At 46.7% G+C, this 57,671-nt stretch carries 49 protein-coding genes and 3 tRNA genes (2 of these 52 cut by a window edge); 18 read left to right on the plus strand and 34 right to left on the minus strand.

What is annotated here, in order from left to right; genetic code table 11:
* A protein-coding gene (gene paeA / locus ACZ5XY_RS04375; RefSeq protein WP_464743239.1) for a polyamine export protein PaeA crosses the window boundary here: on the plus strand, window positions 1–413 show its final stretch. Its footprint begins 862 nt before the window's first position; 413 of the gene's 1,275 nt are visible here — the last part of the coding sequence; its start codon lies beyond the left edge, outside the window; it ends in the stop codon at window positions 411–413.
* Between the two features lie 26 nt (window positions 414–439).
* Here paeA and ACZ5XY_RS04380 read toward each other — a convergent pair whose 3' ends face one another.
* A complete protein-coding gene (locus ACZ5XY_RS04380) occupies window positions 440–1,177 on the minus strand; it encodes a YggS family pyridoxal phosphate-dependent enzyme (protein WP_464743241.1) in 738 nt (245 codons plus the stop codon).
* 227 nt (window positions 1,178–1,404) lie between these two features.
* Here ACZ5XY_RS04380 and ACZ5XY_RS04385 point away from each other — a divergent pair, with 227 nt between their 5' ends.
* Together ACZ5XY_RS04385 and ACZ5XY_RS04390 are read left to right on the plus strand one after the other, a co-directional pair.
* Entirely contained in the window at window positions 1,405–2,442 is a 1,038-nt protein-coding gene (locus tag ACZ5XY_RS04385; RefSeq protein ID WP_464743747.1) for a type IV pilus twitching motility protein PilT, read from the plus strand.
* Between the two features lie 67 nt (window positions 2,443–2,509).
* A complete protein-coding gene (locus ACZ5XY_RS04390) occupies window positions 2,510–3,634 on the plus strand; it encodes a PilT/PilU family type 4a pilus ATPase (RefSeq protein ID WP_464743243.1) in 1,125 nt (374 codons plus the stop codon).
* Window positions 3,635–3,714: 80 nt separating this feature from the next.
* Here the strand turns inward: ACZ5XY_RS04390 and fur are convergent, their stop codons facing one another.
* Window positions 3,715–4,146: a ferric iron uptake transcriptional regulator gene (fur, locus tag ACZ5XY_RS04395; RefSeq protein WP_464743245.1), complete on the minus strand. Its 432-nt coding sequence runs from the start codon at window positions 4,144–4,146 to the stop codon at window positions 3,715–3,717.
* Window positions 4,147–4,425: 279 nt separating this feature from the next.
* Here fur and ACZ5XY_RS04400 point away from each other — a divergent pair, with 279 nt between their 5' ends.
* Window positions 4,426–4,773, plus strand: a complete 348-nt coding sequence (locus tag ACZ5XY_RS04400) for an outer membrane protein assembly factor BamE (protein WP_464743748.1) — start codon at window positions 4,426–4,428, stop codon at window positions 4,771–4,773.
* 18 nt (window positions 4,774–4,791) lie between these two features.
* On the opposite strand, the gene ACZ5XY_RS04405 is transcribed toward ACZ5XY_RS04400, so the two are convergent.
* From ACZ5XY_RS04405 to ACZ5XY_RS04420, 4 genes are all read right to left on the minus strand, one after another.
* A complete protein-coding gene (locus tag ACZ5XY_RS04405) occupies window positions 4,792–5,133 on the minus strand; it encodes an RnfH family protein (RefSeq protein ID WP_464743247.1) in 342 nt (113 codons plus the stop codon).
* Entirely contained in the window at window positions 5,121–6,254 is a 1,134-nt protein-coding gene (locus ACZ5XY_RS04410; RefSeq protein WP_464743249.1) for a hypothetical protein, read from the minus strand. The genes ACZ5XY_RS04405 and ACZ5XY_RS04410 overlap by 13 nt, the downstream gene beginning before the upstream one ends.
* Before the next feature lie 114 nt (window positions 6,255–6,368).
* The gene (locus tag ACZ5XY_RS04415; RefSeq protein ID WP_464743251.1) at window positions 6,369–7,037 is read right to left on the minus strand and encodes a c-type cytochrome; all 669 of its coding nucleotides are present in this window, start codon (window positions 7,035–7,037) and stop codon (window positions 6,369–6,371) included.
* A gap of 400 nt (window positions 7,038–7,437) precedes the next feature.
* Window positions 7,438–7,692 (minus strand): c-type cytochrome, encoded by a 255-nt coding sequence (locus tag ACZ5XY_RS04420; protein ID WP_464743253.1) that lies wholly within the window; start codon window positions 7,690–7,692, stop codon window positions 7,438–7,440.
* A 471-nt stretch (window positions 7,693–8,163) separates the two neighbouring features.
* Between ACZ5XY_RS04420 and yihA the strand changes: the two genes are divergently transcribed.
* On the plus strand, window positions 8,164–8,772 hold the full coding sequence (gene yihA / locus ACZ5XY_RS04425) for a ribosome biogenesis GTP-binding protein YihA/YsxC (RefSeq protein WP_464743750.1): 609 nt from the start codon (window positions 8,164–8,166) through the stop codon (window positions 8,770–8,772).
* 4 nt (window positions 8,773–8,776) lie between these two features.
* On the opposite strand, the gene ACZ5XY_RS04430 is transcribed toward yihA, so the two are convergent.
* The 3 genes from ACZ5XY_RS04430 to ACZ5XY_RS04440 form a co-directional block, all read right to left on the minus strand.
* Window positions 8,777–9,439 carry an HAD family hydrolase gene (locus tag ACZ5XY_RS04430; RefSeq protein ID WP_464743255.1) on the minus strand — a complete coding sequence of 221 codons (663 nt, stop codon included), beginning with the start codon at window positions 9,437–9,439 and terminating at the stop codon, window positions 8,777–8,779.
* A 38-nt stretch (window positions 9,440–9,477) separates the two neighbouring features.
* Complete coding sequence (locus tag ACZ5XY_RS04435) at window positions 9,478–10,506, minus strand: RluA family pseudouridine synthase (RefSeq protein WP_464743257.1); 1,029 nt, start codon at window positions 10,504–10,506, stop codon at window positions 9,478–9,480.
* A gap of 179 nt (window positions 10,507–10,685) precedes the next feature.
* Window positions 10,686–10,970: a hypothetical protein gene (locus tag ACZ5XY_RS04440; protein ID WP_464743259.1), complete on the minus strand. Its 285-nt coding sequence runs from the start codon at window positions 10,968–10,970 to the stop codon at window positions 10,686–10,688.
* A gap of 319 nt (window positions 10,971–11,289) precedes the next feature.
* Here ACZ5XY_RS04440 and ACZ5XY_RS04445 point away from each other — a divergent pair, with 319 nt between their 5' ends.
* The gene (locus ACZ5XY_RS04445; RefSeq protein ID WP_464743261.1) at window positions 11,290–15,030 is read left to right on the plus strand and encodes an Rne/Rng family ribonuclease; all 3,741 of its coding nucleotides are present in this window, start codon (window positions 11,290–11,292) and stop codon (window positions 15,028–15,030) included.
* A gap of 92 nt (window positions 15,031–15,122) precedes the next feature.
* Here ACZ5XY_RS04445 and ACZ5XY_RS04450 read toward each other — a convergent pair whose 3' ends face one another.
* The gene (locus tag ACZ5XY_RS04450; RefSeq protein ID WP_464743263.1) at window positions 15,123–16,037 is read right to left on the minus strand and encodes a DUF808 domain-containing protein; all 915 of its coding nucleotides are present in this window, start codon (window positions 16,035–16,037) and stop codon (window positions 15,123–15,125) included.
* 372 nt (window positions 16,038–16,409) lie between these two features.
* Between ACZ5XY_RS04450 and ACZ5XY_RS04455 the strand changes: the two genes are divergently transcribed.
* From ACZ5XY_RS04455 to ACZ5XY_RS04475, 5 genes are all read left to right on the plus strand, one after another.
* Window positions 16,410–17,246 (plus strand): DsbC family protein, encoded by an 837-nt coding sequence (locus ACZ5XY_RS04455; RefSeq protein ID WP_464743265.1) that lies wholly within the window; start codon window positions 16,410–16,412, stop codon window positions 17,244–17,246.
* Between the two features lie 213 nt (window positions 17,247–17,459).
* Window positions 17,460–18,785 carry a homoserine dehydrogenase gene (locus tag ACZ5XY_RS04460; RefSeq protein WP_464743267.1) on the plus strand — a complete coding sequence of 442 codons (1,326 nt, stop codon included), beginning with the start codon at window positions 17,460–17,462 and terminating at the stop codon, window positions 18,783–18,785.
* 160 nt (window positions 18,786–18,945) lie between these two features.
* Window positions 18,946–20,136: a thiolase family protein gene (locus ACZ5XY_RS04465; protein WP_464743269.1), complete on the plus strand. Its 1,191-nt coding sequence runs from the start codon at window positions 18,946–18,948 to the stop codon at window positions 20,134–20,136.
* Window positions 20,137–20,640: 504 nt separating this feature from the next.
* Window positions 20,641–21,489, plus strand: a complete 849-nt coding sequence (locus tag ACZ5XY_RS04470; RefSeq protein ID WP_464743271.1) for a DUF2382 domain-containing protein — start codon at window positions 20,641–20,643, stop codon at window positions 21,487–21,489.
* Between the two features lie 141 nt (window positions 21,490–21,630).
* Window positions 21,631–22,395, plus strand: a complete 765-nt coding sequence (locus tag ACZ5XY_RS04475; protein WP_464743273.1) for a YsnF/AvaK domain-containing protein — start codon at window positions 21,631–21,633, stop codon at window positions 22,393–22,395.
* A 72-nt stretch (window positions 22,396–22,467) separates the two neighbouring features.
* On the opposite strand, the gene ACZ5XY_RS04480 is transcribed toward ACZ5XY_RS04475, so the two are convergent.
* A complete protein-coding gene (locus tag ACZ5XY_RS04480; protein WP_464743275.1) occupies window positions 22,468–23,010 on the minus strand; it encodes a hypothetical protein in 543 nt (180 codons plus the stop codon).
* 174 nt (window positions 23,011–23,184) lie between these two features.
* A complete protein-coding gene (gene secA, locus ACZ5XY_RS04485; protein ID WP_464743277.1) occupies window positions 23,185–25,995 on the minus strand; it encodes a preprotein translocase subunit SecA in 2,811 nt (936 codons plus the stop codon).
* A gap of 362 nt (window positions 25,996–26,357) precedes the next feature.
* On the opposite strand from secA, the gene mutS reads away from it, so the two are divergent.
* The 4 genes from mutS to ACZ5XY_RS04505 all read left to right on the plus strand — a co-directional run bounded on the left by mutS (window position 26,358) and on the right by ACZ5XY_RS04505 (window position 31,417).
* Window positions 26,358–29,294: a DNA mismatch repair protein MutS gene (mutS, locus tag ACZ5XY_RS04490; RefSeq protein WP_464743752.1), complete on the plus strand. Its 2,937-nt coding sequence runs from the start codon at window positions 26,358–26,360 to the stop codon at window positions 29,292–29,294.
* A 77-nt stretch (window positions 29,295–29,371) separates the two neighbouring features.
* A complete protein-coding gene (gene fdxA, locus ACZ5XY_RS04495; protein ID WP_169392236.1) occupies window positions 29,372–29,695 on the plus strand; it encodes a ferredoxin FdxA in 324 nt (107 codons plus the stop codon).
* A 76-nt stretch (window positions 29,696–29,771) separates the two neighbouring features.
* Entirely contained in the window at window positions 29,772–30,707 is a 936-nt protein-coding gene (locus tag ACZ5XY_RS04500; RefSeq protein ID WP_464743279.1) for a hypothetical protein, read from the plus strand.
* A gap of 14 nt (window positions 30,708–30,721) precedes the next feature.
* Window positions 30,722–31,417: a hypothetical protein gene (locus ACZ5XY_RS04505; RefSeq protein ID WP_464743281.1), complete on the plus strand. Its 696-nt coding sequence runs from the start codon at window positions 30,722–30,724 to the stop codon at window positions 31,415–31,417.
* Window positions 31,418–31,531: 114 nt separating this feature from the next.
* On the opposite strand, the gene ACZ5XY_RS04510 is transcribed toward ACZ5XY_RS04505, so the two are convergent.
* From ACZ5XY_RS04510 to ACZ5XY_RS04610, 21 genes are all read right to left on the minus strand, one after another.
* Entirely contained in the window at window positions 31,532–32,032 is a 501-nt protein-coding gene (locus ACZ5XY_RS04510; protein WP_464743283.1) for a pilin, read from the minus strand.
* Window positions 32,033–32,148: 116 nt separating this feature from the next.
* Complete coding sequence (locus tag ACZ5XY_RS04515) at window positions 32,149–32,592, minus strand: pilin (RefSeq protein WP_464743285.1); 444 nt, start codon at window positions 32,590–32,592, stop codon at window positions 32,149–32,151.
* 487 nt (window positions 32,593–33,079) lie between these two features.
* Entirely contained in the window at window positions 33,080–33,514 is a 435-nt protein-coding gene (locus tag ACZ5XY_RS04520) for a type IV pilin protein (protein WP_464743287.1), read from the minus strand.
* Window positions 33,514–34,059: a type IV pilin protein gene (locus ACZ5XY_RS04525; RefSeq protein WP_464743754.1), complete on the minus strand. Its 546-nt coding sequence runs from the start codon at window positions 34,057–34,059 to the stop codon at window positions 33,514–33,516. Before ACZ5XY_RS04525 ends, ACZ5XY_RS04520 begins: the two co-directional genes overlap by 1 nt.
* A gap of 12 nt (window positions 34,060–34,071) precedes the next feature.
* Window positions 34,072–37,998, minus strand: a complete 3,927-nt coding sequence (locus tag ACZ5XY_RS04530; RefSeq protein WP_464743289.1) for a pilus assembly protein — start codon at window positions 37,996–37,998, stop codon at window positions 34,072–34,074.
* A gap of 31 nt (window positions 37,999–38,029) precedes the next feature.
* A complete protein-coding gene (locus ACZ5XY_RS04535; RefSeq protein ID WP_464743291.1) occupies window positions 38,030–38,887 on the minus strand; it encodes a pilus assembly protein PilX in 858 nt (285 codons plus the stop codon).
* A 14-nt stretch (window positions 38,888–38,901) separates the two neighbouring features.
* Window positions 38,902–39,870, minus strand: coding sequence for a prepilin-type N-terminal cleavage/methylation domain-containing protein (locus tag ACZ5XY_RS04540; protein ID WP_464743293.1), 969 nt, complete (start codon window positions 39,868–39,870; stop codon window positions 38,902–38,904).
* Between the two features lies 1 nt (window position 39,871).
* Window positions 39,872–40,420: a type IV pilus modification protein PilV gene (gene pilV / locus ACZ5XY_RS04545; protein WP_464743295.1), complete on the minus strand. Its 549-nt coding sequence runs from the start codon at window positions 40,418–40,420 to the stop codon at window positions 39,872–39,874.
* A complete protein-coding gene (locus ACZ5XY_RS04550) occupies window positions 40,420–40,887 on the minus strand; it encodes a GspH/FimT family pseudopilin (RefSeq protein WP_464743297.1) in 468 nt (155 codons plus the stop codon). Before ACZ5XY_RS04550 ends, pilV begins: the two co-directional genes overlap by 1 nt.
* Before the next feature lie 327 nt (window positions 40,888–41,214).
* Window positions 41,215–41,991, minus strand: a complete 777-nt coding sequence (locus ACZ5XY_RS04555) for a ComF family protein (RefSeq protein WP_464743299.1) — start codon at window positions 41,989–41,991, stop codon at window positions 41,215–41,217.
* Window positions 41,976–43,367 (minus strand): phospholipase A, encoded by a 1,392-nt coding sequence (locus ACZ5XY_RS04560; RefSeq protein ID WP_464743301.1) that lies wholly within the window; start codon window positions 43,365–43,367, stop codon window positions 41,976–41,978. Before ACZ5XY_RS04560 ends, ACZ5XY_RS04555 begins: the two co-directional genes overlap by 16 nt.
* Window positions 43,368–43,640: 273 nt before the next feature.
* On the minus strand, window positions 43,641–45,890 hold the full coding sequence (locus ACZ5XY_RS04565; RefSeq protein ID WP_464743303.1) for a cytochrome c biogenesis protein CcdA: 2,250 nt from the start codon (window positions 45,888–45,890) through the stop codon (window positions 43,641–43,643).
* A 233-nt stretch (window positions 45,891–46,123) separates the two neighbouring features.
* The gene (gene gspG, locus ACZ5XY_RS04570) at window positions 46,124–46,504 is read right to left on the minus strand and encodes a type II secretion system major pseudopilin GspG (protein ID WP_464743756.1); all 381 of its coding nucleotides are present in this window, start codon (window positions 46,502–46,504) and stop codon (window positions 46,124–46,126) included.
* A gap of 306 nt (window positions 46,505–46,810) precedes the next feature.
* A complete protein-coding gene (gene gspF / locus ACZ5XY_RS04575; protein WP_464743305.1) occupies window positions 46,811–48,013 on the minus strand; it encodes a type II secretion system inner membrane protein GspF in 1,203 nt (400 codons plus the stop codon).
* Between the two features lie 72 nt (window positions 48,014–48,085).
* Window positions 48,086–49,048, minus strand: a complete 963-nt coding sequence (locus ACZ5XY_RS04580) for a hypothetical protein (protein ID WP_464743307.1) — start codon at window positions 49,046–49,048, stop codon at window positions 48,086–48,088.
* Window positions 49,049–49,208: 160 nt separating this feature from the next.
* Complete coding sequence (locus tag ACZ5XY_RS04585; protein WP_464743309.1) at window positions 49,209–50,144, minus strand: AraC family transcriptional regulator; 936 nt, start codon at window positions 50,142–50,144, stop codon at window positions 49,209–49,211.
* A 355-nt stretch (window positions 50,145–50,499) separates the two neighbouring features.
* Window positions 50,500–50,575: transfer RNA gene (locus ACZ5XY_RS04590), tRNA-His, on the minus strand.
* A gap of 35 nt (window positions 50,576–50,610) precedes the next feature.
* Window positions 50,611–50,687, minus strand: a tRNA-Arg gene (locus tag ACZ5XY_RS04595).
* Between the two features lie 65 nt (window positions 50,688–50,752).
* Window positions 50,753–50,829, minus strand: a tRNA-Pro gene (locus tag ACZ5XY_RS04600).
* A 209-nt stretch (window positions 50,830–51,038) separates the two neighbouring features.
* Window positions 51,039–52,352: a 5-methylcytosine restriction system specificity protein McrC gene (locus ACZ5XY_RS04605; protein WP_464743311.1), complete on the minus strand. Its 1,314-nt coding sequence runs from the start codon at window positions 52,350–52,352 to the stop codon at window positions 51,039–51,041.
* Between the two features lie 8 nt (window positions 52,353–52,360).
* Entirely contained in the window at window positions 52,361–53,749 is a 1,389-nt protein-coding gene (locus ACZ5XY_RS04610; RefSeq protein WP_464743313.1) for an McrB family protein, read from the minus strand.
* Window positions 53,750–53,966: 217 nt separating this feature from the next.
* Between ACZ5XY_RS04610 and ACZ5XY_RS04615 the strand changes: the two genes are divergently transcribed.
* Together ACZ5XY_RS04615 and ACZ5XY_RS04620 are read left to right on the plus strand one after the other, a co-directional pair.
* Window positions 53,967–54,665: a DUF4442 domain-containing protein gene (locus ACZ5XY_RS04615; protein ID WP_464743315.1), complete on the plus strand. Its 699-nt coding sequence runs from the start codon at window positions 53,967–53,969 to the stop codon at window positions 54,663–54,665.
* 43 nt (window positions 54,666–54,708) lie between these two features.
* Window positions 54,709–55,155, plus strand: a complete 447-nt coding sequence (locus ACZ5XY_RS04620) for a RidA family protein (RefSeq protein ID WP_464743317.1) — start codon at window positions 54,709–54,711, stop codon at window positions 55,153–55,155.
* Between the two features lie 30 nt (window positions 55,156–55,185).
* Here the strand turns inward: ACZ5XY_RS04620 and gspE are convergent, their stop codons facing one another.
* Complete coding sequence (gene gspE / locus ACZ5XY_RS04625; protein ID WP_464743319.1) at window positions 55,186–56,700, minus strand: type II secretion system ATPase GspE; 1,515 nt, start codon at window positions 56,698–56,700, stop codon at window positions 55,186–55,188.
* A gap of 218 nt (window positions 56,701–56,918) precedes the next feature.
* Here gspE and ACZ5XY_RS04630 point away from each other — a divergent pair, with 218 nt between their 5' ends.
* Window positions 56,919–57,671 carry the 5' portion of a thiazole synthase gene (locus tag ACZ5XY_RS04630; RefSeq protein ID WP_464743321.1) on the plus strand. 60 nt of this gene lie beyond the right edge of the window, so the window shows 753 of its 813 coding nt (coding positions 1–753); it begins with the start codon at window positions 56,919–56,921; its stop codon lies beyond the right edge, outside the window.

Below are 57,671 nucleotides of genomic sequence, written 5' to 3' on the forward strand. Positions count from 1 at the left end.
CCTTATCGCTGTTTGAGGTGCTTGAAACTTTTAAATCCACCGGCGCGGACTTTGCGGTCATTGTCAATGAATATGCACTGGTCGTTGGCGTGATTACTTTAAAGGACGTCATGAGCATCGTCATGGGTGAACTGGTCACTTTGGAGGAGCAGCCCATCGTTCAGCGCACCGAAAACTCGTGGCTCGTTGATGGGATGACGCCGATTGAGGACGTCATCCGCGCCCTTGACATCGTCAATTTGCCACACAGCGAAAACTACGAAACCATCAGCGGCTTTATGATGTTTATGCTCAGAAAAATCCCCAAAAAAACCGACAGCATCGAATACGCCGGCTACCGTTTTGAGATTTTGGCAACCAGTCATTTAAAAATCATTCAATTACTGGTTACCAAACTTGATGACGTGCTTTAGGATAAGTGTTTCTAAAAGCGCTTAACTTAACCGCGAGCACCAAAAATCGCTGTGCCAACCCGAACCATGGTTGAGCCGTGCGCAATTGCCTCCTCCATATCGCCGCTCATTCCCATGCTTAGCGTGTCCCAGTTTGTAAGCTCAGGATGCGCGGTTTTAATTTGGCTAAAGAGCTGCTGAGTTCGATCAAAGGCATCACTTCCGGCTTTATCAGGGATAATCATAAGCCCGCGAAGGTCAAGCTTGGGATACGCTTTGATGGTATTAACCAAAGCATCAACCTCGTCAGGATGACAGCCCGATTTGCTGTCCTCCCTATCGATATTGACTTGAATCAATACATTTAGCGGCGGCAAGCTATCGGGGCGCTGATCGTTTAAGCGCTTGGCAATAATGTCGCGCTCAAGCGTTTGCACCCAGTCAAAATGCTCGGCAATGTCGCGGGTTTTGTTACGCTGAATGCTGCCGATATAATGCCAAACGATGTCTTGGCAAGCAGCGTCATTTTTAAGCTCAGTAATTTTACCAATCGCTTCTTGAAGATAGTTTTCGCCAAAATCGCGCTGACCTTCTTGAGCCAACGCTGAAATCATCGCGGCAGGTTTGGTTTTTGAGACAGCAAGCAAAGTGACGTTTGCCGCGTCAACCTTGCGACCGCGATTTCCGGCGTTGCTGCAAGCGGTAGTAATTTGCTGACGAACGTGCTGCCAGTTAGCGATAAGATCATTTTTATGACTCTCTTGATTGTGAGTAGCTTGGCTCATCTTCTATAATCTCCTTATTGTCGTTGACTATTTTTACGAAAAACTTATCAGATAAATGGTGAAATGGACAAAGTATTGTTATGATATTGTTACAAGATTTGCTAAGCTGAAGAAATCGTTATTTTTGGGTAAAAGGTGCCCCGATTCTTGCATCTTTATTATAGCTTGCTTTGGCAGCAACTCCGCTTTTTTGCAAAGGATGTTTTATTATGGTCGAAAAAACCGCCATTAATATTGAAGACTTATTGCGCTTTACCGTCAAACATAACGCTTCGGATTTGCATATTTCTGCCGGAATGCCGGCAATGATTCGGGTTGATGGTGAAATGACGCGGATTAATATGCCGGCGATGAACCACCAAGCCGTTCATCAACTGCTTTACGACATCATGAATGACAAGCAGCGCGCGGACTTTGAGGAATTTTTTGAAACGGACTTTTCGTTTGAAATCTCAAACCTTGCCCGCTTTCGGGTTAACGCTTTTAACCAAAACCGCGGCGCAGGCGGCGTCTTTCGAACCATTCCCTCCAAAGTGCTCACTATGGAAGATTTAGGGTTGGGCGATGTTTTTAAGCGCATCTCCGACTTTAAGCGCGGCGTGGTGCTGGTCACCGGTCCTACAGGCTCTGGTAAATCGACCACGCTTGCTGCCATGATTGATTATATCAACGAGACGCGAAAAGAGCACATTTTAACCATTGAAGACCCGATTGAATTTGTTCACGAGTCTAAAAAAAGCCTCATTAACCAACGTGAAGTCCACCGCGATACCCTAGGATTTGAGCCGGCGCTTCGGTCGGCGCTTCGGGAAGACCCCGACGTCATTTTGGTTGGTGAGCTTCGGGACCTTGAGACCATTCGTCTGGCATTAACCGCCGCTGAAACGGGGCACTTGGTGTTTGGAACGCTGCACACCAGTTCGGCAGCAAAAACCATTGACCGCGTCATTGACGTATTTCCGGCGGCAGAAAAAGACATGATTCGCGCGATGTTGTCCGAATCCTTGCAAGCGGTCATCTCGCAAACCCTCTTGCGCCGGCAAACGGGGGGGCGTGTTGCTGCTCACGAGATTATGCTTGGCACACCGGCGATTCGCAACTTAATTCGCGAAAACAAAATCGCCCAAATGTACTCTGCCATTCAAACTGGCGCAGGCGATGGCATGATTACCCTTGACCAAACGCTCAAAAACTTGGTGGCAAAAGGCACGATTAGCAAAGACGTTGCCAGACCGTATGCCAAGCAGCCTGAAGCATTTATGTAGCGGCATATTAATCAGGAAAACGTTATGATAATTAGCACCATTTTTGACCATCATGCTTGGAGCTGCTATGGATTTTGACAAACTGCTGCAATTGATGATTAAAAAAAACGGCTCGGATTTATTTATCACCGCGGATGTGGCGCCTTCAATGAAGGTCAATGGTCAGATTTTGCCGGTGGGCAAAACGCCATTATCGGCAGACCAAACCATGGCATTGGTCAAAAGCATCATGACCAAGGCACAAATCAAAGAGTTTGAAGACACCAATGAGTGCCAGTTTGCCATCACCGATAACGCCCAAGAAGCGCGCTTTCGGGTCAGCGCCTTTATGCAGCGCGACATGGCAGGAATGGTCTTGCGGAAAATTGAAAATAAAATCCCAACCGTTGAAGAGCTGCGCTTGCCGCCATCGTTAAAAGAATTGGCAATGAAAAATCGCGGCATTATTTTATTGGTTGGCGCCACCGGAACGGGAAAATCAACCACCCTTGCGGCGATGATTGGCTACCGCAATCAGCACTCCCACGGTCATATCATCACCATTGAAGACCCGATTGAGTTTGTGCATAAGCATCGCGGCTGCATCATCACTCAGCGCGAGGTTGGCATTGACACCTTATCCTTTGAAGCGGGACTTAAAAACACCTTGCGCCAAGCGCCCGACGTGATTTTGATTGGCGAGATTCGCAACCGCGAGGTCATGAGCTACGCCATTCAGTACGCTGAAACGGGGCATTTGGTCTTTGCCACCTTGCACGCCAACAACGCCAACCAAGCCATTGACCGGATCATCCACTTTTTTGAAAGCGACCGTCACAATCAGCTGTTTATGGATTTGTCCTTAAACTTACAAGCGATCATTGCTCAGCAGTTGATCCCAACGCCCGATGGCAAAAGCCGCCGCGCCGCCATTGAGATTATGCTCAACTCGCAGCTGATCAGCGACTATATCCGCAAAGGCGAGATTCACGAGATTAAAGAAGTTATGACCCGATCACGCAACAGCGGCATGCAAACCTTTGATCAGGCGCTGTTTGACTTGTATGAAAACGGCGAAATCACCTATAAAGACGCCATCAACTACGCCGACTCGCCAAACGATGTTCGCCTTAAAATTAAGCTCAGCAGTAAAAACAATAACGTCAATCTTGATGAAGGCGCGAACAGCTTATCGCTGGATATCACCTCTTAATGACAGCTTAGTTTAAAATAAGAAGCCCTGAGCGGCAAAACGCCAATCAGGGCAACTCACCAATTGTCAACAACAGAGCTTTATTTTGCGCTATCTTGGCAATCTTCATCACTGCAAAGTCCATAAAGCACCAGTGAATGACCGGTTAATTTAAAACCGTGTTCTTTAGCCGCTTTTTCTTGTTCTTTTTCGATGATGTCGTTGTGAAATTCAACGATTTTGCCACAAGCATCGCAAACCAAGTGGTCATGGTGCTCGCCGGTGTTCAACTCAAACACCGAGAGGTTATTTTCAAAATTGTGCCGCTGAACGATACCGACTTGCTCGAACTGAGTTAACACCCGATAAACGGTAGCCAAACCCACGTCTTCACCTTGATCGATCAGCGTTTTATAAACCTCTTCGGCGCTCATGTGATGATTTTCAGCGCACTCCAGCAACTCTAAAATTTTGATTCGAGGTAGGGTGACCTTGAGCCCCGCTTTACGTAAATCTTGATTGGTAAATGACATAATTTTCCCTTTTATTATAAATGTTGATGAAATCGACAACTAACCCCGCTCAGCAACACGGTTTTAGTGATAAGCCTATGAATTAATAATATAAATCATACCGCAAATTGCTCACGCTTGGGTAAATAATCCATGAGGTGGTAGGCAACGCTTGGCAAATAACGTATCATTTAGCACATTAAAAGTAGCATCTTATCTTATTTCAAACCAATTATGAGTTATCTTATCATGATCAAACCGTTATTATTTCAATCTTCAAAGCTGAGTTTGCGCTCGGTTATGTTTGGCGCAGCTTTGACGGGCGTTATTGCGCTGTCTGGCTGCTCAGCGCTGAGCGTTTATAAAATTGATTTGCCGCAGGGAACGCCCATCACCCAACAGCAGGCGCAAAAACTAAAAGTCGGTATGAACCAAAACCAAGTGCTGTATATCCTCGGTAGCCCTGCCATCAAAGACACGCTTGCCCCAAACCGTTGGGATTATATTTACGATTATGAGGCGGGAACAGAGGGTCGCCGTCAAGGTAAACCAAATATTCACAATGCCAGTCAGCATTTAAAAGTCTATTTTGATACCAACGGCATTGTCACTCGCATTGAGGGCATTGAAACCTTACCGGCGAAGTAACGGCGCTTGCCGCGCTCGTTATTTTCCAAGCCACGCCTTTTTATATTGACTCTTATTTTTGCGCTTTTCCATCGGGTCGAGCGTTAAATTTCGGTAAATTTCAATGCGGTCGTTTGGCTTTAGCGGATAAGTTAGCGGCTGCTTTTGCGAAAATACCCCAACGCGCCACTGCTTTGCCGCTGGGGTGGTGATTTCCGCATTGGCTTGACACCAGTGCTTTAAGTCCGCAAATTGATCAAGCCAACCTGCTATTTCAAGCGCTTGCAAAATCGTGCTGCCAGTTTCAATTTGCAAGGTCAAATAATGCTGACGCTCGCAAGTTTCGGCAAACGCCAACTGAACGGTGATCAGCTCAGCCATTGTAGCCCCCAACCTACCAGCGCAAGTAAAAGCGCAATCGGCACAACAAGGCGAATGGCAACCCGCCAGAGGTTATAAAAGCCTTCATTGCTAAAGTTAAGGGCTTTGCGCAAGTGGCTCACTTTCATCTGCCAGCCGGCAAAGACCGCCAATATCAATACGGCAACAGAGCTAATAACGACCAGTATGGCTAAAAGCCAAGTTGTTGGGATAGCAATTACTAAAATTAGTGTGGCGACAAGGGTCATGACCATACTGAGCAAAAACCCAAACTGATGGGAAAGCTGCTGAGCGCCATAATGCAGCAAATAGCTGACCACAAACAGCACGCCGAGCCAATAAATCAGCTGAGCGCTCGGCGGCATGATCAGATGACTGGTCAGTAATGCCACAACCCCGATAGCAATTTGTAAGAGCCAAATCGGTAGTACCAGTTTTGAGGCGCTGACAGTTTGCGAGCGCGTTTCTGCCAATGCTTTTTTATTGTCAGCGCTGACCGCTGTGGGGTTTTGTTGAGAAACCAAATGCTGAGCAAACCAATAAATCCCCGTCCCTGCGCCCACGCTTACCAAAGCTAAAGCGACCGCGTGCGCCCATTCAACAAGGCTGATACTCGTTAAAGCAAAGCTTGGCGCACTCACGCCATTGATCAGCCCCAATGCTAAGCTAATCACCATCAGCCCAAAACCGATTGGCAAAGGCGCTGCCCCAAGCAAGCTCAATAAAACCGCAATGACGGTAAAGCCTGCGGCAATAGCAAAGCTTGGCACATCAGGCGTTATATGAAACCCTTCAAGCGCCACGATCACGCCCTCACTTGCCCCTGAAATAAGCAGCGCGGCAATGGTGACAGAAACGAGGGCGGCAAGCCAACCAAAGCTGCGCCAAATGGGACTGGCGTCCGCTTCTCGCGTCAGTTTTTGCATTCCGGCAAGCGGCGCTGACAGGCTTCGCGATGCCAAAGCAATCTCCGCATAAACCACAGGCAGCGATACCACAATCATCGCCAATAACCAAAGCAGCCAAAAATCGATCTCATTGATGGCGTTTGGAGCAAACCAACGAAACAACAATAAGGGCAATAAAGCTGCCATAAAATAAGAGGCGTAGCGAATCATCATAATTGTAATCCAAGCGTGTCATTCATCTTGATTGCCATAGTATACTACAGCGCAAAAGCTATAAAAAAACCCCGATATCGGGGTTTTAAAAACTATTCTACCGTCCTGTCTTAATTAGTGAACGGCACTTAAATAATCCGCTAAAATACGAATATCGCGGTCAGACAATTTTGAGGCAACCACTTGCATCATGCCTTTTTCACCTTCTTTTTCAGCATCGTTAACGCGTTTTTGGTCAGGGCTTGCAATATCATCATCTCGACCCGCCGCACGGAACAGCTTAAGTTGGGTTGCGATATATTCTGCATGCTGACCGCCAAGTCTTGGGAATGCTGCAAATTTATTGCCCGCCGCATCAGGACCATGACAGCCAGCGCAAGGGATAACGCCGCGCGATTTATCACCGCCTAAGAAAAGTTTGGTTGCCGCTGCGGTCGTTGCAGGATTGCCGTAGCCGACGCCCCAAGGCGCTTGCGAAGCATAATATCCGGCAACGTTTGCCAAATCTTGCTGAGACAAGTTCGCCACTTGCGACTGCATAATGCCATTTTTGCGATGACCGGCTTTAAAGTTGACCAACTGCTTATACAGATACTTAACGTTTTGACCACCAAGATTTGGCTGAGCCGGAACAATACTCACGCCATCGACCCCATGACATGCCGCACAGACGCTTTCTGCAATGGTTTTTCCGGCATTGATATCATATTTTGGCACAGTAATGGCAGCTTGAACGCTGAAACTTGCAACACATAAGCTGGCGGCAGCGATTAACTTTTTCATTGATACAGATCCTACTAACTTAAGCGTAAGCACGGCTAAGATTGATTGACATTTATCGCGATGACATGGCAATGACCCATAACCCAAATCATAGGCGAGCGTCTTATTAAAGTTGCCGCGATAGCCTCAAAAGTGAGTTATGACGAAAACTTAACGCGCACCCCAAACTACTTACTCATACTAGGGGTTAATTTTAATTATTATAGCAAGACTTTCTACAATTTGCCTACTTAATCGTAACCTTGACCGATTTTTCTAGGGTGAGGTTTGATTGGTTTTGTTGATTTCAGCGCAAAGGGTCAACACGATTTGCAACCCTCCTTTGGGCTAAAAAAACCATTTCCCAAAATATCTAAAAATCGAAGTAACTTTTTTGTAAATTTTTTTGCAACCTTTTCAGTTACTTACTCATAAACTCAATCAAATTTTGATAATCTTTATCACTGCATTTTTCGCAAAGTCCCCCTGCCGGCATTTGGGTCATCCCCCCTTTTACCGATTGAATTAGCGCGGGCATGCCTTTTTGTTGTTTGAGCTTTTGCCAAAGCGCTTTATCGCCTTTTTTTGGCGCATTGAGCGCTCCGCTATCATGGCAAGCGGCACAGGAGTTTTGATAAATCGTTGCCGTATCGGCAGCAAAGACTGGGGGCGTCATCAGTGGCGCGCTCAGTAACATAACTGCTGCGATCTTCAACACACTGAGCTGCAAATTTTGCAAATTGAATGGAACTGAACGCATCTGATACCTCCTTTGGCAGTTGGCGTTGGAAGCTTAGCATTAATATGGTGTTTGTTTAGCAAACCACAATATATTTAATAAAATAATGTAATTTACCTATTCTCTCCAGAGTCTTATTATTGTAACAAAATATGTCAACTTTAAATAGGTAAACTTAGTTGAGCTTTGGTAATCGTTCGTTAATTCAAAAGTCAATTAAAAATGAAAAATTAACCGGCTACAAATTAGGGAATTGGCATAAAAGTTCTTATAATGATGCCATTCTCATGTTATCGACCTGAAAATTTTTTAAGGCAAACCCCTATGACGACTTCCCCGCAGAACTTGGTAGCTCAGCATGCCGCCTTTAATACCAAAGCTCGGCAAAAAATCCAGCAAACTGAATTTATGTTATCCGCGCCCACCTTTAAACTTTGTCCTGCCGACAGCGGTCGCGAGATTGCTTTTGCAGGGCGCTCAAACGCGGGCAAATCCTCGGCGATTAACGCGCTGGCCAATCAGCGTCAGCTTGCCCGCTCCTCAAAAACGCCGGGGCGAACGCAGATGATTAACTTTTTTAGCGTGGGCGACCCGTCAGCGCGCTTGGTCGATTTGCCCGGTTATGGCTACGCGGCGGTTCCGCTTGAGATGAAAAAAGAATGGCAGGTGGAATTGGAAGAATATCTGGTATCGCGTGAAAGCTTAGCAGGGCTTGTATTGTTGACCGACATTCGCCATCCGCTGAAGTTTTTTGATGAGCAAATGCTGCACTGGGCAAAAGATGGCGAGCTTCCCGTTCATTTATTATTGACCAAATCGGACAAGCTTAAATACGGCGCGGCAAAAAACACCTTGCTGCAAACTCGGCAAGCGCTAAAAAAACTTAAGCTTAACTGCTCAATTCAGCTGTTTTCTGCGCTTAAAAAAGAAGGCATTGACGAGCTTGCCGGCGTGATGGGGCGCTGGTACGGTGAGGATTGGTTAACTGGCACATTAGATGATGAGCCGTTAAATTAAGCGTTTAACCGCATAACAATTTAGCAAGCTCATCAGGGGTGGCAACCTGATAGCTTGGGTTCTGGGCGGCAAGGTGCTCAGGTTTTGCCGCACCATAATCGACCGCAATGCTGGTCATCTCAAGCTGATTTGCCATTTGAATATCAAAAATGCTGTCGCCAATATAAACAGTATCTTCTATCGGCGTTTTGGTAAATTCTAAAATATCAATGAGCATTTGCGGGTGCGGTTTTGATTTGGCTTCATCAGTGCAGCGGGTGATGGCAAAGTAATCCGCGCTGTTGGATGCGCTTAAAATCCGGTCAAGACCGCGGCGCTTTTTGCCGGTGGCGACCGCAAGCGTTTTGCCATTGTCATTTAACGCTTTGAGCATCGGCTCAATGGGCGTAAAAAATGGCGTTTGGTCGCTTTGGGAAATATAGTAGTCGCTATAGCGCTCTTGAAGTAGCGCTTTATCATTATCGCTTAAACTGGGAAATAAAATCTCAATCCCGCGCTCAAGGCTTAAGCCAATGATGTCTTTGACCGCCGCGTCCGTGGTGGTTAAGTTAAACTTGGCGGCGGCGTGGTGCATCGATGCGACAATAAGACCAATCGAGTCCATCAGCGTACCGTCCCAATCAAAAATGATTAAGGACTTATCCATTAAATTAGCGTGTTGCATCATTATTCTTCTTAGGCTTTAAAATTAGCAGTTCTTAAAAATTAACCGTTGAGCGTTTGCAAAATATCGTCCGGAATCAGCGCTGCCAAATCGTCAGGCAATGGCGCCACCATCAATTCATAGTCCGGAATTTCAAGCTGCCAAGCATGAAGGCATAACCGGTTTACGCCTGAATCATCTTTGATATTATATTTGTCATCGCCCAAAATCGGATGACCCAAATGAGCTAAATGAACGCGGATTTGGTGCGTTCGCCCTGTTCGCGGCATCGCTTCAATTAAACTTACGGGCTTGTCTTTTAATAAAAACTTACCATGAATGATAATATCCGTTTGGCTAGGCTTGGCGTTGTCGTCTTTATTATCCACACGGACGCGGCGCTCGCCATTGGCTAAGGTGAAGCGCAAAAGTGGGGCGTCAATGCTACTTTGAGCCAACACCGGCTGACCGCGAGTGAGACATAAATAATGCTTTTGAATGGTTTTATCGACCAAATGCTGTTGCAAGGTTTTCAGCACCGAGCGCTTTTTGGCAATCATCAACAGCCCTGAGGTGTCCTTGTCCAGCCGATGCACCAATTCCAAATATTTTTTGCCGGTCGCCTCGCGCATGGCTTCAATGACGCCAAAGTTTTGACCGCTGCCGCCATGAACGGCAATTCCGGCAGGCTTATTAAGCACCAGCAAGCCGTCATCTTCATAAACCACGCGCGATAGCAAGCTGTTGGCAAAATCACTACTGATAATTGGCTTATCTCGCGTCGCAATCTGCACCGGCGCAATTCGAATCACGTCATTGCGATAAACGCGGTCGTGAGCCTTACAGCGCTTGTTGTTCACGCGGATTTCATCAGCGCGAATCATTTTATAAATGTGCGATTTTGGAACGCCTTTTAGCCGGTTTAACAAAAAGTTGTCCAAGCGCTGCTCGTGTTGATGGCGGCTGACCTCCACGTAATTGACGCGGCTAAAGTCGCTGATGTCCTCATCGGCGCTTTGCGGTTTTTGTTTGCTGTTAAAAATGGGCGCATGCTCTGTGGCTGTCTGCGGTAAATTCGAGTCGTTTTTCATTTTTCGTTAGTTATTTACTTAAACATTTGCTATAGTTTAGCATGTTGAGCGCTAAAAAAGCGGCTTGAAAATGAGTTTTCGACCTTGATTGTGATTTCATAATGTAGGTCAGATAACCCTATGACGATGCTTTTGTGATACCAGTTGGGTATCACGCTCATCTAACATTTTTTCGCTTGTTAAATTGAAACTATTTTATTTTGGCAAGCGTTGAAAGCCAACCCTTTTGATTTTAGATTTTTTATTTTATTTTGCGCGTTGATGAGGTCAACAATAAAGACCTTGGCAAATCCCCACCCTAAGCGTTTTTGGTGAGGAGTTAACATAAAGTCATTGGACATTTTAGGATAATAAGTTTGGTGAGTGCTTGCCCTGCGGTCAAACAGTTGGGATTTGAATTTTAAGATACTTTTTTTCTGTTTGCCACGTACGCCCCGCTTCGGTAAGCTGACCACTTTTTGCATTTAGGCATGACAATAAGAAGCCAATCGCGGCTTTGAGCATAAATTTGCGTTGATTGATACTTTGTTGACCACGTAACCCTTAAAATCCGCGACCAATTACACTATTGACATTGATATATTAAGATGAGCGAAAGTTATGATTGTGATAATCTCAAGCAGTTACTGCGGTTAGCATGACGTTCATAATTTCGACCTCTTTTATTTGCCCAAAGGTTAAGATTTAATAGCTTTGCAAAATTTTGAACCCTAATTGTTGAAAACTGACTTACCCTTGCCAAAGTTTTCCCCTCATCAATGCGCCTCATCCTAGGACATTGATATGAAACGTATTTTGATTAACGCCACCCAAAACGAAGAGATTCGCGTGGCGCTTTGTAAAGGCAACCACCTTTATGATTTTGACTTAGAAAACCGCACCCGCGAACAAAAAAAATCCAATATTTATAAAGCCCACGTCACCCGAGTTGAGCCGTCGTTAGAAGCCGTTTTTGTCGAATACGGCTCGCAGCGCCAAGGCTTTTTGCCAATTCGTGAAATTTCTAACGAGTATTTAAGCGGCAACCCGCGCGATGAAAACATCAAAAAGCTCATCAAAGAAGGCGATGAGCTCATCGTTCAGGTGGAAAAAGAAGAACGCGGCAATAAAGGCGCAGCGCTGTCAACTTACGTCTCCCTTGCCGGTCGTTATTTGGTGCTGATGCCCAACAACCCACGCGGCGGCGGCATTTCACGACAAATTTCAGGAAAGCTTCGTGAGGATATGAAGCGAATGCTTGCCAATTTGGACTTGCCAAAAGGCATGAGCGTTATTATCCGAACTGCCGGAATCGGTAAGACTCAAGAAGATTTGCAGCACGATTTAAACCATTTGTTAAACATTTGGCAAGCCATTTTAGAGCAAAATAAAAAATTCCCCTCGCCGCGACTTGTTCATCAAGAAGCAGGAGTGGTGACGCGAGCGGTTCGCGATTATCTTCGTGATGATATCACTGAGATTTGGATTGATAACGAAAACGCGTATATCGAAGCGGCAAACTTTATCGATGCGGTGATGCCCAAACAAGCGGACAAACTGCGCAAATATACCGATTATGAGCCGATGTTTGCGCGCTTTAACATCGAAAAGCAAATTGAAACCGCCTATCAGCGCGAGGTTCGCTTGCCATCAGGCGGCTCAATTGTCATCGACCAAACTGAAGCTTTGGTGTCGATCGACATTAACTCCGCCAAATCGACCAAAGGCTCAGACGTTGCCGAGACCGCTTATCATACCAACCTTGAAGCGGCGGATGAAATCGCCCGTCAACTTCGCCTTCGTGATATGGGCGGCTTGATTGTCATTGATTTTATTGACATGAATGACAGTCGTCATCAAAAAGAGGTCGAAAAGCGCTTGGTTGAGGCGACCAAATACGACCGCGCCCGCGTTCAGTTTGGCGAGATTTCCAAATTTGGCTTGATGGAAATGAGCCGTCAGCGCCTGCGCCCATCCTTAGAGGAATCCACCGGTTATATCTGCCCACGCTGCCACGGTAACGGCATGATTCGTGATTTGCGCTCATTGTCCTTGTCCATCATGCGCCAAATTGAGCAAATTGCGCTTAAAGAGCGTCAAGGCGAAGTTCAAGCGGAAGTGCCAACCGACATTGCCGCGTTTTTATTGAATGAAAAACGCGACAGCCTTGTTTATCTTGAGCAAGATAGCGGCACGCGAATTACCATTTTGCCGCACGCGCATTTAGAATCGCCGAATTTTAAACTGCACTTTAACCGCGATGGCTTTGCGCCCTCAAGCTATGAGCGCATCACCGACACCCAGCAGCAAGAATTTAGTGATTTGGGCTATGATGTTGATTGGCAAACCGCCGACGCTGTCCGACCTGAGCAGCAGCCAACGCGAAAGCCGCGAAGCGTATCAAGTCAGCAGCCTAGCAACCAAAATAACCAATCTGGGCAAAATGGTCAAAACGCACCAAGCCAAGCTTCCGCGCAACAATCAATGCAAAAAGAGTCGCGTCAAGCGCCTGCAACGCCGCAAAATAGCACTGTAAACCAAACTGCCCAAAAGCCAGTTGCGCAAAAACCGGCAACGCCTGCCGTTGCTTGGCTATCGAACCTGTTTGCCCAAGCACCGCAAGCAACGCTGCAAGCAAGCGTGAGCAGCAATGATGCCGCGACCGCCATTGAAACGTTGGTCAATTCCGGCGCGCAAAGCTTAGGCGCGTTTGGTCAAGTTGATAGCAGCGCTTTGCAAAACGCTCAGCGTAATGAAAATGAGCAATCGCAATCAGAGCCGCAACCCTCGCAACAACCTACGCAAAGTAAAGAGGACAATGGTGAAGACGAGTCTGATGACCGCCGCAAGCGCAAACCACGTAAAACGCGCGCCAGCAAACCGAGAGCGCGCCGCGACCGTGATGACAATGAAACTGGCAATGATAGCGCAGCTCGCAATCGCAATGACGATAAAAATGCGCCAAGCAATGACGAGTCGCCAAAGCCAAGCGAGGATAACCTTGCCAAGCGCAAACCCAACTCGCAGCGTGGCTCACGCGGTAAGCTTGAGCGCGGCGAGCCATTAACGGCAACCGCTCAAAATGAAAATACCAAAGCGGACGAAAAGCCTCAGGAAAAAGTGCCAAGCAAAGCAGCTAAAGCGCAAAATCCTGACGAAGTGGTGCTCCAAATCAACGAAGCGCCGCCAAAGCTAAAAGCGCAAGAAGTCGTTCATTTATCGCTTGATGAGCACAAACCGGCAGTAAAAGCGCCAAAACCTGCGCAAAAGCCAAGTCCAAAAGCCGTAAGCAAAAGTGACGATAGCGAAAGCCAAACGGTGACAAAAGCTTCTGAGCCAAAAAAGGACGCAAAAGCCGCGGCCGTAATAGTCGCCGACAAAGCTGACCGTCCTGACGACACCTCAAAAAGCGCGTCAAAAGCTGCTGATACTCAAGAAAAAAGCAGCGAGCAAGTGGCAACTAGCGCGAAAGGCGAGACAGAAAAAAGCAGCAGCAAAGGCTCAGAATGGTTTGCCGACCGCTACGTGACTGCGCACAAATTTGGCAAAGCCAATAATGACCCGCGCGTCGTCCGTCAGCAGCAGCCCAAAGCTACGCCAAGCGCTGCCGCCGTTCGCCCTGCACTATCGGGAAGCGTTGGCGACTTTATTCACGCCACCCTCCCCGATGCTGCCGACAAGTTGAGCCAACTTGGCATCATCCGCAGCTTTATTGAAGCGGTATCTAAGGTGAGCCCTCAAGACCAAGTTCAAAGCGTCGAATTTAGCTTTGTAAACTACGGCTACGCGCCGCTTGCCAACGACTACTTAGCGCAGTTTGATGCCATGATTGCGCCGGTCAGTCAGTTTGCAATCGCTCAAGGCAAAACCGCGGTTACCCCGCGCGCTATTGGTCAACGCGCCAGCAACGACCCGCGCGGTCAACATCCTGATTATCAGGACAACGAAAAGCTGCAAGCTGAGTCTGATGCTGAAACTCAGGACAATTCAGCCTCCGCTTCTAAAACGCAAGACGATAGCAGCACAGCGAACCATGAAGCGCCAAGCACTGATGCTCATAACGTTGCTGCCAGTGCCCTAAGCGGGGAGGCGCAAGCCGATGATGTCAGTGCCAACAGCGAAACGCTGCTCAAAGCCGATGAAGCCATTCATCAAAACTTAACTCAAGAATCAGCGCAAGCTGAAACTGAGACTAGTATTGATGCCGATAGCAAGGCGGTCGCTGAACAAGCTGACGTTCAATCAATGCAAGCAATGGACGAAACAAAAGACGATGCCAAAGACGACAGTCAATCGGCAAAGTCAAAAACCACCATTGCCAGCTATAAAAACATGATTGAAAATGTTGCTGAGCAGCTGTTGCCGCAAACCGGAATGTTTAATTTAACCACGCCAAAAGTACCCAAAGCACGAACCCGAAAAGCCAAAGCCGAGCACAAAAAGCCGACGCAAGCGGAAAAGGTAGAAGCGGCGCAAAATGTGGATGACGTTGATAGCATCGATAACAACGACCACCGAAATGATGACGATAGCACCTCATCATAAAGGTTAAGCTATATTTTTATAGCAGTAAAAAACCCCAAAAGTCAGCTTTTGGGGTTTTTCTTTTTAGTTAATTCATTTTAAAAAATTGGCAATTAATGCGCCGCTTTTTGGCGAAGTTTACCAATTATGGTCACAATAATGACCACCAACACACCGGCAATCAATCCAACGACCGAATTAAGTAGCATCGTGGTCACGCTTTCAAAAATGCCGGTCAGATGCGCAAGATTTTCTACCTCGTGATGTAAGTAATTGACCCCATGAACCAAAATACCACCGCCCACCAAAAACATGGCAATCGTTCCGGCAATCGATAAAAACTTCATCAATTTTGGCGCGGCGGACAATAAAAACTCACCAAATTTTTTAGCCGCCTCGCTTGGTTTTTTTAATAAATAAAATCCCAAATCGTCCATTTTGACAATTCCGGCAACCAAACCATAAACGCCTAAGGTCAAGGCAACGGCAATAATGGCAAGCATCAAGCTTTTTTCAAGCAAGCTTGCCCCAACGGCTGAGCCAAGCGCAATCACAATAATTTCAGCGGACAAAATAAAATCGGTTCGAATCGCGCCTTTGATTTTTTGTTTTTCAAACGCCACCAAATCGATACTTTCGTCAGCATTGGCTTGCAGCCGTGCCGATTGTTCCTCGTCATGCGGCAATAGGTGCGGCCAGAATTTGTGAATGACTTTTTCTGCGCCCTCATAAGACAAATATAAGCCGCCGCACATCAATAAAAAGGTCACCAGCGGCGGATAAATGGCGCTAATGAGCAAAGCGGCAGGAACTAAAATTACCTTATTGACCAATGAACCTTTTGCCACTGCCCAAACGACCGGAAGCTCGCGGTCGGCTTTAACGCCGGTGACCTGCTCGGCGTTGAGCGCCAAATCATCGCCCAAAACGCCTGCCGTTTTTTTGGCAGCAACTTTAGTCATCAAGGACACATCGTCCAAAATGACGCTGATGTCATCTAATAAGGCAAGTAAGCTTGCTCCAGCCATAATCACTCCTCGTTAATTCGTTCCAAAAATCGCCATTACTATAATGATTTATTCTTATATTGACTGTAGCTTAATGATTTGAATTTAAATATTACAGATGACAAATGTATCTAAGACGGTGTTTTGTTGGCATTACTATACTTTTTATAACATTAACCCTAACCTACTCATATTAAAGACAAAATTGCAAATTTTTGCTAAAAGCGTTGGGGAATATTAGCGAATGATTTAAAAAATATGTTAAGATAATCCAAATATTTGCTTTAATATCAAACGCTCAGGCGTTTTTTAGCCCGTTAACTTTTTAAAAAAGCGATGATTGCGCTTTTTTGCTTTTCTCCTCAATCAGGCTTGCGCCCTAGGACTTGCGATATGTTTCGACCCTCGATTTTTGCAGCTACCGTTTTTAAACAAAATAAGCTGACCTCGGCACTGATGACGGCTTTGGTGATTATCATTGCTTCTGGCTGCTCAAATAATGCAGCTGACGCCGGCGGCAGCAAAGTTGTCAATAGCGCGCAAGCAAAAACAACGGCGGTGGCAAAAGACAGTGACCGCAAGGTGGCGCAGTCGCTGCAAGAAAACTTAAAAGCCTCAGGGATTGAAGAAAAAATCATCTCTGCCGTGCCAACCGATATGAGCGGCATTTATTGGGTAACGGCTGAGGGCTTGCCGCCATTTTTTACCGACAAATCCGGAAAGCACATCATTCAAGGTCAGATTATCGCTGTCGGTGACGGCGAACCGGTCGATATTAGCAGCGCCATTACCGCAAAAGCGGCTAAAGATGAGCTGAAAAATGTCGCCAAAAAAGACATGATTATTTATCCGGCGAAAGGGGCGACCAAAGCGGTGGTTTATGCCTTTACTGATGCCGATTGTGGCTATTGCCGAAAGCTTCATGAGGAAATGAGCGATATCAACGCTCGCGGGATTGAGGTTCGTTATTTGGCATGGCCACGAAGTGAGCAGTCGATTCCAAAAATGGAGGCGATTTGGTGCAGCAGCGACCGTAAAAAAACCATGAACGATGCTAAAATTGGCGAAAATGTCAGCGCAAAAGCTTGTAACAATCCCGTTGGCGAGCAAATGGCACTTGGCATGCGCTTAGGCGTTCGCGGAACACCAGCCATTTTCACTGAGTCCGGTCAGCAAATCGGCGGCTATCTGCCTGCCGCTCAGTTGGCTGAGGCTGCCATCAACAATTAATCTTAAAAAAACGGGCTTAATTTTGGCTCGTTTTTTTTAATTTATTATCCGCTTTTTTATCAGTCGTTTAGCCCGCTAACTATAGACGGCAGCGCCGGTTCAACGTATGATAACGAAAAGCTTAGCAACTTTTTTATTGGCTAACTTTTTCATTTTATTTTTGCCAATCCATTTATTTTTATCTATTTTTTTAATTAAAAACTTGAGGATACTGTGAGTCACTCTATCAATCTTGCGATACTTGGGCTAGGAACGGTCGGAACGGGCGTCGTCCATTTAATCAATGACAATTTGGATGAATTAAAGCGCAGAAGCGGTCGCGATATTAAGATTACCACGGTGGGCGTTCGCCGCGACCGCGATGATATTGACCCAAGCATCCATCAAAGCCGTGATTTGATGGCAATTGTGGCAAGTGATGAGGTTGATATTGTCATTGAAGTGATTGGTGGTACGACCCTTGCCAAAGAGTTGATTATCAAAGCTATTAAAAATGGCAAACACGTGGTTACCGCAAACAAAGCGCTTTTGGCGGAACATGGCAATGAGATTTTTGCTTTAGCTGAAAAACATAACGTTCACGTGGCTTATGAAGCGGCAGTGGCAGGCGGCATTCCAATTATTAAAGTGATGCGTGAGGCATTAGCCGCTAACAAAGTCGATTGGCTTGCCGGAATCATTAACGGTACGGGCAATTTCATTATGAGCGAAATGCGTGAAACCGGTCGCCCATTTGCAGAAGTTCTCACCGAGGCGCAAGCGCTAGGCTACGCTGAAGCTGACCCAACCTTTGATGTGGAAGGTATTGACGCGGCGCATAAACTTGCGCTACTGGCTTCGATTGCCTTTGGTATGCCGCTGCAATTTGATAAGGTTTACTGTGAGGGCATTACCAAAATTACCTTGCAAGACGTTGAGTATGCCGAAGAGCTTGGCTATCGCATCAAGCACTTGGGGTTTGCCGTTCGCCGCGCGGCAATTGATGACCGCCCTGCCGGAATTGAGCTTCGTGTTCACCCAACTTTAATCCCTAAAGATACCTTACTTGCCAACGTTAACGGCGTGAAAAACGCGGTTCTTGTTAACGCCCATCCGCTTGGACAGACGCTTTATTATGGCGATGGCGCGGGCGCAGGAGCAACGGCGTCGGCGGTGATGGCTGATGTGATGGATTTGGTTCGCGTTCTTGGCACGGACAATCACGGTCACCACGTTCCGCATTTGGCATTTATCCCTGAGCAGCTGAATGATTTGGCGATTTTACCGGCGGAGCAAATGACCACCGGCTATTATCTTCGCGTTCATGCTTATGACAATCCGGGGGTGCTCGCCGACATCACGCGAATTTTAAGTGATTTTAGCATTAACATTGACGCCATTTTGCAAAAACCTGCCCATAAAGTCGGTCAAGTTCCTATCATTATCTTGACCTTGCCGGTGGTTGAAACGCAAATGAATCAAGCCATTGCCAAAATTGAGCAATTAGATGCGGTTACGGACAGCGTGGTTCGCATTCGTTTGGATGAGTTGTCGTCGTAATTATTTATTCTAGTTGCTTATTTAATAAGTAAGCCAACAAAAAATAAAGCTTAGCACTTTGCTTGACTGATGGGTTTGTCGTAGTCTTACTATGGCAAGCCCATTTTTGATATAACTAAAAGATAATTTTTTAAATTCAGCTAAAAATTTTGGAGTGATTATGAGCAAAGTGCAACCCGACCCCATCGTCATCGTTAATGGCGCGCGAACCCCAATGGGCGGCTTTCAAGGCGCTCTTAGCGGTGCGACAGCGACCGACCTTGGCGCAGCAGCAATTCAAGCGGCCATTGAGCGCTCAGGCGTTGATAGCAGCGCGGTCGATGAAGTCATCATGGGCTGCATTTTGACCGCAGGGCTTGGTCAAGGTCCTGCCCGCCAAGCCCTGCGCCAAGCTGGATTGCCAGACAGCACCGCCGCGGTCACCATCAACAAGCTTTGCGGCTCGGGGCTTAAAGCCATTATGCAAGCGGCGGATGGTATTGCTGCTGGCAGCGTTGACATTGCGGTCGCAGGCGGCATGGAGTCGATGACCAACGCGCCGTATTTACTGCCAAACGCTCGCCAAGGCTACCGAATGGGTCACAAAGAAGTCCTCGACCATATGTTCACCGATGGCTTAGAGGACGCCGAAACCGGCAAACTTATGGGGCAATTTGCGCAAGAGATGGCGGATAACAAAGGCTATTCACGCGAGCAAATGGACGCCTTTGCCATTGAGTCGTTAAATCGCGCCCTAACTGCCATCAACGACGGTCATTTTAAAAACGAAATTACCCCTGTTACCCTCAAAACACGCAAAGGTGAAGTCACTGTTGATACAGACGAAGAGCCGGCGCTTGCTGATGCTGAACGTATCCCAAAACTGCGCGCCGCGTTTGCCAAAGACGGTACGATTACCGCCGCTAATGCCAGTTCAATCTCTGATGGCGCGGCAGCTGTCGTGCTTATGAGCAAATCCAATGCTGACGCGCAAAACCTACCCTATCAAGCGCGAATTATCGCCACTGCCTCGCACTCACAGCACCCAAGCGAATTTACCACCGCCCCCATTGGCGCCATTCAAAAAGTGCTTGATAACGCCGGTTGGCAGGTTTCTGAGGTTGACCTTTGGGAAATTAACGAAGCCTTTGCCATGGTGACCATGGCAGCAATGGAAGCGTTTGACCTTGACCATAGCCGTGTCAACATCGAGGGCGGCGCTTGTGCGTTAGGGCATCCGGTTGGCTGCTCGGGCGCGCGAATTGTGGTGACGCTGATCAACTCCCTTGAGCGCACCGGCGGTAAAAAAGGCATTGCTACCCTTTGCATTGGCGGCGGTGAAGCGGTTGCCATTGCTATTGAGCGTGATTAAATTCTATTTATTTCAGTTCTAATTATTTCAGTCCTATTTTTTTCAGTTCTATTTATCTAAAGTCAATTGCTTAAAACCGCGTCTATTGGTATTGATAGAGGCGGTTTTTAACGTTTTGGCATTGACAAGACACTATTAAATAACTGAAATTAAGTTCATTACTGTAAAAAAGCGTTACTTTATAAGGCAGGGTTGTTATGCCACTTACAGCCCATTACACGACTTAACGCGTTAATCACACTTTGCTACGCCGATTATATATCCCTTAAAAATTTGCAGTGTTACGATAATCACAAGTTGAGGCTGTAAGGTTAAATTAACACCCTGAAATGACCAATTGGCAACCAACATTACTTTAACTATCAATAACCTAACTGGTTGTTTTATTTTTGAGTGATAGTTGCCAGTTGTAGTTATCGACAGTAGCCAAAAACCCTTTGCCGCGACTGAAATTTAATCAGCCGGAATTTTATTTTAATAATAACTCACAGAAGGACAATTATAATGAGCCAACTTATCCGCTTACGAGATATCCAAGCCACTCACCGCGACCTTATCGGTGACGACTATTATGACCCAACGGGCAAAACCGCTTACGGCGCCAATGAAGAAAAAATTGGTAAAATCGAAGGCGCATTGGTTGAAGACACCACCGGTCGTATTCGCTACTTAATCGTTGATGCTGGCGGTTGGTTCAGCTCAAAAGAAGTTCTTGTTCCTGCAGGACTTGCGCGCATTGTTGGTGACGACGTGTTCTTTGATAGCCTCACTAAATCACAAGTTGAAGCCATGGAAGTTTACGACCACGACTATCAATACAGCTACAAAGAGCAGTATGAGCGCGACCGCAAAGCCTTTGTAGCCGACACCGTTCCAGAAGCTGAGCGTTTTGAAGTTCAAGATACCTCATACAATGCACCAAATACCCTTGAGCTGCTAGAAGAGCGCTTGACGGTCAATAAAGACCGCATTGTTGCTGGATTGGTCAAAGTCGGCAAGCACGTGGTCACGGAAGAGCGCAACATCGATGTTGACCTAGAAGAAGAGCACGCTCATATCGAACGTACGAACGTTGACCGCCCAACAGAGCGCCGCATTGGTGATGACCTGCACAACCAAACCATTGAAGTTGAGCTAGAAGCCGAGCGCGCCCGCGTTGGTAAAGAAACTTATGTGGCAGAAGAAGTGAGCGTTGGTAAAACCACTCAGCATCATACAGAAACCATTGCTGAAACCATTCAGCGCGAAGAACTTGATGTTGACCGTGAAGGCAACGTGGTTGACCGTGAAGGCAATATCGTCAACCGTGAAGGCATCACTGCCGAAGACGTCCGCCGCGCTCGTGGCATGTAATCTCGCAGCTTTGTGCTAATTCACTTAACGGCATCAAGTATCGTAATAAAAAGGTCAGAGCGCGTCTCTGACCTTTTTTATGAGCGGCTTTAATCGCCTTAGTCTTCATAATATTAAGAATAACAATAATAGGAGCGCGCCATGTCAACTGACCACGTTAATAACCCTGACCTCAATCATAACCCATTGCAAAATGAGTTGCCCTCGCTGAGTCCAAGCCCTCAAGTATCAGGTGGGAATAGTCAGCCACAATCACCGCAAAATGACCAAAAAGCCCTTACCGATGAGCATCAGCCCCAAGCATTTTTGACCGATGATAGCAGCAGCCATAAACTGCCTGCCGCTGAAGCAGCCCGCCTTCAAAACAATACGGCTCATGACTCACTGAGCTCAGCAAAGCCTTCAAATCCTTCAAACCCTCAAGCCCAAGCCGCTCAGAAAATCGGCGGTCACCTTGAGCTGCTTGAGGAGCGCCCCGTTGTCAGCAAAGAGCGCGTTGATGTGGGCAAAGTCGTTGTCACCAAACACACGCGAACCAAAACCGTGAATGTGCCCATCGAGCTGCTTGAAGAATACATCACGGTGCAAACAGAGTTTAGCAATGATGAGCAGCAAGATTTGCTAACGGGCAATTATGAGGATAAAGACGTCGTTCGCCACGTTGCGCCAACCCTTGATAATAAAGCGGTAGTGACGATTAACGGCAATCAGGTCGAGATTGGTGACAGTCCAGTTGAGATTGTGATTTCAAGACAAATAGCAACGGTGACCAAAGACACTTACGTGGTTCAAGAAGTAAACGTCAGCAAAACCACGCATACGCATACCGATAGCGTGGCGGTTGCCCTGCAACACGAAGAATTGGAAGTTACCGAAGAAGGCTTTTTATCGCATCCTCACCGGTAAAACAACGTTTAAATGCGCATAAAAAAAGCAACGTTACCGTTGCTTTTTTATTTTGCCAATCACGCCAAAATATTAACCTGCAGGGGCAACAGCCGGTTTGTCCTCGCGTTTGCACTCATAGGTGCTGACTTCTTTGTCATTTGCATCTAAAACACGAATCACGCCAGTTTCACGGGCTTTATGTGCCACGCGCCATTCGGTGATGCCTTCGCTGCCATCAATGGCAGTTTTGACTTCGTAAACTTCAGGATTGGTGCCGTCATTGGTTTTATCCAAAGTCAGCGTACCTTGATTGGTTTCAAGAACCACTTGATTGGCATCATCTTTGTACGTGGCATCGACTTTAAATTCAGGGGTGCAAAGGTACTGAATTTGAGCAACGCCGCCAGTCACCATTGCCACGGTATCGTCAGCCACATCATCGGCAGGAGCATCTGTGGCAACAATCGCATCATTTGGCTCAGCAGGCTCAGCGGACATCGGAACGGCTTGCTCGCTGCTCAAGTCGGTTTCGGCGCTATTGTCCGGCTCAGGCTTTTGACAAGCGCTTAAGCTTAGCGCCCCAATCATCAAGCCGGTGACGAGCACTGAACCTCTAAACTGCCCTAATTTCATAATCATCTCCTCAAAGTGGGTGGTTATTACTATAGCGTGCCGATTCACAATCGCCTATGCCCAATTTGTAAATGAACTTTTGGTAGCTAAACCCTATTTGCATGGGGTATTGCATGGGGTTGAAATACAGCCGCCAATGGTCATCAACCCATTGCCAATTTGCTTGTTATTATTTTAAATTTTGCCGTGACATTGCTTATATTTGAGCGCTGAACCACAAGGACAAGGCGCATTTCGGCTGATGTTCATGCCCGCATAAGGGTTGGGCTCTTTTTTATCAAGCTCAATACCCTCGCCTGCGCCTGCCACTGAGATGCCGCCGCCGCCAAGGGTAATTTGCATCTGACCGCGAGCTCGTGGGGTTTCGCGTGAATTGTCGCCCTCCTCGCCCAAGCTGCCGCCCTCATCGTGCTCAAAGTGCATCAGCTCTTGCAAGCGTTGCTGCTCGGCGCGCTGCTGAGCCTCTAGCGCCTCAAGCTCCTCTTTGGTTGGGATATGAACACGCGATAAATCCTGAACCGTTTCCGATTTAATCGCCCCAAGCATCATTTGAAACAATTCAAACGACTCGCGCTTATATTCTTGCTCGGGATTTTTTTGCGCATAACCGCGAAGATGGATGCCTTTTCGCAGCTGGTCCATTTGGGTTAAATGCTCTTTCCAGTGCTTATCAAGGCTTTGCAGCATAAAATGGCGCTCAAGCTGAGCGGCGTTGGTCTCGCCCATTTGCTCGCGGCGGCCGTGATAATGATCAAGCGCGGTTTGGATAATCTTGTCGCGAAGCCCTTCTTCGTCCAATCGGCGGTCTTCATCAAGCCAGTCATTAATCGGCATATAAAGCTTAAATTCGTCCTCAAGCTCGTCCTCAAGACCGTCGATGTTCCACTGGTCATCAACCGACCCTGGCGGAACAAACTGGTCAATCATGGCGTTATAAACTTCATAATGCATGGCATCGATGGCGTCCAATAAGTCCATCTCGGCAAGCAAATCATCACGCTGACCGTAAATAACTTTTCGCTGCTCGTTGGCGACGTCATCGTATTTCAGCAGGTTTTTACGGGCGTCAAAGTCGCGGGCTTCCACTTTACCTTGGGCGTTTTCAATGGATTTTGAAACCATTTTATGCTCAATGGCTTCGTCTTCTTTAAGCCCCATGGCACGCATCATATTAACGACGCGGTCACCGGCAAAAATACGCATCAAATCATCTTCAAGCGATAAGAAAAAGCGCGACATGCCAGGGTCACCTTGACGACCGGCGCGACCGCGAAGCTGGTTGTCAATCCGGCGCGACTCGTGGCGCTCAGAGCCGATGATATGCAGACCACCGGCAGCAACGACTTGGTCATGCTTCACTTGCCAGTCGGCTTTTAAGCGCGCAAGCTCATCAGGGCTTACCGCATCGATGTCCTCAATAAATGACTGCCAGTTGCCGCCCAAAATAATATCCGTTCCGCGACCTGCCATGTTGGTAGCGATGGTGACGGCTTTGGGGCTGCCGGCTTGGGCGATGATTTCCGCTTCACGCTCGTGCTGCTTGGCGTTTAGCACGTTATGCTTGATGCCTTCTTGGTCAAGTAGGTAGGATAGCTCCTCTGACGCTTCAATCGTTGCCGTTCCAACAAGCACCGGCGCGCCTTTGGCTTGGATTTCTTTAATCTCGCGGATGATGCCTTTATATTTGCCAAGTTTGGTCAAAAAGATTTGGTCATCCAAATCCACCCGAGCAATCGGGCGGTGCGTTGGAATGACCACCACGTCCAAATCATAAGTTGATTTAAACTCCGCCGCTTCGGTATCTGCCGTTCCGGTCATTCCCGATAATTTGTCATAAAGTCGGAAATAGTTCTGGAACGTGGTGGTTGCTAGCGTTTGGTTTTCCGCTTGAATCTCAACGTTTTCTTTAGCTTCAACCGCTTGATGCAAGCCTTCTGACCAGCGGCGACCGGGCATGGTGCGACCGGTGTTTTCATCAACGATAATCACCTCGCCTTCATGGACGATGTAGTGAATGTTTTTAACAAAAATATGATGGGCGCGGATGGCAGCTTGGACGTGGGCGAGGAGCGGTAACCGGCTTGGGCTATAAAGGCTTTCATTTTCGCCAAGCTCGCCGACTTCCATCAAAAAGCGTTCGATTTTCTCATAGCCTTTTTCGCTGATTTCGATTTGCCGATTTTTTTCATCAATCCAAAAATCTTCGTCTTCGTTATTTTTATTGGCTTCTTCATCTTTTGAGCGTTTGAGGCGCGGAATGATGGTGTTAATCAGCGCGTACATTCTTGAGGAATCTTCAGCTTGACCGGAGATAATCAGCGGCGTTCGCGCTTCATCAATCAAAATCGAGTCAATTTCATCAATAATGGCATAATTCAGCGGTCGCTGTTTTTTCTCACCCAAGCTGAACACCATATTATCGCGAAGATAATCAAAGCCGTATTCGTTGTTGGTGCCGTAAGTGATGTCAGCTTGATAAGCGGCAACCTTGTCATGCGCCGGCTGCTGCGAGTAAATCACGCCAACGCTTAGCCCCAAAAAGGCAAATAGCGGTCGGTTTAATTCAGCATCACGCGCCGCCAAGTAGTCGTTGACCGTAACTACGTGAACGCCCTTACCGCTAATGGCGTTGAGATAAATGGCAAGGGTCGCCATCAAGGTTTTACCCTCACCGGTTTTCATCTCGGCGATTTTGCCTTCATGCAAGGTGATACCGCCAATCAATTGCACGTCATAATGGCGCATTCCGGTGACGCGCAAGGACGCCTCACGGCAAACCGCAAAGGCTTCAGGCAGCAGCGCATCCAAGCTTTCGCCGTTTTGGTGTCGCGATTTGAACTCTTCAGTTTTTTGTTTGAGCGCCTCATCGCTTAGGGCTTGGATATTTTTTTCTTGGGCGTTGACCTTGTCCACCACGCGGCGCATGCGTTTAAGTTCGCGCTCGTTTTTGGTGCCGACCACACTGCCTACAATCTTTGATAACATATAATTTAACCTTTGAAAATTTTTGATTGCCAGCAATCATGGCTGACCATCACCCTACAAAGTGTGCCTCATTATATATGGTTATCGCGGTCATGGATACAAGGGCAGCAGGTCATATTTGCGCGCAAAACTACCGTTAAATCATGATAAAATAGCCCAATCGTGCTGATAATAAATAAGATTATCTTGAATTATCTGCCAACCCTTTTTAAGAATTGAGACTTTGAATGACCAAAAAATCTGCGCCAAATTTGCAATCTTTCCCCCATGTCAACCAACCCGCGCTCAACTTTAATCAACCTATCAATGACGGCAAACTTAGCATCAATCAGCAAATTTTTGATTTAAACGACCACACGCCGATGATGGTTCAGTACCTGACCATGAAAGCGCGCTACCCGAATGCGCTTTTGCTGTACCGAATGGGCGATTTTTATGAGCTGTTTTTTGACGATGCCAAACGCGCCGCCGAAATTTTGGACATCACCTTAACAAAGCGCGGTAATGACAAAGCCGGAAATCCTATTGCCATGGCAGGAGTGCCCTTTCACGCCGCCGACAGCTATATGGCAAGGCTTATTGCCGCCGGTCAAACCGTCGTCGTTTGTGAGCAAATCGATGAGTCAGAAAATAGCAATAACATTAATAAAAACGGCAACGCCAATAACCAAACCATTCCGGCAAAAAGTAAAAACCTTAATAAAAACATCGGCGAGAAAAGTAAAAAATCAGCCAGCGCCACCGGAATCATGCGCCGCGAAGTGGTCAAAACCTTAACCGCAGGGACGCTTACCGATGATGCGCTTATCAGCTCAGGGCAAACGCCAACCGTTGTCGCCATTGATATTGAGCTGCCAAAAGCAAACTCGAACAAACCCATTCAAGCTGCCGTTAGCCAACTTAACCTTGCTGCCGGAACGCTGATTACTCAAGCCATTAGCGAAAATACTTGGCAAGCGCTCACCGCGCAATTACAAACCGTCTTAACCCGATTTGCCCCAAGTGAATGCTTAATTAGCGAAACGGCGGATAACCAGTTAAAGCTTTGGCTGAATCAAAATCTTGACTGCCCCATCATCGACGTTGCCGCCAGTGACTTTCACCGAAGTCATGCCAGCAATACCCTTTGCGAGCAATTTTTGGTGACAAGATTGGATGGTTTAGGGATTAGTGACTTGCCGCTTTGCCAATCCAGCTGCGCGGCGCTTATTCATTATGCTCGGCAGACTCAGCAGCGCCAAGTCCCGCAGGTTAATCAGCTCATTATTGAAACCAATCAAGACTATTTAATCATTGATGCGCAAAGTCAGCAAAATTTAGAAATTTTTGCCCCCGTCACTCCAAACGGAACGGCGCTGATGAGCATCATTAATCATTGCAAAACGCCGATGGGTCGCCGGTTACTTGCCGCGCAGTTAAAGCGACCGCTTCGCAATCATGGTCAAGTCAACGCGCGCTTGGACGCCGTTGAACTTTTAATAACAGCCGCAAATCAAACTCAGCCTTTGCAAACTAGTCTGATTGACAATTTGCAAGCCAAACTGTCCCAAATCGGCGATATTGAGCGCATCAGCAGCCGGATTGCCCTTAATACCGCCAAACCGCGCGATTTGCGAAAGCTTGCCGAGGGTATAGGCTCAAGTCTTGAGCTTGCCAATTTACTACAGCCTTTATTAGAAAAAACAAAATCAACTGACCCAAAATTGTCAGCAACATTACTGACACAAATTGTCAGTCAGTTGCCGACAGCAGACGATAAGCTCATCCAAATCAAAGCCTTTATCGAGAGCGCCATTATCGCAGACCCCCCCGCGCATATCCGCGACGGCGGAATGCTGATGAGCGGCTTTGATGTTGAGCTTGACCGCTTGACCCATTTGCATGACAACATTCAGGCGACCCTTGATGACATGATGGCTCGCGAACGCGCCGCGAATAATCTGCCAAGCCTCAAAGTCGGCTTTAACAAAGTCAGCGGCTTTTATTTTGAATTGCCAAAACTGCAAGCCCAAAGCGCCCCTGAGCACTTTATCCGTAGGCAAACCCTCAAAAGCAGCGAGCGCTTTATTACTGATGAGCTAAAAAATTTAGAAACTGAATATTTAGACGCTCAGTCTTTGGCACTGGCTCGCGAAAAGCAGCTTTATCAAGAGATTATCAATAAATTAAATACTGATATTACCACTATTCAGCAGCTTGCTAATGCGATTGCGCAACTTGATGTCATTACCAATTGGGCAAATCTTGCGACCGAGCACCATTGGCAGCGACCAACGCTCAAAATGGACGCCGCCCTCAGCATCAAAGGCGGTCGCCATGCCGTCGTTGAAATCAAAGCCAAACAAGACCGCCATCAGCGGATAAGCCAAGCGCCCTTTGTCGCCAATGATTGCGAGATTGGCAATAGCAAGTACCCCGAACGCTTGCTACTTATCACGGGCCCTAATATGGGCGGCAAATCGACCTTTATGCGCCAAACTGCGCTGATTGTCCTTTTGGCTCATGTGGGAAGCTTTGTTCCAGTAAGCTCTGCCACCATTGGCAATATCGACCGCATTTTTACCCGAATTGGCTCAAGCGATGACTTGGCAGGTGGCAAATCAACCTTTATGGTGGAGATGATTGAAACCGCCAATATTTTAAACCAAGCTACTGATAAGTCCCTTGTGCTCATGGATGAAATCGGTCGCGGAACGGCAACCACCGACGGTCTTGCCATCGCCCAAGCTTGCCTAACGCGGCTAACGCAACTCAACTGCGCCACCTTATTTGCCACCCATTACTTTGAGCTGACCGCCCTTGCTGCAAGCAATCCCAATATCCGCAATGTCCACGTTGCCGCAAGCGAAGTCGATGGCGAACTGTTGCTCTTGCACCAAATCGTTGAGGGCGCGGCAAGCTCAAGCTTTGGGCTTCATGTCGCCAAAATGGCAGGAATCCCAGCGGAGGTCATCGATGACGCCAAGCGCTGCCTTGATGCGATGCTCAAGGATGGCAATCATAGCAATTGCGACTTAGCTAAGTCTAATAAGTCAATAACGGCAATCGCGGCTAATGCTACGGTGAATAACGCACCAACATCTAAGCAGTTATCCCGAAATCTACCACACGTTGCCAGCCCAAAAGCCGCTTACTTTGCTAATAATACTGAGCAAAATCAATCAGATAACTTAGCATCAGCGCCAAGCGTACTTCTTGACGCCATTCACGCCATCGACCCCGACCACCTCACCCCAAAACAAGCCCATGACGCGCTTTATGCGCTGAAACGCTTGCTTGGGTCGATTGGCAATTGTTAATCGTCCGCAAAAGCGCTAAAATATGACCAACATTTTCACCCCCTTGTCCAACCGTCCAATCACAGGTAGCCATCGCTATGACCTTTGTTGTTACAGATAACTGCATCCTTTGTAAATACACCGACTGCGTGGAAGTCTGCCCTGTGGACTGCTTTTATGAAGGCCCCAACTTTTTGGCAATCGACCCTGACGAGTGCATCGACTGCGCCCTTTGTGAGCCGGAATGTCCCGCCAACGCCATTTTTTCAGAAGATGAAGTGCCCAAAGGTCAAGAGGTCTTTATTCAGCTCAATGAAGAGCTTGCGCAAAAGTGGCCAAACATCACCGAGATGAAAGACAAACTGCCGGAAGCCGCTAAGTGGGACGGCGTCGAAGGTAAGTTGCAGTATTTGGAAAAGTAGATTAAATCTGCAAAAGATAAGCAATGCTTAGAGCAATCTGGCATTGCTATTTTTTTAATTGGGCAAAGTTATAACCATGATTGATGACAAGCACATTCTTGATTATGTCCACCAAAATTTTGGGAAAGCGGCTTGTCTAAATCTAAAAAACATTCATCAAGGCGGTCTAAATAACAGCAAAGGTCGCGACTACGAAAATTATTTTCAATTGTTCAAAGCTTTTGAAATCGCTGTCCAAGATGATATTGATCTCAATCAGCAAATTCTTGCCAATCAAGTATTGGGCTTTGTTGACGATATCTGTCATATCGATAATAACCGGCGTATCAAATACAACTACCAAGCCAAAAACTCTTCAGGATCGACGGCTGACTGGACACCTGAAATCAGCGATCGATTTGCTAAGCAGCGGCTAATTGATACCGACTGCCATCAAATGGCTGAATCCATCAATTGTCTTTTGGTGTCTGATAAAGTAAAAGCACGACAAAACTTAGATAAAATACCGCCTCACTTGGTAGATAAAGACACTTGCCAGTATTTTGCTTATCATCCCACATTGTATGAGCTTGTCTATCAAACGTCGCTGTCCCGATTTATCCAAAAGCTGATTAATAATAACAATCGCTCCAATATCGATTATGCGGCGAAGCTTATCTTAGGGGTGTTACAAGCCAATCACTATCAGTCTGTTGCTGATATTTTTACGCAAGCGCAAGCAGAAGGTCATCCCAATCCGTTTGTGAAATTTCGCGCCTCAAAAGGTACTTTTTTACTGCCTGATTGGCTACAACAACTCTTAACGAACGCACCGCCCTCTATCCGCTATGGTTTAGAATATGATATTCTAACGATTAGATTGCCGTCAGGGTTTGCAACGAGCATCAATATTGAGCTACTAAACCAGCTTGATCATGAGCGCACGGCTCAAGTCCGAACGATCAACGACTTATTGCCGCTTATCTTACAGCTTACGGCGCAATCGTTAACTCAGCATTTAAGCTCTCATTAAAGGAGCGCGATCAAATGAATCATCAACGCCATTTTACCTCTATCGCGACCACGACTGCCAAAGCGCACTTGCAAGGGCTGCTTGACAGCACCCAAAATCCTATACAATACCGCGAGCATATGACCGCACTTGGCAAGCTGTTGGGCGCTATCGCGGCAAGCGCGCTGCCGCCTGCAGGCGATACGACGACGCTTGTGATCGCAACCGCTGAAGATGCCGACTTTTTGCAAGCAGGAGTGATCCAAGCGCTTCATGATCGGCACATCGACACGCGGCTTGCGGTATTTTGGAATCATCATTATCAACTGCCCAATCAGTCAAGCGTCGCCCCCATCGTTCACAAATTTATTGAGCCGGACTATCAGCAAGCGACCCAAATTATGATCGTAAAGTCTGTCATTTCAGGAAGCTGCGTAGTGCGAACCAATTTGATTGAGATGCTGACGGCGCTACCAAAGATTGCGACCATATTTATCTTAGCTCCTGTCGCTCACCGCGACTCAGAACGTAAGCTTAAGGCGGAGTTTCCTGACCATATTTCACAAAAGTTTCGCTTTATCTGCTTTGCCATCGATAATGAGCGCCATAATGGTGAGGTCATCCCCGGCATCGGCGGTCAGGTCTATGAGCGGCTTGGGTTAAGTGACCAACCGGCGTTAACCGGATATGTACCAAAGGTGGTCGAGGCGCAGCTGTTTGCAGGGATGTAAAACTATGTTGAAGGTAAATTGCAGTATTTGGAAAAGTAGGCTCAAAATTTAGCAGAAAAACAAAAACCACCGATTGGCTAAGCTAATCGGTGGTTTTTTGTTTAATGGCTTTCTTTATAAGCTTGAATCAAAATTACAAGACATGGGCAGATAAACTGACTCAATATTGCTATGACAACGCCAAGAGCCGCCACTGTCGCGAAGCCAAACGACTTTTTTTCCGGCAAGTTTTGGATTAACCTGATTAGAAACCGTTGCGGTAATCGATGTCGTTAACGTTAAAGGGTTGCTAATTTGGGCAACGCCAACATTGTTTGGTAGCACAACGCCCACTTGTGAGCTGCCAATAATTAAGTTAGACGCCGACGCTCTCGGGTCACACTCGGTCGAACTTGTACCGATGACGTTTCGACCAGTTTGCAAACATTCTTCAACGGTCAATCGCAGCTGACCTAACTCATTAATAACCCGACCTGCTTGCGTTTTACCTATATAAATTTGATATTGTGGAATGGCAATGGCTGCTAAAATACCTATGATGGCAACGACAATCATTAGTTCAATTAAGGTGAAGCCTGCTTGAAAATTCAATTGACGATTTGGAGTAGCTTTCATGGCGGCATTTCCTATAACTGATATGCCCTCCCTGTTGCAGACATTATGCCAATTGATAATTACAAAAAAAGCCAAACAAGATGTTTGGCTTTTTTATAGATTTTAATATTTAACTATTATGAGCAACCAGCTGGCTTATATTTATCAGCAGCAGTAGTTGCACAAGTCCATGAGCCGTTACCATCACGAGTCCAAGTTAAAGTACTTGAAGTCGATTTTAAATTAGCAGCTGCATTTTGATCGAACGTTGCTTCAATAGTTGACGTTTCAGTTAATACCGCAGCGTTATCACCGTTAGTATCAGGAGCTGCCCCATCAACTTTAGTTGATTGGATATTAGATGCAGTAACCCCAAGAGCACATTCGCCAATACCCGTTTTGCCTTCGTTTAAACAACTTTCAACAGCAGTTTTCACAGCTGCAGTTTCGCCCATTGCACGGCTTACTTGTGACTTAGCAATATAGTTCTGATACTGTGGAATTGCAATCGCAGCCAAAATACCGATAATGGCAACAACAATCATGAGTTCGATTAGGGTAAAACCTTTTTGAGCGTTCATAACACTTCCTTTTAGGTTGGTAGATAGCTTATAAGTGCTATCCAAATTTGCAATCAATTAAAATCTTACTTGTTAAAATCTTTGCAGTGCGGCGGTTATCATTTATAGTTTTAGATACTCGCCATCAGCTGCTGTCATAATAACTGTTGCATATCATGTGCCAACTTTTTGGGAAGGATTGTTTTTTTAACTGCCGAATATCAAAAAAATTTAAAAAACAGGCTTAATCAAGCCATAATTTGAGCGCAAAGCCAGTATCTTGAGCCAAACCAAGCCAATGAACGCATTAAATTTAAGATTATTTTTTAATGAAATCGCAAAGTAAACCAAATTGGCAGTTAATCTTACCAATTGACTATAAATGTTACTGCTTTCTTACTCAAAATTGTCAGTTTACAAACAAAAGTTAGTAATATAATTTTTGATTTTGACATTTTTTGTCAAGACTGAACAAAAAACGGTGACAAAATTGGCAAGGTTAGCGCCATTATTTATTCCACTCATCATTACTGCCGCAAGTGCTAGCGCGGCATTTTATCCCTAAGTGGTTTAAGGTCAGCGTGCCGTCATTTGCCATTTTTGTTCCTGAATTTGGGGTGGCGGTAATCGTCCACTGGGCGTTGAGCGGCGATGACAGGCTGATGGTGTACAGCGCCTGACCTTGTCTTGGAAAACTGCCGGTCAAGTCGGTGGTGGTGATGGCACTAAATCTGCCTTGCGCCAGTTTTCGGCTTTGCAGTTGGCTGGCAATATTTTGCATCTCGGTCATCATGTCCGTACGCTTGGTTTTAATGACGTAGCGGTCATAGCTTGGGTAGGCGATGGCAGCAAGGACGCCGATGATGGCAACGACGATCATCATTTCAACTAAGGTAAAGCCAGAAGCGTTGGGCGCGGATTTTGGCGTTGGGTTATGAGTCATTACCACGTCTCCTGACCGGTGCCGCAATGGCTGTCGTTGATGGTGATGGTTCTGTCTTTACTTTTGCACTGCGTTCCGGTACTGGTCAGCATATAGATGTAGGCGTTTGAGCTTTGCAAGCTGCTGCTCGGCTCAGCGAGCATTTTCCAAGAAACGCCCGCGGTAGAATAATTGCTGTTGGCAGGGACTAGGCTTTTATTGTTGCTGGCATCGACTAGGGTGATCTTGTAGCTGTAGTTGGTGCCATCTTTGCCAACGGGGGCATAGATGATGGTGTCACCGCTGTCATAGCCGTAGCTGACGCTGCCGTTATTGGCGACTTTTTTGGGAACAAAGCCTTTGTAGGTCAGCGCAGTTGCCCGCCAGCGGTCAAGGTCGATGGCGGTTTGCAGCATTTGCGCTTGCGCTTGCGATTGGGCATTTTTGATGATGTATTGCCGATACGAGGGAATGGCAATGGCGGCGAGTATCGCGATGATACTTACGACTACCATAAGCTCAATCAAGGTAAAGCCAAGCTGAGGGACTGCTGCTTTTTTTGTCATCATCTTGCCTTATTAGTCAACTTCGTACCATGTTCTTGGTTGCAGGGTGAAGCGCTCGTTATGGATTAAGCTTGGGGCGCTGCCGCTGCCGACTACCTGATCAGCATTGGTTAAGTTTTGGGTCAATCCGGCTTTTCCTACCGCAAACACTCCTTTGCCGCCATCTGTTCCGAAGTTGACCCGACCGCCGGTCTGCTCATCTAATGTTTGAGTGCCAATAAGTAGCCGCTGAGTTGACAGCGCCGCGCTTCGTGGTCCTAGTGTCAGCTCCTGAATGCCCTTTCCTGCTCGCACAAATCCGCCGGTGCCATCTTTGGATGAGGCGTCCATACAAACCCCATAAGGCAAGCAGTAAAGTTGTCGTTCTGAGCCACCCGTGATTTCGGCAGCACAAGAGTTCACTGTACCGTAGCTCATGTCGGGGTTATAAACGGTCGTGTATAAAAAGCTGTCTACCACCTCAGACTTGCCAATGCCTTTGGTGTATCTGACGTTGCCGTAACCATCAAATCGGGTTAACGGATAATACCAGCCTCGTTGAGTGCCCGTTTTTAAGCTGTTGATAAAGGTGTTTTTTTGCGCCTCTGTAAATCCGGAAGCGCTCAGTGTGCCCACAGATGAGGGCAACTCAGCTAAGCTGCTACTGGCGGTATTGTCCGCGGTCAAATCAACGATTTTTTGACCGTTTTCACCGCCCACCGTCGTAAAGTTACTGGCGTAAAATATGTTGTCCGCTCGGGTCACATCACTGTCCATAATGCCGTATAGTCGGTCAGCTTTAGTGTTGTCACGGATTTTTGATAACGGCGAGCTGCGATCGCCTGAAATGACATTGATAAGGGCAAACAAGTTGCCGCTGTCGTTACGGTAAAAGCTGACCACAGGGCGCTCATAAAAGCGGTAGTTAAATCGGGTGTCCGTGCCGGAATAAGCACTTTTAAGAATTCGGGTGACTCGAGTATTGGTAAAGCTGGTTTCAGCGGTCGGCTCGCCTGAGGTGACCGGCTTTTTAAAGCCAGCGTTGGTAAAGTCCGCTCTGAATAATTGACCGCCCAAATCAGCAAAATAGATATGATCCATAAAGCCATCATTGTTACGGTCCAATACGGTCACGCCCGCCACAACGCTGTTCGTCATACTGGCAACGGTCTTTGATGGACTACCCGAACTGGACGCCGACCAAATGAGCGCTCCTGTTTTGGCATTGATGATATAAATGGCGTTACCTTGAGCGGCGGCTTTATTTGAGCAGGCACCGAGCAGATTACTATTGATTCCCGCTTGAAAGCTTTCATCTTCATAGCACATGTCATAGCCACCACCGAACACCAAAACATCTGTGCCTTTGTCAGTGGCATTGTTACTGGTTCTAATTTTAGCTTTGGTTGGTTTTGCCCAAATCTGCCCCATTCGGCTAAATCCTGAGGTTGTCGGAGTGATGCTGAACATCATGCTAGGCGCGCGGCTGTCATTGAGGTTGATGCCGTATAACGCCTCACCACCCATGCGTAGACCACCATAAGCAAAGACGCCTTTGCCATTGGTGTTATCGATATCAACGCGCCGGTTATCAAAGTCATATTTATAATCAGCAGTGACCAGCCACGGGGCATCAACGCCAAAGTTTGGTACGCCGATATCATCTTTGGTCGCGTCTTTAACCAAAGCGTTGGCTTTTTTGGGGTCAACAAGCATTTCTTTTGGAACGATGACAAATCTTTCTCTGCCGCCGTTACCTGCAGCGCTGGCATTGGCGGCATCAACCAAATGCAGCCCGCCCTCACTTGAGCCAAACAGTACGTAATCATCGCGGTTATCCGTGACGCGGCCATTGTCATCCAAAGTTGCCGAATAAGATACCGAAGCTGGTGTTGAATGAATCGTTGCCCCAACGACTTTGATAGCAGCAGAAGCGTTGGCGCTGCTAAGGGTCATATCTTTTACCGCAGTCGTCGTCGCCGGCAGCTTGTCAAAGCCTAAAAAGTTTAACAGCTTTCTCAGCATTGCTTCATCATAAGTTCCCGTGTCATGAAAGCTTGTACTGGTGAGCACGTTATTATCGACTGTTACTTTTCCTGAGGCGTTAACACCAAATTTTCTTAAAACTGACGTCGTATCCGTCGCGCTCTTCCAGTCTTCGACAAATAGATTTCTAACGGAGGTGGGCCCAGTATTAGGGGTATCTAACTGTGAGTAATATCCACCTGATTCTACTTTATCATTCGCCCCTGCATAGTTTTTATCTGACCATAAGTCTACCGCTGCAGGATTTAGCTCCCCTGCAACATCCAAAAACAGTCTAGAATTGCTCAATCCAAACAGCGTGCCTTCATTTAAATTATATTTTTTCATATTGCCTTCCCAAATCGCGACATTATCGCCGACCTTGGGCTGAAGCGTTGGATAGTAGGCAACGGCAAGTTGGCTATCAGCACGGTAAGGGTCATCAGGGATACTGATGGTTCCTGATGGCGTAGAGGGTAGGGTATTATCCAAATCCTTTACAAAAGAGATGATACTGTTGACAATATCATCTGTCGATTGCGCGGAAAAGAAGCCGCCCTCACCATAGCCGCCCACACCGGGTAATGATGGATGGGCTTTTTCGCCCCAGTTACAGGCATTTCTGGCATCTAATTTTGGGATTTTTGCACAGTTATAATAATCGCGGCTGGTAGTGGCTCCAGTTTTTGGGTTGGTGTAGGGCAGGTTACGAATCACGCGGTCGGCCTCAGGCTTAGCAGCATCTGCTGCTTTATCGACATCAAAATCGGCGCCAAAGCCCACAACCGCCGTATAGATTTCTTGACCTGTTCCTAACGGGTTAATCGTTGAGTCGCGTAAGGCTTTAGCAAAAGCACCGACTTCAGGCATACCATTATTGGTCTCACTTCCAGAAGGGAGCGTATCTGAAGATGAATAATTAAATCTAGAATTACCTAAAGCAAGTCTCATTAGCGCTAAAGGATTAGACGAGCTGTTGGGCGCGCCGTCAGTTAAGAAATAAATACCGCGACCATCACAGCTAGATGGGTTGGACAGTGGACTGATATAGTTACTGCCTGATTTAGTTGCGGTTGCCGACTTAGCAAAACCACTTCCTGTGCCACTGGTTTTGGTGCCAAGCATATAAGCGCCAACCTCTGCATAGGCGTTGGCGGTCGGCGTACCATTATAGCCGCCTGCAGCGGCCACCGCCATTCTAATTCTTTGCCGTTGAGCCTCATCTAATAATGCTGCGGGCAGCACTATTTTACCGCTAACCCCATCCGCATTGGACGCCATTCCCGCTGAATTAATAACCACTACGTTATCAGCATTACTTTGTGAAGAATACTGACCAATACCAATCGCTACTTTTTTAGGGTCTAATTGGGTATTATCCATTAATGTAAAAAGGGCATCTTTTAAGCGCGTAAGACGGTCGTAAACTTTGTTTTCTGTATAATAATAAGAATTTTTACTAGATACGAGAACATCATAGTTTTCAATGCCGTTTGGTGCAGCTGACAAAGTAGCGTTACATACACTAGTACTATAATTGGTAGTTCCCGAACTGTTACTGCCGCAGCGATACCATTTATTTTTATCATCAGAGCGATAAAAATACCGTGTTCCTGTCGCACAGTAGTCTCTTCTATAGCTAGGGTTGGTGGTTGAATTCTCAAATTTCTTGGTGTAACTTGTGCCTGCTGGAAGATCACAAGTAACTGCCTGATTTACCTGGTTTAGGGTCATACTCCCCGAGGTATCTAGCATCATCGTAATGGTGGTCTTACCGGTTTCAGCAGGTTTATAAATTTCCAAATCACCAATTTTCTTGCCTGCCACATCTGCTTGTGAAATAGGCATCGCCATCATTGATGCCACAACAACGACCAAAAGCTTTAATTTTGGAGATTGCGGTTTTAAGACAGTTGCATCATCAACTCGCTTCATAGTGATAGTCCTTATATATTAGCAAATGCAATCATGGCGTCGCCGACAACACGCATTTAGAATCAAGCGAGCCTTTGCCAAATGGAATGCAAAGTGTTGAGGCAGAGACGTTTTCAACATCGACCTGCTCATAAAGCATCTTGCTTGGGGTATGCGCGGCAAGTAAGCACTCATCTAATGACTTTTTACCTGCGGCGACGTTGGCTTTAATGCTGGTTTGCTCAAAGCATTTGTCTGTGCCAAGCTTTGGCTCGTTATAAGCCGGAAGCGCTGAGGTGGCTCTGATATCAAATTTAAACTTGGTACTGGTTCGGTTTTCAATTTCTTTACCGATAACGACATGTTCAAGCGGTCCAACATTGGTATCAGGCGGCGTGATGGTCACACTCATTTGGGTCATCACCGTCTGCCGAGCACTGGTATAGTCGTTTGCATCGGTATAGTCACAAATACCTTGGTTTAAGCTACTCCAGATACCGCCATCGGACTTTTTAATGGTCGCACTTGCTGCCAAATATCGTTTGGTTCGGGGGTTAAAGCAATAAATAAACTCATTTGGCGCGTTTTCAGGACTTAATAAAAAGTGACCAAAGACGCCTGAGGCGCTCACCACGTCTTTGTATTCGTTTGAACTTGGGCTGCCGTTAATCATATTTTCAAGCTTTTGATTGGCGCTGTCTGAGGATTGCAACAAAATCGTGGCGATTTGGTCACTGGTCGCCACTTTAAGGTCGGTGTTGCTTTGCTTCACCGCAATGACGCCCGCAATCATGATTAAGATTAAAAACAACAGCACGACGATGAGCGTTGCGCCCTGCTCTGAACGCCGATAGGATACGGTAAGCGTCTGTGTTTTGGCTGTTAAAACCAAGGGCTTTGGTTGTTTCATCACGCTACCTCCTTTTAATATAAGTCCGTGCTGACATTGACAACGCGAGCGTTGCGCAGCAGTACCGTGGACTCATAACTGTTACGAACTTGACTTCGGCGCGTCGTGTCGGTTTTTAGGTCGTTATTTTGATTCAATAGCGTGAACTTCGTTTGGTCAGTGCTACCCACGACCGCTGTCGTTCCATGAACGATCAAACCAACTTTAACTGCCACAATGGCAGGCTTTGGCGCGCTTAGCGCAAGATAAGCGTTGCTTGGCATATAAGTGACCGCTCCTGTATTAGCGCCTTTGGTCACTTGCGTTCCTAACAGCACTTTAAACTGGTCAGCGTTGACGATCAGCTCTTGACCCGCCTGACCAAAATTCCGAGGATCGCTGTCAGAATCATATTCTTTAATACCACCGGCAGGCTCTATTCTTCCGGCGTCGCAAGCTAGCACCAAATCTCTGATTCCGGTTGTTTTTGACCCTGTTGCCATGCGGATAAAATAGCGCTCAACCACTTGGTCATTGACCTGAACATTACTACCTTCACAATCTGAGATGACAGCGCCAGTGGTATTTTTATATTGAATCGTCAGCTGATCGCTATTGGTCGTCATGTTAGAAGCACCATCCCAACCGTTCGTGCCTGCCTTAGTATCACCGTCACGCCGAGTTAAATAGCCATTAGAAAACTTATCGGGTGTTGTACCAACATTGGCGGCGCTGAGAACGATTCCACCGCCAACCGTTTTATCATCAATTTGCGTGGTTGGATTGCCAAGATTGGCAAGGCGCAGCTTTCTCTCTAACTGCTGAATGCCAAAAACACTGGCGTCTTGCATTTCACTGGCACTGGCTTGAATGCTACTGGTTTTTGCATTGATTAAATAAACCTGCATCACCGCCGCTGAAATAATCAGTCCCAAGACCAATGAAATCATCAGCTCAATTAAGGTGAAGCCTTGTTGATGGCGGTAAGGTGACATGGGGTTCATGTTAATACGCCTCCATAATGAAGCACTCAGCGCCATTTTTATAAGTGCCGTCAAGATAAGCGCAAGCGTTGGCATCGGATGCGCTAAGCTCAGTTTTGGTGTCGCCCCAACTGGCAATAAAACACTGCCGTTCTTGGTTGCCTTGCGTTCCTGGGCAGCCATTAGGAATCATCGCTATTTGAAGGTCATTGTCTGCGGCATAACTTTTCATGAGCAAAGCGTCCCTTGTGGCAAGCTCTTCAATGCTGCAGTTTTTATTGGCATTAAACGTCGCATCATTAGTCAAGCAGCTGTCTTTGGTAATGCCGGTGACAATCGGGGTGCCATTCAGCGCCGCTTTAAATGCCGCAATTCCGCTAGGGTTTGCGCGCATCACCTCAGCTCCACCGCGCATAATCGTCATAGCACGCGTTCGCATCACGCTCTCTTCAGTGGCTTTGATTGCGGTCATCTGCATGGCTGAAAAGCCAAGAACCGCCACCGCCAGCAGCAATAGCGCCACCAACACCTCAACCAATCCGACCCCTTGTTGATGATTAAGCGGTTGCATCAGCATGATCCTCCAAGCTGAGAGGTAATATTTCCCAATTTATTGACTATGATTTGTCGGGCGTCTGCTGATTTATTTTGGTCGCAAATGGTGTAAGTGACCGCCGCTGTAACCCGCTTTGTCGGCTCAAAAATGACACTGCTTGCAGTAACGCTGTTTTTTGCATTTATCTTATAGCTTCTGATTTCATGATTTGCGGCATCTTTGATGGTGATGTTGCCCGAGGCATCGGCGGCGACCGTGATATTTTGCCGTTGAATCATACTCTCCGCCCGAGCCTCTTTTAGCGCATTTTCAAGCGTTGCCGCCGTTGATTTTGTACGCTGATTGGCAAGTTGCGTGCTGACACTCGGCGCTGCCATACCAACGATAATCGCAAGGACAGCAATAGTGACCATAAGCTCAATCAAGGTAAAGCCTTGGCTTTTTGATAAGGGCTGAGCGGCTTTGGTATTCAATCCAATCACTGGGCTATCCTATTGATTATATTAAAGTATTTGGCTAGTACTTATCGTTTAATCATGCGCCAAATTCAAACTAGAATCACTTAAAAATAAAGCAGTTATCATGATAGATACTGCAATTTTTATTCCAAAAAATATAAAAATTCGTTCGTAATCCGCGACTAAATTCAAGGTTATTTTTTATAAAAAATAGACAACTTTTGTTTTTTAAGCGCTATCTTAGCACAAGCGTAACTTTTTAGTAACATAAGTGCAGGATTGAGTATAGCCAAAATTATGACCTTGTACAGTCTAAAAGCAAAAAATTAAAAATTGTTCACTCAGAAGCTATCACTTGGCGCTAGTGGCACTGCCATGAGCTAAGGCAAAGGCGCTAAGTTGATAAGGAAAGGTAGGCTGAGGGCTTAGCGCATTAAAGGCAGGATTGGGATTGGCAAACTCAAACAAGGCTTTGGCAAGCGCTTGCAAACTTGCGCCTGTCGTGGCGACGTCATCAAACAAGAGGAGTTTTTTAACCGGTGGCGGCTCACTGACCAAAAAAGCATGACTTAAGTTTGTCAACCGCTCAGAGCGGCTTAAGCCTTGTTGGCTGACGGTATTGTCCACGCGCAAAACGCCGCGCCAAATGGGAATTTGCCAGTGTTTGGACAAATGCGCTGCCAAAATGCTGACGGGGTCAAAGCCGCGATTGGCTAAGCGCTGATGGGTCGTTGGCATCGGCACAATGACGCTGTTATTTTTATGACAGCCGTGCGGTCTCGGCAGCTGCCGTAGGGCATGGATTAAAATAGCAAGTTTGGTCAAGTCCTCGCCGTGTTTAAAAGCGCGGATGGCTTGGCGGATGGGATACTCATAATAGGTGGCGGCTTGGATGCTCAGGACTTGATTTGCCACCACATCGATTTGAAAAGGCTCAGGGCACCAGTCAATACTTTGATGGCAAACGCTGCAAAGTAAGCTTTTTGCCGCGCTTAGATGGACGCGGCAAAGCTGACAGCGCGGGATTAGATAGTCAGCAAGCCAAAGCCCCAACTGGTATGGGGCTATCGTGACAGGGTTTAACGCCATTTTAGCGAAAAATTTGGCATGGTTTACAACCCTTTCCAATCACTAAGCATAATCCCTGCACCGATTGCGGTATCATTGTGGTTATAGTCGATTAACGATTCGCCATAACCTTGGAACAGTTGAATATAGCCGCTGATGTCTTTGGTAAGGGGATAAACGTAATCGAGTTGCGCCGCGCCGCGCTGCGTGTTGGGATTGTAGCGCAACGTTCCGCTTAAGCTTTTTTTGTCCGCCAAATCATACAAAAAGGTCAAATCGCCGTAGCCCATAAAATCGGTAATGTCAGGGTTATCGTCTAAATCGCCGCCACCCTCGTTTTTAATTCGCGTCCAAAGCCTTGGGACAACGGTCAATTTACCCCACTCCGCCCCTGCCATCACATAAGCTCGGTTCCATGAGCGCGATAACGGGTCGTCTTGACCGTTAGAATGATGCACTGCGCCTGCGCCAAGCATCCGCAAACGACCGCCAAATGGTAAATTCGCGGTCACCGGCTGCGTTAAAAACACTTCAGGCTCATAGTCGGTGGCGCGAAACGGTCGTGAGTTGTCCGCATTAAACACTTGCCAATGCGACTGCTGAGTATAGCCAAACCAAAGGTCGGCTTCGGTATCAAATAAATCCTCAAGCACTTTGGTTTTTAAGGAAATCTGCAATTTCAGCTCAGGCGTTCGCATCTCTTTTGAAGTATAAGGTCGCTCAAGCTCTTGGGTGGGGCTACTTGGATTACGGTTTGGGTCAAGGTTTAAAAATATCGGCAACAAATACATGGGCCTATGCGGTCTTGCTGTCCACGTGCCGCGCTCGCTGTTTTTATCCAAATCATAAAGCAAGCTTAGCGGCGTATATTTTTCAATATCGGCTTGGCTGACCCCAACTTCTGCCAAAATTTGCGCTTCATCAGCGCCAATACCGCGCGTGTTTAATGACTCTTGAGCAATGGGCTTGTCGCTTACCAGCACCACATCGGCATCTTCAACGGTGTCGGCATCAATGGGGGTGATATTTTCTGCCAACACCACTTGCGGCTTACCGCTGATGGTTGATTGTAGGGTTTTTGCCACATCAAGCGGTCGTTTGCTGCCATTCACAAACGTTGGCGTCGTGCCCTCTTCTGCCACTTTATCAAAACAAGCTAGGCGCGCGGCGTCCGTCTGAACCTTGGTACACTCAACAAACAATCGTGCTTTTTGGGCAACGTAAGCGTCGCTCATAAGCTCAGTTTTATCCTGCGGTGCGTTTGGGTCAAGCAGGCGCTGCTTAATGGTTCGCGACTCGCTTTGACTTGCAATGCCCGACGGCAAGTTTGGATTGACAACCGTTGCCGTTGGCAAGTTATCGGCGGCTTGTACCGAAACGCTTAGGGCGCTCAGTATTGCCATCACAAGTAAACTCGGCAAAAAAGGTTGGGGCATCAAAGCGCTTAAAGGACGCTTTAGAGGCGCGACATCGGAAAAAAGCATAGTTATCCTTGATACAATCTGCTCAATATAAATTTTAATCGACGGTTTTTTAGTATTTTAAAAGAAGTTTTGCCGTAGAGTCACCATCAAATTATTGTAATCAAAATTAACAGGACTGGCTAGCGTTAAAAAAATCTGAAGCGTAACTTCTTCATCTTGAAAATCAGCGTTAAAAAAACCCACAGCGCTAAATTGCCTTGTGGGTTTTTATAGTAACCAGCTGATTTAACTATTGTTTAGCTCATTTAAAGCACTTTCAAACTCACTGCGCTTGACTTCACCGACTTGTTTTTTGACCAAGTTGCCGTTTTGGTAGTAAAGCAGCGTTGGCGGACCAAACAGCTGATAGCGGGCTAAAATGGCTTTGGACGCCTCACTCGTTTCGGTAATATCCAAGCGAACCAGTTGCCAGTTTTGCATCTGCGCCGGTCGGTTTTGAAACAGATTTTTGTCCATAATCCGGCACTCAACGCACCAATCGGCGGTCAAATCAACAATCACGTTGGGCGAGCTTTGGGTGATGGCATCAAGCTCATTTAACGTGGTGATAACTTTATCGGGCGAACTATTTACAGCAGTAGCCGTTGTAGCCGACGACGCTAAAACTGGCGCGGATTGCTGATTAAGATTGGCAAGCGGTCGCAAGCTGTCATGATTGCCAAGCGCCGCACCGACAATCAAACACGCCGCCCAAAGCCCCATGACGATGGCAAGCGCTTGAGTCAGCATCCGACCGCGACCCAGCCAGCGCCACGCCCAAACTGCAACGACCATAAACCAAAGCGCCCAAACCAAAAGCATCACCGGCGTCACAAACACGCGCTCAATCAGCAATAAAGCCACGGCAAACAATAGCAATGCAAAGCCTTGTTTAACCCAGTTCATCCACGCGCCGGCTTTTGGCATAATTTTGCCTTGGGTTGCGCCAATTAAAATCAGCGGCGCGGATAAGCCAAGACCTAACATAAACAGCGCAGCAAAGCCTAAAGTCACGCTGCCAATGGTCGAGACGGCAATTAATGCCCCAAATAAGGGCGCGGACACGCAAGGCGACACCACAAGCGCCGATAAAAACCCTGCAATTAAACTGCCGCCTACGCTGCCAAGTTTGCTGTCGCCTATCTGACTTGCCCGCTGCATTTTGCTGCTGATTGCTGTAGGCAGCCGAATATTAACCACCTCAAGCATATAAAGGGCAAGCAGCACAAAAACAATGGCAAAGCTGATTAAAATCACCGGATTTTGCAGCCAACCGATAATCCCAAGCGACTCGCCAAAAATGGCAATGACCGCGCCCAAAATCCCGTAAGCAATTGCCACCCCAAGCGCATAACTTGAAGTGAGCATCACGCTTTTTTTGACCGTTGGGTTTTGCTGACGGGCAACGATGTTGGCAACAATCGGTAGCATCGGCAACACGCAAGGGGTCAACGCAAGCCCAAGCCCTGCTAAAAATAACAGCAACAGCGCAAGCCAAGGATGGGCGGCAAGCCCAAACGGGTCACTGTCCACCAAGTCATCATTTGCCGCCGTTGGGCTATTTTGAATGGCAGTATTATTCAACTGCGTATCCGAGCTTGCCAGCATCACAGCATCATCGGTAGCGCTTTGGTCTAATAACGCCGCGGCTTGCTCACCTTCAAGACCCTCATCAATGCCATTATCTAAACCATCGCTATCCGTTAATGCCGAATCGTCAATCGCGGTGACCGCATTAATAACGGCATCAGTACTATCAGCAGTTGCCTTATCGGCAGAATCAGCTGCTTTTGAATCGACAGTTTTGACCTCGGTTGCTTTTTGATTGGCGGATTTACTATCCGTTTTCTCAGGTGCTGCCGTTTTTATATCTGTTTTAGAGTTATCGGTTGCGGTGTCGGTTTTTGGGGGTTGCGATGCGGCTTTATCGGCTTTTTTCTCAGACGCTTTGGGCGCGGCAATGGTCACCGTGGTATTGATTTTTTCGGGTGGATAGCAAAGACCGGCTTTGGCGCAGCCTTGCCAAGTCACCCCAAGCGCGCCGCCATCCACCGCTTTACTACTGGTAAGCAGCGTGGTTGCGGTGACATTGGTTTGATCAAAAACCGGAACGCGACCAAATTGTGGGTCGTCAATCGACTGTGCCGGTTGACTAAATTTAAACTTTGAGGCGCTCACGCCCGCAGGCAAATCAAGCTTAATTTTGTCTTTATAAACGTAATGCTCAGGGGTGATGTCAAAATTAATGGTCAGCATCACGCCGCTGGCGGTCGTTTTGGTGCTCGTTGTCACCTGAAAGGCTTTATCAACGGGCAAAAACTTGCTTTGACTACTGCTTTGGTCGGAGCTGAACAAATCGCCAAGTCCCGCCGCTTGAGCGCTGATGGGCAAAGCGGTGAGGCTAGTTATTGCTAAAGCACTGCTAATAACTAGCGCGCTGAATTTGTTTGGCTTGGTTGTTCGCGCCTGAGATTTTGGCGGTTGGTTGACGGTCATAAAAGGCTACCTTTGCTGACAAATCATAAAAATACAAAATATAAAATTTGATAATAAATTATTGATTTTCTTGTTAATAATGGCGTTTTTTGCCATATTAAAGCGCGCGCAATAAAAATTAATTAAAAAAGTATCAACCAAGATTAGGCTTGATTGATACTTTTTGAAAGTGGTTAACCTTAAAAACGGTTGAACGCTTTTTAAACGTTCAACAATTTTTAAGCCAAGTTGCATCACAGCGTGGCGTAAATGTCCGCATCCGCCCCCTCGCCGCCCGGTTTCCCATCAGCGCCCAGCGAAAACAAATCATAAGCCCGACCTTCTGAGCCGGGGGCGGCATATTGCAGCTCATTGTCCCAACCATCGGTCGGGTAGCCGCCTTTGATATAGCCGCCTTCAGGGTAGTTTTTGGCATCGGCAGGCGGCGTAATCAGCGCCTCCAAACCTTGAGCGGTCGTCGGATAGCGCGAGTTGTCCACTTTATACATATCTAAGGCGTTAGATACGGTCGCAAGTGCGGTTTCGGTGGTTTTCACCCGTGCTTTGTCACTTTGACCAACAACTTTTGGCACCACAAGTCCGGCTAAAATTGCCAAAATCACAATCACCACCATGATTTCAATCAAGGTAAACCCCGATTGGACGCGATTTTTAAATGATGACGGCTGAGCGGTCACTGAGCAGTCAGGCAGCTTTGAAATTGCAAAGGTCATAACATCCATCACTAGCAGTTAAGTTATTGAAAATGGTTATCAATATAGCGCAAATCAATGGTCAAAACAAAGCAAATTCGCCGCAACTTTCCGCTATTGTAGAGCGGCTAATATGCGCAATTGTTGTTGCTTTATTAACAATTGGTAAAATAAGCTTTAGAAAAATTAAAGTTTTGATAGTGTTAAAAATTCAGATTAAAAAATCCATCAACCTGCCAAATCGTTCATATTCACAATCGGCAGCATCACCGCCATGACGATAATCATCACCACAATTCCCATAAGAACGAGCATTAGCGGCTCAAGCAAGGACAATAAGGTGCTGATAAAATTGGTGGCTTCGTTTTCTTGCATACTGGCGGCGCGGCTGAGCATCCCCTCAAGCTCACCGGAATTTTCGCCACTTTTTATCATTTGCACCATCATCGGCGGAAAATAGCTTGATTTTTCCAGCTGACTTGACAGACTTGCGCCCTCGGTGACGCGGTTGGCGGCGCTGATAATGGTGCTTTGAATGTGCAAATTGGTGGTGACCGCCGCGCCAATGTGCAGCGCTTCAATCAAAGGCACACCGGAGCGCACCAAAATCGCAAGGGTACTGGCAAAGCGTGCCGCATTAAGACCGCGCGATAATTTGGCTAAAATCGGCAACTTTAATACCAAGCTGTCAATGGCAAGCTTTCCGGATTGCGTTTTGGCAAAGCGAAGCCCTAAAAACGCGGCAATGGCAATCAGCGCCAGCATTAGCCACCACCACGTGGTAATTAAGTTGGACAAGGCGAGCACAACTTGAGTAATCAAAGGCAGCGCTTGCTCGGATTGCTCAAACACTTTGACAATTTTGGGAACGACAAAGCTCATCAAGCCAATAATGACGGCAAACGCCATCACCATGAGCACAATCGGATAAACCATCGCCCCTTGAATCTTTTTTTGTAGGGCAAAGCGGTTTTCGGTGTAATCGGCAAGCTGATTTAAAATCAAATCCAAATGCCCTGATTTTTCACCGGCGGCAATGGTGGCAATATAAAGTGGCGGAAAGCTTGCGGCTTGTTCAAGGGCGCGCGCTAAGCTTAAGCCCTCAAGAACGCTTGAGCGAATGGCAAGCATCAGTGATTTAATAGGCGTTTTTGGGGACTGCTTGGCAACCGCAGCAAGGGCTTCTTCTAAAGGGATTCCGGCAGCAAGCAGCACGGACAGCTGCCGAGTCAGCAGCGCTAAGTCATAAGCTGATGGTTTTTTATAACGGTTTTTATCGCTTGCCTTGCTATCATGAACGGCGCTGACTTCCATCGGCGTCCAGCGCTTATCGCGAAGCTGTTGACGGATTTGCCGCGCCGAATCGCCCTCAAGCAGCCCTTTTTGAACCGCACCTTGGTCATCAAGGGCTTTAAAATGAAACGCTGGCATCGGCAATCTCTATCAAAAATCCATCATGGTCAATAGGTTAGTTTTTAACTGTATTTTTTAAAACAAAGGCTTTTAAAATAGCGGCGTCGAATCGTTGCTGTCCGGCATGATGCCTTGGGTCAATAATACTTCTAAATGCTGCTGCTGAAGCTGCTTGTCAAAGTCATTCACCTCAGCAATCAGCAGTTTTTCAATGCGCTTGTCGGAGGCAAAGACACTTAAGCGCGCGCAAATGACCGCCAACTGATAAACGCGCTTTTTGCAATCACTGTCCAAACTTTGCAGCAATCTGACCATAAAGGGCGTCTCAAGGCTTGCGTAATCAACTTCCATCACCGCATGAGGGTGCAGCGCGGTGACGCTATAGCTGAGCGACAAATAGGCGCAAAAATAACAGCAAAATAAATAACCAACCACATGACCGATATAATAGCCGCGGTCATAAGTAAAGCTTGTGACCCCAAACTGGGTTAACACATAGCTTGTCAAGCTTTCTTGGTCGCGAACGCTGCTTGGGTGCTTAAGCTTACCGATGGTCGGTAGCGCCAGCAAATTTTGACCATCTTGAACGGTCAACTGCCAACCGGCGGGGCGCTGAGCTTCCATTTTGCGCAAAATATCATGGATTAAATCATCAACCACATGCAATTGTTGCCATAAGCGCTCGATATTATCAATGTCAAGCAGACCGCGTTTGTCCAAATTTTTAGCCAAATTAAACTGCTGCCACTCTAAAAATTGCGCTTTTAAATGGCTGATTAAATACGTTGGTCGTGCACATTCAGGCGCTTCATAATATCGGCGGGTGCGCTCAAGCTGCTGCTCATAAAGTTTCACGCGCAGCTTGACCGCATTGCTATCGCTGTCACTGGCTTTATTGTCCATGTCACTGAGCATAAACTGCGCAAGCAAGGAGGCTTTAGTGACCGGCTGAGTTAAGGCTTGCTTATCCGCCGTTGTATTGTTCGCCGCCCGAGCCTTAGTTTGCAAAGTTTTTTGCACCGATTTTTTGGACTGATTACCAACTTGAGTCATAAAGTTATCACAATTTGAGTCGCTTATACGCTTTATTTTAGCGTTATCTTACCTAAAGATGAAAGTCTTGTCAGCCAAAGCTGCGCCTAACTTATTAAAAATTATAAAAAAAGCGCTAAGGACGACCCTTAACGCTTTTTAAAACCTCAATCCGTTCACCTTACGCAATCAGCTTATTTTGGTATTGCTGACGGTAAATTTTGGGCGATACCCCATAAACGCGCTTAAAAGCTTGGCTAAAGGTCGAATCTGAGGCGTAACCGACCAGCTCACTGATTCGGCTGATGCTGTTTTGCTGCAAGCGCAAATAACGCGCCGCCAAGCGCAATCGATAATCAATCAAATAGGTCAGCGGCGGCATGCCAACGGTGTCCTTAAAGCGCTGAGCAAAGCTTGAGCGCGACATTCCGGCAACTTCTGCCAGCTTATGAATCGTCCAGCTTTGGTTGGGCGCGTCATGCATGACAGTTAATGCCTTTGCTAAATACGGGTCTTTCATGGCTTGCAGCCAATTGTCCGTGGCCTCAGGAAGGCTTTCAATATAAGTTCGCAAGCATTCAATCATCATAATACTTGCCCAGTGATTGATGACCGCTGTTTTGCCGATGCGCTCTTGCGCCGACTCAAGCGTCAGCAGTTTCGTTCCCAAATCAAGCACTTCAAAGCGGCTTTCAGGTTGGTCCTCATGCTCAGGTAAAATGGGCGGCAGCACCGATAATAGCGGTCTTATCATCTCTTTGTCGTACTGGCACTCAATCAAAATCAAGCACGAATTGAGCGCCCCTAACTTGCCAAGCTTGACCGTTTTTGCTTCAGCGCTGAGCAATTGCTCATCTAACGCTTGGGCATCACGACCATGGTAATCAAGGGCATAACAAACATGGCGATACGCGTTTGGAATCATAATCATATCACCCGTATGCGCCTTTCGTGACACCTCACCCACGCTGATACAAAAGCTTCCTGACATCACCCAATAAAATAAAATCGTATCTTTTCTGGTGATTGAATACGACCAATCACCCGTGCCCTCCAAGCAATAATATCGCGTCTCGCACAATTGCACATTTTCAAGCAGCATGCTCAGGGCATCCATGAATCTTATCCTCAAGCCAGTTAGCGCAAATTATTCAAGCCTTGCAACATAGCGACCTTAAACGTGATATTCAAGCAAATTAATCACTTGTGGACTACAATTAAAAATATACATACGCTAAACACAACTTAACAGCTGATTACTTAAGAAAACATAACCCCATTAACAGCAAGGTAAATTAGCGCTAGCCATCATTTTTGCATAGCAAAACAAAAAAAGCCCAATCTCAATCAGATAGGCCGTATGTCATTAAAAAAATAAAATTTAAAGGGAGATGACAGCAGAAACGTCAAAAAGCCGCCAAATTGGCAGGCTGACTAAAATGGAGTAAAATAGGACAAAATCATAAAGATATTGGGGCGATTGATGGGACTCGAACCCACGACAACCGAGATCACAACCCGGGGCTCTACCAACTGAGCTACAACCGCCATAATATTGCCGAAGGCAAGATTTGCAGGCTAAATGGCGCGCCTGGCAGGATTCGAACCTGCGACCACCTACTTAGAAGGCAGGTGCTCTATCCAACTGAGCTACAGGCGCTCGATTTGGCATTTACATATAATTGCTTATACATAAAAAAAAGCCTGTAAGGCTCTTTATTGAGATGGTCGGAGTGATAGGATTCGAACCTACGACCCTCTGGTCCCAAACCAGATGCGCTACCAAACTGCGCCACACTCCGAAATTGTCTCTCAATCATCGATAACTTAGTTTCAACATCTTAACAAAACGGCTGTTAATTTGTTGTGATTCCTCGCTATCGAGGTGCACATAATAAGGCGAAAAGGGAGGTATGTCAACACCTAATTTGAATTAATTTAAAATAATTGTGCTTTTGGTCAAAATTTAAGCAAAACGGCATTATTTTTACCTGTTTTCATTTAATTAAGCTCATTTCCGGCGTTCAATTAGCGTTCTTATGGTGACATTAAACGGCATCAGCCAAAACGCAGCAGCATTTTGGTCAGTTATTTCTAAACGGTTTGCAGCTAAAGGCAATAAATTTTGCTGTAATCGTATCGGCATCGCTTGATTGTCCGTCACCGGATAAACGAGCCAAATATGTTTTGCTCCATAAGCTTGAGCGTAGCTGGTCAGCTGATAGGCGTCATTGGCGCGAATGCTTGCTGACCCTGACTTCCATTTCATATCAATGACATGGCTGCAATTCAAGGGCTGATTATTTACCTTTTCATAAATCAGTAAATCCGGCTGAATGCTTAAATACGCCGCGCCGTCATTAGCAGAAAGCCAAACATCGCGCGGCTGAAACACAGCGTGATAGTTGCCTTTTTTAAAAAAATCACTGGCAATACAAAGCCCTGCCCAATGCTCAAAGGCTTGATTCATATTGATAAAAAGGCAAAGTTTGGGAACAGATGGCGATTGGGTTAATACTGCCCCGCCCGATTGCAAATTTGCTTGCTGACGTAATAGCCAATAGGCAAACTCAAGACAATTAAAGGCATTTTGCTGCGACTGCCAGCCTTTTGCTTGCGCTTTTATCTCGCTTCGCGCTTGTTGATAGCTGATATCAAGTTGCCGCTGCTCTTGACGGCTTAAAGGTAAAATCGGTTGCCAAGCTTGCAGCGCGCCATAAAATTGACGGCTAAATAACAGTAGCGCACTTTTTATCAAGCGGTTGCTGATTAAATTTTGATTTCGTTGGTCGATTTCACAAACCAGCTTTCCTGTTGGCGGCTGTTTTAACTGCTCTTTAATGACAAGTTTGCCTTGAAGCATGGCTTGAGATTGAATATTTGCTTGATAAGTACTGCTCGGTGAATACTGCTTTAATAGGGCAAAAAAATGCGCCATGAGCCAATCAATCAGCGGCGGACTGTCATTATTATTGGCTAAGTTTGGGCTGAATTGACCGAGTGCTTTTTGTTTTGGGGTGACGTTATTTTGCGACAAATCACTGAGCATTTGGCAAACCCAGCGCCGCGAGTCGTTAATGTTTGGCGAATCTAATTGTTGCGTGGTTTTTGGCAGTATCTCAAGGCTAATACCACTTGGCAATAGCACAACGCCGATATAGTGACCGACCTTTAGCCGCCACTGACCGCGCTGATATCGCGCCGTAAAAACATCGAAATCGCAAGCAACGAGCCAGTCAAAATCGCTTTTAATGACAAAATCGCTTGGGGTTAACTCTTGGTGCTCTAAAACGCTCATCACGCTCGGCAGGTTATTTTTTATCATCTTTACATTTATTTGGCATAAAGCCGCTGATAAATTGCGGCGGTTGTAAAAGGCTCATCGCCTGATATGAGCTTTGAATTAATGACAAATCCCGTTGCAGCATTGTTAAATTGCCCAAACAAACCCGATGTTGAAAACGGCTGCGACTGTAAGGCGTTATTTTGCGAAATTTTCGGCGCTTGGATAAATTGTTCCTTAGTATCACTCTGATGGTCGTTAAAAATATATTGCAAAATATCCAATTGCTGATTTGCCAATTGCGCAAGTTGCGGGATAATTTGTTGAATAAGCGCCGATTGCAAATCTTTAATATTGTGAATGTTCATAAAAAACGCATGACCTAATCTGGCTTCCACGCCAAGCGTCTCAACAAGTCGCTGATTGAGTCCGGTCAAAGTTTTTGCCAAATCAAGCATTTCGTTATTTATGCCATTGTCGATAGGAATAAGCGGCAATAACTCAGGGATTGGCGGGCACTCGATAAAGCGAAAGCGGCGGCGAAATGCCAAATCAAGCGGCGCAAGCGACACATCTTGGCTGTTCATCGTGGCAAAAATATCAACGTTACTTGGGATGCCAAACTTTCGACCTGAATAGGCAAGGCTTACGGTCATAGCGTTAGGCATTCCTAAGCGCTTGTCCGGCTCAATTAAGCTTAATAGCTCACCAAATACGCGCGAGACATTGGCGCGGTTAATTTCATCAATAAGCATGGCATAGCGGCGGCTTGGGTCGCGAGCCGCGCGCTGACAAAGGGCTAAAAACGCACCATCGCGGATGGTGTAGCTCATGGCTTGGCTGGTTGCTGATTCATTATTTAAAATTGGGCGGATGCCTTCAACAAATTCTTCATAGCCATAGGCTTGATGAAAGCTTACCATGCTAAAGCGCTCAAAGCGGTTTGCCTTGGTTTTATTTTGCTGGCAAGCTTGGTGAAACTCGCGCAGTTGCTCATGAAGATTGGTTAAAAACGGCTCAACCTCAGGCAATAAATACCAAGCGCCGTTCACATCTTTATCAAAATAGGCTTGCGCGGCGCGATTTTTATAACGAACCGTGGTTGAATCATCGTCGCTGAATTGCTGAAGTACCGACCATGCGGTTGCGCTTAAATTTTTATCACGCAGATTTTGCGCCGCTTTTGCCACAAAAAACGGATGCTCAAGCAATTCGGGCACTTTTACCAGCTCTTGGTGTTTATTTTTAAAATCCAAAAAAATTAAGCAAATCACCTCGCGCCAATTGAGCGGCATGACCAACTGAGCGCTAAGCTCAGCCTCACTTAACGCGGCAAACTCATCGGTATAGGCTTTGGCAAGCGTTAATAACTGGTGCGTTTTGCCAGTTCCGGCAACCCCAAAATAAATGCAATTTTGCGCAAGTTGACAATTGGTCATAACAATAAAGGCAGTCAATAAAAAAGCTAAGATGAGGTCAGAGGCTTTCAATTAAAAGACCAAATCAACCTTTGCAACAAGATAAGCGCTCGTTTTAAGCTTACAAAATCGCTATGTTTACAAGCTTAGCAGTCAAGTTACGCTGACAAAGTATTTAAAAAAGTAGTTAAAGATGATGCTAACATAGGTTGATTGCTTTTCTAAAAAGGATGCTGATATGCCAAAGCTGCTGCCAAACATGTTAAAAAGTCGCGACCGAAAATCAGTCGCGGCAAGCAAATCGCTGACCATTGCCGCGCCTATCAGTAAGCTAAAACCGGTCAACAACCAATTTACCAAGCTATTATCGGTCACCAAATTCTTGCCGGCAGGGGCGCGCGCCAATATTTTATCCAAAGCCTTTGGAAAAGTCGTGCCCTTTGTCGGAACAGCCGGCGTTTATTATGAGCAGGTCGAGCCCAATCAAGTGGTGGTCAGCCTGAACAACACCAAAGCCGTTCAAAATCATATCGGCTCGGTTCACGCCGTTGCCGTCACCTTACTTGCTGAAACGGCAACCGGATTTGTGTTAGCGCTTAATTTGCCGTCCGACCGCATTTTACTGATTAAATCTTACTCGGTAAATTTTTATCGACCGCTGAAAAAAGGTCAAGTTGCTGCCATTGCCACCTTGAGCGATGAGGCGCGACTTGAGATTTTAAATACGCCCAAAGGCGAGATGGTGATTCCGTGCGTCATCAAAGACCGCGACTCTGACAGCGACCGCGACTCCATCACCGTTGCAATGACTTGGGCTTGGATTCCAAAATCGGAGCTTGAATCGCGGCGCGGCGGCAGCACTAAAGCCAACAATGACAATGACGATAAAATGAAAAAAGAAGAAGAAAACGGCGCCGATGATGACCTAATTGCTTAAGCCTATTGGTCATTATTGCTATTGAAATAACAAGGATAAACTCATGATGAAAAATTTGACCCTCAAAACCTTAATTAGCGGCGCAATGTTAAGCACACTATTAGGGACATTAACGCTTTCAGCGACCGCTGCGCCCTCTTATTATGTTTCAAATAAAGCCATGCCGTTTTCTGATGCCGTTTTGGTGGGCAATACCTTATACATGTCAGGGCAAATTGGCATCAAAGACGGCAAACTGGTCAAAGGCGGCGTTGCGGCAGAGACCAAGCAAATCTTTAATAATATGGATAAAGTCTTGGCAAAGTTTAAATTGAGCCGCTCAGATTTGGTTAAATGTAGCGTGATGCTAAATGATATGGACGATTTTTCGGCGTTTAACAAAGCTTATCTTGCCGAATTGCCAGCGCCTTATCCTGCCCGCTCCGCCTTTGCCGTTAATGAATTGGCACTTGGCGCAAGCGTTGAGATTGAATGTTTGGCGGCAAGATAGCGGGTTAATTTAAAAAATTTCAGCCAAAACCTAAAGCACCTCATCAAGAACGGCGCTGTCTTTGGTCACCCGAAGCACTTCTTCAAGGGTGGTTTGACCTAAAAGCACCTTTTGCAAGCCATCGGCGCGGATGGACGGCGTTTTTTGCCGAGCATAGCTTTCAAGGTCAAATTCGGCGGCATTGCTATGAATCATTCGACGCAAGTTATCATCAATGGGGACGACTTCATAAATCGCTGTCCTACCACGAAATCCGGATTGATTGCACTTATCACAGCCAACCGGTTTTGGCAGCTGGATATTGTCACTAGCCTTTTTACCCACTTCAAAAAACAGTTTGGCTTGTTCGCTGTCTGCTTGCTGCCAATCAAAGCAATGCGGGCAAAGGGTTCTGACCAAACGCTGAGCAACGACGCCAATCAGCGATGACGACAATAAAAACGGCTCAACGCCCATATCTTGCAATCGAGTGACCGCACCAATCGCGGTGTTGGTGTGCAAGGTGGAGAGCACCAAATGCCCTGTGAGCGAGGCTTGAACGGCAATCTCAGCGGTTTCCAAATCGCGGATTTCACCAACCATCACCACATCAGGGTCTTGACGCAGCATAGCGCGAAGGCTTTTGGCAAAGGTCATGTCCACTTTATTATTAATTTGCGTCTGTCCAATGCCGTCCAATTGAAACTCAATAGGGTCTTCAGCGGTTAAGATATTTCGCGATTGGTCGTTTAAATCGGTCAGCGCCGCATAAAGGGTGGTTGTTTTCCCAGACCCTGTGGGACCTGTGACCAAAATGATGCCATGCGGTCTATGGATAAGACGGGTTAGTTCATCATAATCTTTATCAGCAAGACCAAGATAAGTCATGTTTAGCCTGCCAGCTTGCTTATCAAGCAGTCGCATCACCACGCGCTCCCCGAAGCTTGAGGGCAACGTCGATACCCGAACATCGACCTCACGACCTGCCAAGCGAAGACTCATTCGACCATCTTGCGGGACGCGCTTTTCGGCGATATCCAGCCGCGCCATGACTTTAATCCGCGATACCAAAAGCGGCGCCAATTGCCGTTTTGGGCTGATGATTTCTTTAAGTTCGCCATCGACACGAAAGCGAACGACAAGGCGTTTTTCAAAGGTTTCAATATGAATGTCGGAAGCGTTTAGGCGAATGGCTTCGGACAACAGCGCGTTAATTAAACGGATAATCGGCGCGTCATCTTGGCTGTCCATCAAGTCTTCGGTTTCAGGGACGCTGTCCGCCAAGCTGTCCAAATCCGGATGGTCTTCAAGCCCTGCGGCAATGTGCTGCGACTCGCCCGTATTGCCGGCAAAGGCGGCAGCAAGCCTTGCTTCAAAGTCATCAACGCTTATCATATCAAACTCAGGCGGCGTGTTGACCCCTTGCTGCTGCAAATAGCGAACGGCTTCATTGATTGCCAGCATGGGCGTGGCTTTGGTGATGACCAACACCGGCGGTTTTGGGTCAATATTCGCGATGATAAGCAGTTGATGGCGTTTGGCAAAACTATAAGGCAGCTGAAGCATAACGGTGACCTAATTAAAAACAAAATCGCGGGTAAAATTGGGATTTATCAAACCGTAAAAACCTTTTAAAAATAAAACCTTAACAACCACAAAAAAATGCGCTGTAATCTTGCGTAACGGTTGCGCTGTTGCCGCTTTGACTTTGATATAATAGCATTTTGCTCAAGCCGCCGCGCTTTTTTTGCAAAACTTTGACCGCCAATTTAAGGAAATTTGTTATGTCGCAAGCTCTCGCGTCAACCCTTCACCCTCAAGACAGCTTTCAAGTTGGCAGTCGCACCTTTTCATCAAGGCTGCTTGTTGGCACCGGAAAATATAAAGATTTGACCGAAACCGGCGCGGCGATTCACGCATCGGGCGCAGAGATTGTTACCGTTGCCATTCGCCGAACCAATATCGGTCAAAATCGCGACGAGCCAAACTTACTTGACGTGATTTCTCCCAAAGAATTTACCATTCTACCCAATACCGCCGGCTGCTTTGATGCCGATAGCGCCATTCGCACTTGTATGCTTGCACGCGAGCTGTTAGACGGGCATAATTTGGTTAAACTTGAAGTGCTTGGCGACGAAAAAACGCTTTACCCAAACGTCACCGAAACCCTAAAAGCCGCTGAAGTGCTGATTAAAGACGGCTTTGAAGTGATGGTTTACACCTCAGACGACCCCATCGTGGCAAAAGAGCTTGAAAGCATGGGCTGCGTTGCCATCATGCCGCTTGGCAGCCTCATTGGCTCAGGGCTTGGGCTGCTTAACCGCCACACGTTAAGCTTGATTGTTGAAAATGCCAGCGTTCCGGTTTTGGTTGATGCTGGCGTTGGTACGGCGTCAGATGCGGCGATTGCGATGGAACTTGGCTGCGATGGCGTCTTGATGAACTCGGCAATTGCTTATGCCAAAGACCCTGTGTTAATGGCACAAGCCATGAAGCACGCCGTTTGGGCAGGTCGTGAGGCGTTTTTAGCAGGTCGA

The sequence above is a fragment of the Psychrobacter sp. GTC18467 genome (assembly GCF_055397455.1).

Bases quoted from the DNA above. Each gene is read 5' to 3' on its own strand.
- ACZ5XY_RS04410 (WP_464743249.1), bottom strand. From the start codon at position 6,254: ATGATGATTCGCTACGCCTCTTATTTTATGGCAGCTTTATTGCCCTTA.
- ACZ5XY_RS04440 (WP_464743259.1), bottom strand. From the start codon at position 10,970: ATGCAAAAAGTGGTCAGCTTACCGAAGCGGGGCGTACGTGGCAAACAG.
- ACZ5XY_RS04560 (WP_464743301.1), bottom strand. From the start codon at position 43,367: ATGCCCCAACCTTTTTTGCCGAGTTTACTTGTGATGGCAATACTGAGC.
- ACZ5XY_RS04535 (WP_464743291.1), bottom strand. From the start codon at position 38,887: ATGAAACAACCAAAGCCCTTGGTTTTAACAGCCAAAACACAGACGCTT.
- gspF (WP_464743305.1), bottom strand. From the start codon at position 48,013: ATGCCAGCGTTTCATTTTAAAGCCCTTGATGACCAAGGTGCGGTTCAA.
- ACZ5XY_RS04615 (WP_464743315.1), top strand. From the start codon at position 53,967: ATGCCAAAGCTGCTGCCAAACATGTTAAAAAGTCGCGACCGAAAATCA.
- ACZ5XY_RS04525 (WP_464743754.1), bottom strand. From the start codon at position 34,059: ATGACAAAAAAAGCAGCAGTCCCTCAGCTTGGCTTTACCTTGATTGAG.
- ACZ5XY_RS04420 (WP_464743253.1), bottom strand. From the start codon at position 7,692: ATGACGCCCCCAGTCTTTGCTGCCGATACGGCAACGATTTATCAAAAC.
- gspG (WP_464743756.1), bottom strand. From the start codon at position 46,504: ATGGTGGTGATTGTGATTTTGGCAATTTTAGCCGGACTTGTGGTGCCA.
- ACZ5XY_RS04505 (WP_464743281.1), top strand. From the start codon at position 30,722: ATGAATCATCAACGCCATTTTACCTCTATCGCGACCACGACTGCCAAA.
- ACZ5XY_RS04610 (WP_464743313.1), bottom strand. From the start codon at position 53,749: ATGACCAATTGTCAACTTGCGCAAAATTGCATTTATTTTGGGGTTGCC.
- ACZ5XY_RS04400 (WP_464743748.1), top strand. From the start codon at position 4,426: ATGTTTGGCGCAGCTTTGACGGGCGTTATTGCGCTGTCTGGCTGCTCA.
- ACZ5XY_RS04480 (WP_464743275.1), bottom strand. From the start codon at position 23,010: ATGAAATTAGGGCAGTTTAGAGGTTCAGTGCTCGTCACCGGCTTGATG.
- ACZ5XY_RS04475 (WP_464743273.1), top strand. From the start codon at position 21,631: ATGTCAACTGACCACGTTAATAACCCTGACCTCAATCATAACCCATTG.
- ACZ5XY_RS04450 (WP_464743263.1), bottom strand. From the start codon at position 16,037: ATGGCTGGAGCAAGCTTACTTGCCTTATTAGATGACATCAGCGTCATT.
- pilV (WP_464743295.1), bottom strand. From the start codon at position 40,420: ATGCAACCGCTTAATCATCAACAAGGGGTCGGATTGGTTGAGGTGTTG.
- ACZ5XY_RS04465 (WP_464743269.1), top strand. From the start codon at position 18,946: ATGAGCAAAGTGCAACCCGACCCCATCGTCATCGTTAATGGCGCGCGA.
- gspE (WP_464743319.1), bottom strand. From the start codon at position 56,700: ATGCTTCAGCTGCCTTATAGTTTTGCCAAACGCCATCAACTGCTTATC.
- ACZ5XY_RS04380 (WP_464743241.1), bottom strand. From the start codon at position 1,177: ATGAGCCAAGCTACTCACAATCAAGAGAGTCATAAAAATGATCTTATC.
- ACZ5XY_RS04605 (WP_464743311.1), bottom strand. From the start codon at position 52,352: ATGATAAAAAATAACCTGCCGAGCGTGATGAGCGTTTTAGAGCACCAA.
- ACZ5XY_RS04515 (WP_464743285.1), bottom strand. From the start codon at position 32,592: ATGAACGCTCAAAAAGGTTTTACCCTAATCGAACTCATGATTGTTGTT.
- ACZ5XY_RS04430 (WP_464743255.1), bottom strand. From the start codon at position 9,439: ATGATGCAACACGCTAATTTAATGGATAAGTCCTTAATCATTTTTGAT.
- fur (WP_464743245.1), bottom strand. From the start codon at position 4,146: ATGTCATTTACCAATCAAGATTTACGTAAAGCGGGGCTCAAGGTCACC.
- ACZ5XY_RS04580 (WP_464743307.1), bottom strand. From the start codon at position 49,048: ATGACTCAAGTTGGTAATCAGTCCAAAAAATCGGTGCAAAAAACTTTG.
- ACZ5XY_RS04445 (WP_464743261.1), top strand. From the start codon at position 11,290: ATGAAACGTATTTTGATTAACGCCACCCAAAACGAAGAGATTCGCGTG.
- ACZ5XY_RS04530 (WP_464743289.1), bottom strand. From the start codon at position 37,998: ATGAAGCGAGTTGATGATGCAACTGTCTTAAAACCGCAATCTCCAAAA.
- yihA (WP_464743750.1), top strand. From the start codon at position 8,164: ATGTTATCCGCGCCCACCTTTAAACTTTGTCCTGCCGACAGCGGTCGC.
- ACZ5XY_RS04415 (WP_464743251.1), bottom strand. From the start codon at position 7,037: ATGAAAAAGTTAATCGCTGCCGCCAGCTTATGTGTTGCAAGTTTCAGC.
- ACZ5XY_RS04390 (WP_464743243.1), top strand. From the start codon at position 2,510: ATGGATTTTGACAAACTGCTGCAATTGATGATTAAAAAAAACGGCTCG.
- fdxA (WP_169392236.1), top strand. From the start codon at position 29,372: ATGACCTTTGTTGTTACAGATAACTGCATCCTTTGTAAATACACCGAC.
- ACZ5XY_RS04470 (WP_464743271.1), top strand. From the start codon at position 20,641: ATGAGCCAACTTATCCGCTTACGAGATATCCAAGCCACTCACCGCGAC.
- ACZ5XY_RS04520 (WP_464743287.1), bottom strand. From the start codon at position 33,514: ATGACTCATAACCCAACGCCAAAATCCGCGCCCAACGCTTCTGGCTTT.
- secA (WP_464743277.1), bottom strand. From the start codon at position 25,995: ATGTTATCAAAGATTGTAGGCAGTGTGGTCGGCACCAAAAACGAGCGC.
- ACZ5XY_RS04500 (WP_464743279.1), top strand. From the start codon at position 29,772: ATGATTGATGACAAGCACATTCTTGATTATGTCCACCAAAATTTTGGG.
- ACZ5XY_RS04565 (WP_464743303.1), bottom strand. From the start codon at position 45,890: ATGACCGTCAACCAACCGCCAAAATCTCAGGCGCGAACAACCAAGCCA.
- ACZ5XY_RS04405 (WP_464743247.1), bottom strand. From the start codon at position 5,133: ATGGCTGAGCTGATCACCGTTCAGTTGGCGTTTGCCGAAACTTGCGAG.
- ACZ5XY_RS04585 (WP_464743309.1), bottom strand. From the start codon at position 50,144: ATGGATGCCCTGAGCATGCTGCTTGAAAATGTGCAATTGTGCGAGACG.
- mutS (WP_464743752.1), top strand. From the start codon at position 26,358: ATGATGGTTCAGTACCTGACCATGAAAGCGCGCTACCCGAATGCGCTT.
- ACZ5XY_RS04455 (WP_464743265.1), top strand. From the start codon at position 16,410: ATGTTTCGACCCTCGATTTTTGCAGCTACCGTTTTTAAACAAAATAAG.
- ACZ5XY_RS04620 (WP_464743317.1), top strand. From the start codon at position 54,709: ATGATGAAAAATTTGACCCTCAAAACCTTAATTAGCGGCGCAATGTTA.
- ACZ5XY_RS04510 (WP_464743283.1), bottom strand. From the start codon at position 32,032: ATGAAAGCTACTCCAAATCGTCAATTGAATTTTCAAGCAGGCTTCACC.
- ACZ5XY_RS04540 (WP_464743293.1), bottom strand. From the start codon at position 39,870: ATGAACCCCATGTCACCTTACCGCCATCAACAAGGCTTCACCTTAATT.
- ACZ5XY_RS04435 (WP_464743257.1), bottom strand. From the start codon at position 10,506: ATGAAAAACGACTCGAATTTACCGCAGACAGCCACAGAGCATGCGCCC.